At 70.8% G+C, this 54,435-nt stretch carries 57 protein-coding genes and 1 pseudogene (2 of these 58 running past the window's edge); 35 read left to right on the top strand and 23 right to left on the bottom strand.

The features are described 5' to 3' along the window. The 4 genes and pseudogenes from ACIHIX_RS05280 to ACIHIX_RS05265 all read right to left on the bottom strand — a co-directional run. Positions 1–439 (bottom strand): annotated as a pseudogene (locus ACIHIX_RS05280) (flavodoxin family protein) (it extends 165 nt beyond the left edge of the window). A 40-nt stretch (positions 440–479) separates the two neighbouring features. Next, positions 480–665, bottom strand: a complete 186-nt coding sequence (locus ACIHIX_RS05275; protein ID WP_399949890.1) for a hypothetical protein — start codon at positions 663–665, stop codon at positions 480–482. Positions 666–752: 87 nt separating this feature from the next. Beyond that, the gene (locus ACIHIX_RS05270) at positions 753–2,294 is read right to left on the bottom strand and encodes an FAD-dependent oxidoreductase (RefSeq protein ID WP_399949888.1); all 1,542 of its coding nucleotides are present in this window, start codon (positions 2,292–2,294) and stop codon (positions 753–755) included. 88 nt (positions 2,295–2,382) lie between these two features. Beyond that, a complete protein-coding gene (locus ACIHIX_RS05265; protein ID WP_399949885.1) occupies positions 2,383–2,769 on the bottom strand; it encodes a DUF3040 domain-containing protein in 387 nt (128 codons plus the stop codon). 104 nt (positions 2,770–2,873) lie between these two features. Between ACIHIX_RS05265 and ACIHIX_RS05260 the strand changes: the two genes are divergently transcribed. The 4 genes from ACIHIX_RS05260 to ACIHIX_RS05245 all read left to right on the top strand — a co-directional run bounded on the left by ACIHIX_RS05260 (position 2,874) and on the right by ACIHIX_RS05245 (position 7,664). Next, positions 2,874–3,350, top strand: a complete 477-nt coding sequence (locus ACIHIX_RS05260; RefSeq protein WP_399949882.1) for an SRPBCC family protein — start codon at positions 2,874–2,876, stop codon at positions 3,348–3,350. Positions 3,351–3,396: 46 nt separating this feature from the next. After that, entirely contained in the window at positions 3,397–5,862 is a 2,466-nt protein-coding gene (locus tag ACIHIX_RS05255; RefSeq protein ID WP_399950080.1) for a molybdopterin oxidoreductase family protein, read from the top strand. Positions 5,863–6,071: 209 nt separating this feature from the next. Further along, the gene (locus ACIHIX_RS05250; protein ID WP_399949880.1) at positions 6,072–6,317 is read left to right on the top strand and encodes a hypothetical protein; all 246 of its coding nucleotides are present in this window, start codon (positions 6,072–6,074) and stop codon (positions 6,315–6,317) included. A gap of 120 nt (positions 6,318–6,437) precedes the next feature. Continuing rightward, a complete protein-coding gene (locus tag ACIHIX_RS05245) occupies positions 6,438–7,664 on the top strand; it encodes a winged helix DNA-binding domain-containing protein (protein WP_399949877.1) in 1,227 nt (408 codons plus the stop codon). A 69-nt stretch (positions 7,665–7,733) separates the two neighbouring features. Here ACIHIX_RS05245 and ACIHIX_RS05240 read toward each other — a convergent pair whose 3' ends face one another. Then, entirely contained in the window at positions 7,734–8,171 is a 438-nt protein-coding gene (locus ACIHIX_RS05240; RefSeq protein WP_003974483.1) for a hypothetical protein, read from the bottom strand. A 496-nt stretch (positions 8,172–8,667) separates the two neighbouring features. Between ACIHIX_RS05240 and hemL the strand changes: the two genes are divergently transcribed. The 8 genes from hemL (at position 8,668) to ACIHIX_RS05200 (ending at position 16,806) form a co-directional block, all read left to right on the top strand. Next, positions 8,668–9,987 carry a glutamate-1-semialdehyde 2,1-aminomutase gene (hemL, locus tag ACIHIX_RS05235; RefSeq protein WP_399949874.1) on the top strand — a complete coding sequence of 440 codons (1,320 nt, stop codon included), beginning with the start codon at positions 8,668–8,670 and terminating at the stop codon, positions 9,985–9,987. Then, positions 9,984–10,667, top strand: coding sequence for a histidine phosphatase family protein (locus ACIHIX_RS05230; protein ID WP_399949871.1), 684 nt, complete (start codon positions 9,984–9,986; stop codon positions 10,665–10,667). The genes hemL and ACIHIX_RS05230 overlap by 4 nt, the downstream gene beginning before the upstream one ends. 111 nt (positions 10,668–10,778) lie before the next feature. Next, positions 10,779–12,062 (top strand): hypothetical protein, encoded by a 1,284-nt coding sequence (locus ACIHIX_RS05225; protein WP_399949868.1) that lies wholly within the window; start codon positions 10,779–10,781, stop codon positions 12,060–12,062. Positions 12,063–12,128: 66 nt separating this feature from the next. Then, positions 12,129–12,761, top strand: a complete 633-nt coding sequence (locus ACIHIX_RS05220) for a TlpA family protein disulfide reductase (RefSeq protein WP_399949866.1) — start codon at positions 12,129–12,131, stop codon at positions 12,759–12,761. Between the two features lie 64 nt (positions 12,762–12,825). Continuing rightward, positions 12,826–13,548 carry a cytochrome c biogenesis CcdA family protein gene (locus ACIHIX_RS05215; protein ID WP_399950077.1) on the top strand — a complete coding sequence of 241 codons (723 nt, stop codon included), beginning with the start codon at positions 12,826–12,828 and terminating at the stop codon, positions 13,546–13,548. A gap of 3 nt (positions 13,549–13,551) precedes the next feature. Further along, positions 13,552–15,255 carry a cytochrome c biogenesis protein ResB gene (locus tag ACIHIX_RS05210; RefSeq protein ID WP_399949863.1) on the top strand — a complete coding sequence of 568 codons (1,704 nt, stop codon included), beginning with the start codon at positions 13,552–13,554 and terminating at the stop codon, positions 15,253–15,255. Further along, complete coding sequence (ccsB, locus tag ACIHIX_RS05205; RefSeq protein ID WP_399949860.1) at positions 15,252–16,349, top strand: c-type cytochrome biogenesis protein CcsB; 1,098 nt, start codon at positions 15,252–15,254, stop codon at positions 16,347–16,349. The genes ACIHIX_RS05210 and ccsB overlap by 4 nt, the downstream gene beginning before the upstream one ends. A 64-nt stretch (positions 16,350–16,413) precedes the next feature. After that, entirely contained in the window at positions 16,414–16,806 is a 393-nt protein-coding gene (locus ACIHIX_RS05200; protein WP_399949857.1) for a hypothetical protein, read from the top strand. On the opposite strand, the gene ACIHIX_RS05195 is transcribed toward ACIHIX_RS05200, so the two are convergent. Continuing rightward, positions 16,799–17,776: an isopenicillin N synthase family dioxygenase gene (locus tag ACIHIX_RS05195; RefSeq protein ID WP_399949854.1), complete on the bottom strand. Its 978-nt coding sequence runs from the start codon at positions 17,774–17,776 to the stop codon at positions 16,799–16,801. The two genes, ACIHIX_RS05200 and ACIHIX_RS05195, sit on opposite strands and share 8 nt — an antisense overlap. Further along, positions 17,757–18,206, bottom strand: a complete 450-nt coding sequence (locus ACIHIX_RS05190) for a nucleoside deaminase (protein ID WP_399949851.1) — start codon at positions 18,204–18,206, stop codon at positions 17,757–17,759. The genes ACIHIX_RS05195 and ACIHIX_RS05190 overlap by 20 nt, the downstream gene beginning before the upstream one ends. 118 nt (positions 18,207–18,324) lie before the next feature. Between ACIHIX_RS05190 and ACIHIX_RS05185 the strand changes: the two genes are divergently transcribed. Next, positions 18,325–19,587, top strand: a complete 1,263-nt coding sequence (locus ACIHIX_RS05185) for a PucR family transcriptional regulator (RefSeq protein ID WP_399949848.1) — start codon at positions 18,325–18,327, stop codon at positions 19,585–19,587. Positions 19,588–19,696: 109 nt separating this feature from the next. After that, positions 19,697–21,064: a cytochrome P450 gene (locus tag ACIHIX_RS05180; protein WP_399949845.1), complete on the top strand. Its 1,368-nt coding sequence runs from the start codon at positions 19,697–19,699 to the stop codon at positions 21,062–21,064. Positions 21,065–21,159: 95 nt separating this feature from the next. Here ACIHIX_RS05180 and argG read toward each other — a convergent pair whose 3' ends face one another. Both argG and ACIHIX_RS05170 read right to left on the bottom strand, forming a co-directional pair. Then, complete coding sequence (argG, locus tag ACIHIX_RS05175) at positions 21,160–22,614, bottom strand: argininosuccinate synthase (protein WP_399949842.1); 1,455 nt, start codon at positions 22,612–22,614, stop codon at positions 21,160–21,162. A gap of 112 nt (positions 22,615–22,726) precedes the next feature. Beyond that, positions 22,727–23,323 carry a TetR/AcrR family transcriptional regulator gene (locus ACIHIX_RS05170; RefSeq protein WP_399949839.1) on the bottom strand — a complete coding sequence of 199 codons (597 nt, stop codon included), beginning with the start codon at positions 23,321–23,323 and terminating at the stop codon, positions 22,727–22,729. Between the two features lie 87 nt (positions 23,324–23,410). Here ACIHIX_RS05170 and ACIHIX_RS05165 point away from each other — a divergent pair, with 87 nt between their 5' ends. Beyond that, the gene (locus tag ACIHIX_RS05165; RefSeq protein WP_399949836.1) at positions 23,411–24,127 is read left to right on the top strand and encodes a hypothetical protein; all 717 of its coding nucleotides are present in this window, start codon (positions 23,411–23,413) and stop codon (positions 24,125–24,127) included. Between the two features lie 82 nt (positions 24,128–24,209). On the opposite strand, the gene ACIHIX_RS05160 is transcribed toward ACIHIX_RS05165, so the two are convergent. Then, positions 24,210–25,217, bottom strand: coding sequence for a zinc-binding alcohol dehydrogenase family protein (locus tag ACIHIX_RS05160; RefSeq protein ID WP_399949833.1), 1,008 nt, complete (start codon positions 25,215–25,217; stop codon positions 24,210–24,212). A 104-nt stretch (positions 25,218–25,321) separates the two neighbouring features. Between ACIHIX_RS05160 and ACIHIX_RS05155 the strand changes: the two genes are divergently transcribed. Next, the gene (locus ACIHIX_RS05155; RefSeq protein ID WP_399949830.1) at positions 25,322–25,639 is read left to right on the top strand and encodes an ArsR/SmtB family transcription factor; all 318 of its coding nucleotides are present in this window, start codon (positions 25,322–25,324) and stop codon (positions 25,637–25,639) included. A gap of 31 nt (positions 25,640–25,670) precedes the next feature. Then, on the top strand, positions 25,671–26,279 hold the full coding sequence (locus tag ACIHIX_RS05150; protein WP_399949827.1) for a hypothetical protein: 609 nt from the start codon (positions 25,671–25,673) through the stop codon (positions 26,277–26,279). Here ACIHIX_RS05150 and ACIHIX_RS05145 read toward each other — a convergent pair. Next, positions 26,261–27,661, bottom strand: a complete 1,401-nt coding sequence (locus tag ACIHIX_RS05145; protein ID WP_399949825.1) for a purine-cytosine permease family protein — start codon at positions 27,659–27,661, stop codon at positions 26,261–26,263. The two genes, ACIHIX_RS05150 and ACIHIX_RS05145, sit on opposite strands and share 19 nt — an antisense overlap. A 169-nt stretch (positions 27,662–27,830) precedes the next feature. Between ACIHIX_RS05145 and ACIHIX_RS05140 the strand changes: the two genes are divergently transcribed. Then, on the top strand, positions 27,831–28,781 hold the full coding sequence (locus ACIHIX_RS05140) for a DMT family transporter (RefSeq protein WP_399949822.1): 951 nt from the start codon (positions 27,831–27,833) through the stop codon (positions 28,779–28,781). On the opposite strand, the gene ACIHIX_RS05135 is transcribed toward ACIHIX_RS05140, so the two are convergent. After that, the gene (locus tag ACIHIX_RS05135) at positions 28,678–29,562 is read right to left on the bottom strand and encodes a LysR family transcriptional regulator (protein WP_399949819.1); all 885 of its coding nucleotides are present in this window, start codon (positions 29,560–29,562) and stop codon (positions 28,678–28,680) included. The two genes, ACIHIX_RS05140 and ACIHIX_RS05135, sit on opposite strands and share 104 nt — an antisense overlap. After that, positions 29,562–29,942, bottom strand: a complete 381-nt coding sequence (locus ACIHIX_RS05130; protein ID WP_399949816.1) for a PLD nuclease N-terminal domain-containing protein — start codon at positions 29,940–29,942, stop codon at positions 29,562–29,564. Before ACIHIX_RS05130 ends, ACIHIX_RS05135 begins: the two co-directional genes overlap by 1 nt. An 89-nt stretch (positions 29,943–30,031) precedes the next feature. Here ACIHIX_RS05130 and ACIHIX_RS05125 point away from each other — a divergent pair, with 89 nt between their 5' ends. The 8 genes from ACIHIX_RS05125 (at position 30,032) to ACIHIX_RS05090 (ending at position 36,367) form a co-directional block, all read left to right on the top strand. Further along, a complete protein-coding gene (locus tag ACIHIX_RS05125) occupies positions 30,032–31,489 on the top strand; it encodes a menaquinone biosynthesis decarboxylase (RefSeq protein WP_399949813.1) in 1,458 nt (485 codons plus the stop codon). Beyond that, the gene (gene mqnP / locus ACIHIX_RS05120) at positions 31,486–32,388 is read left to right on the top strand and encodes a menaquinone biosynthesis prenyltransferase MqnP (protein ID WP_399949810.1); all 903 of its coding nucleotides are present in this window, start codon (positions 31,486–31,488) and stop codon (positions 32,386–32,388) included. Before ACIHIX_RS05125 ends, mqnP begins: the two co-directional genes overlap by 4 nt. 53 nt (positions 32,389–32,441) lie before the next feature. Then, positions 32,442–33,098 (top strand): UbiX family flavin prenyltransferase, encoded by a 657-nt coding sequence (locus tag ACIHIX_RS05115; protein WP_399949807.1) that lies wholly within the window; start codon positions 32,442–32,444, stop codon positions 33,096–33,098. Between the two features lie 79 nt (positions 33,099–33,177). Then, on the top strand, positions 33,178–33,633 hold the full coding sequence (locus tag ACIHIX_RS05110) for an Lrp/AsnC family transcriptional regulator (protein ID WP_079306730.1): 456 nt from the start codon (positions 33,178–33,180) through the stop codon (positions 33,631–33,633). Positions 33,634–33,674: 41 nt separating this feature from the next. Beyond that, positions 33,675–34,838, top strand: a complete 1,164-nt coding sequence (gene mqnE, locus ACIHIX_RS05105; protein ID WP_399949803.1) for an aminofutalosine synthase MqnE — start codon at positions 33,675–33,677, stop codon at positions 34,836–34,838. 124 nt (positions 34,839–34,962) lie between these two features. Next, the gene (locus ACIHIX_RS05100; protein WP_399949800.1) at positions 34,963–35,274 is read left to right on the top strand and encodes a DUF4229 domain-containing protein; all 312 of its coding nucleotides are present in this window, start codon (positions 34,963–34,965) and stop codon (positions 35,272–35,274) included. A gap of 36 nt (positions 35,275–35,310) precedes the next feature. Continuing rightward, on the top strand, positions 35,311–35,955 hold the full coding sequence (locus ACIHIX_RS05095) for a TetR/AcrR family transcriptional regulator (RefSeq protein WP_399949799.1): 645 nt from the start codon (positions 35,311–35,313) through the stop codon (positions 35,953–35,955). A 70-nt stretch (positions 35,956–36,025) separates the two neighbouring features. Next, a complete protein-coding gene (locus ACIHIX_RS05090; protein WP_399949796.1) occupies positions 36,026–36,367 on the top strand; it encodes a hypothetical protein in 342 nt (113 codons plus the stop codon). Here ACIHIX_RS05090 and ACIHIX_RS05085 read toward each other — a convergent pair. Both ACIHIX_RS05085 and ACIHIX_RS05080 read right to left on the bottom strand, forming a co-directional pair. Next, positions 36,351–37,205 carry a MaoC/PaaZ C-terminal domain-containing protein gene (locus tag ACIHIX_RS05085; protein WP_399949793.1) on the bottom strand — a complete coding sequence of 285 codons (855 nt, stop codon included), beginning with the start codon at positions 37,203–37,205 and terminating at the stop codon, positions 36,351–36,353. The two genes, ACIHIX_RS05090 and ACIHIX_RS05085, sit on opposite strands and share 17 nt — an antisense overlap. Beyond that, positions 37,205–38,470 (bottom strand): 3-oxoacyl-ACP reductase, encoded by a 1,266-nt coding sequence (locus ACIHIX_RS05080; RefSeq protein ID WP_399949791.1) that lies wholly within the window; start codon positions 38,468–38,470, stop codon positions 37,205–37,207. Before ACIHIX_RS05080 ends, ACIHIX_RS05085 begins: the two co-directional genes overlap by 1 nt. A 103-nt stretch (positions 38,471–38,573) precedes the next feature. Here ACIHIX_RS05080 and ACIHIX_RS05075 point away from each other — a divergent pair, with 103 nt between their 5' ends. Together ACIHIX_RS05075 and ACIHIX_RS05070 are read left to right on the top strand one after the other, a co-directional pair. Further along, positions 38,574–39,854, top strand: a complete 1,281-nt coding sequence (locus ACIHIX_RS05075) for an acetyl-CoA C-acetyltransferase (RefSeq protein ID WP_399949788.1) — start codon at positions 38,574–38,576, stop codon at positions 39,852–39,854. 256 nt (positions 39,855–40,110) lie between these two features. Then, on the top strand, positions 40,111–42,030 hold the full coding sequence (locus ACIHIX_RS05070) for an AMP-dependent synthetase/ligase (RefSeq protein WP_399949782.1): 1,920 nt from the start codon (positions 40,111–40,113) through the stop codon (positions 42,028–42,030). 12 nt (positions 42,031–42,042) lie between these two features. Here ACIHIX_RS05070 and ACIHIX_RS05065 read toward each other — a convergent pair whose 3' ends face one another. Together ACIHIX_RS05065 and ACIHIX_RS05060 are read right to left on the bottom strand one after the other, a co-directional pair. After that, positions 42,043–42,222: a DUF397 domain-containing protein gene (locus ACIHIX_RS05065; RefSeq protein ID WP_399949779.1), complete on the bottom strand. Its 180-nt coding sequence runs from the start codon at positions 42,220–42,222 to the stop codon at positions 42,043–42,045. Beyond that, positions 42,219–43,073, bottom strand: a complete 855-nt coding sequence (locus ACIHIX_RS05060; protein WP_399949777.1) for a helix-turn-helix domain-containing protein — start codon at positions 43,071–43,073, stop codon at positions 42,219–42,221. The genes ACIHIX_RS05065 and ACIHIX_RS05060 overlap by 4 nt, the downstream gene beginning before the upstream one ends. A gap of 116 nt (positions 43,074–43,189) precedes the next feature. Here ACIHIX_RS05060 and ACIHIX_RS05055 point away from each other — a divergent pair, with 116 nt between their 5' ends. Beyond that, positions 43,190–43,657, top strand: a complete 468-nt coding sequence (locus ACIHIX_RS05055; protein WP_399949774.1) for an ATP-binding protein — start codon at positions 43,190–43,192, stop codon at positions 43,655–43,657. Positions 43,658–43,674: 17 nt separating this feature from the next. Beyond that, on the top strand, positions 43,675–45,048 hold the full coding sequence (locus ACIHIX_RS05050; protein ID WP_399949771.1) for an FG-GAP and VCBS repeat-containing protein: 1,374 nt from the start codon (positions 43,675–43,677) through the stop codon (positions 45,046–45,048). A gap of 11 nt (positions 45,049–45,059) precedes the next feature. Here ACIHIX_RS05050 and ACIHIX_RS05045 read toward each other — a convergent pair whose 3' ends face one another. Then, entirely contained in the window at positions 45,060–45,953 is an 894-nt protein-coding gene (locus ACIHIX_RS05045; RefSeq protein ID WP_399949768.1) for a LysR family transcriptional regulator, read from the bottom strand. 153 nt (positions 45,954–46,106) lie between these two features. Between ACIHIX_RS05045 and ACIHIX_RS05040 the strand changes: the two genes are divergently transcribed. After that, positions 46,107–46,670 carry a DUF6817 domain-containing protein gene (locus ACIHIX_RS05040; protein WP_399949765.1) on the top strand — a complete coding sequence of 188 codons (564 nt, stop codon included), beginning with the start codon at positions 46,107–46,109 and terminating at the stop codon, positions 46,668–46,670. 64 nt (positions 46,671–46,734) lie between these two features. Further along, on the top strand, positions 46,735–48,474 hold the full coding sequence (kstD, locus tag ACIHIX_RS05035; protein ID WP_399949762.1) for a 3-oxosteroid 1-dehydrogenase: 1,740 nt from the start codon (positions 46,735–46,737) through the stop codon (positions 48,472–48,474). Here the strand turns inward: kstD and ACIHIX_RS05030 are convergent. From ACIHIX_RS05030 to ACIHIX_RS05020, 3 genes are read right to left on the bottom strand one after another with little or no spacing between them, the layout of a single operon-like run. Next, entirely contained in the window at positions 48,471–49,136 is a 666-nt protein-coding gene (locus ACIHIX_RS05030) for a class I SAM-dependent methyltransferase (protein ID WP_399949759.1), read from the bottom strand. The genes kstD and ACIHIX_RS05030 overlap by 4 nt on opposite strands. A gap of 50 nt (positions 49,137–49,186) precedes the next feature. Then, entirely contained in the window at positions 49,187–49,501 is a 315-nt protein-coding gene (locus ACIHIX_RS05025) for an AzlD domain-containing protein (protein WP_399949756.1), read from the bottom strand. Then, complete coding sequence (locus ACIHIX_RS05020) at positions 49,498–50,175, bottom strand: AzlC family ABC transporter permease (RefSeq protein WP_399949753.1); 678 nt, start codon at positions 50,173–50,175, stop codon at positions 49,498–49,500. The genes ACIHIX_RS05025 and ACIHIX_RS05020 overlap by 4 nt, the downstream gene beginning before the upstream one ends. Positions 50,176–50,244: 69 nt before the next feature. Between ACIHIX_RS05020 and ACIHIX_RS05015 the strand changes: the two genes are divergently transcribed. Next, positions 50,245–50,802 carry a helix-turn-helix domain-containing protein gene (locus ACIHIX_RS05015; RefSeq protein WP_399949750.1) on the top strand — a complete coding sequence of 186 codons (558 nt, stop codon included), beginning with the start codon at positions 50,245–50,247 and terminating at the stop codon, positions 50,800–50,802. 91 nt (positions 50,803–50,893) lie between these two features. Here ACIHIX_RS05015 and ACIHIX_RS05010 read toward each other — a convergent pair whose 3' ends face one another. Continuing rightward, positions 50,894–51,097 carry a cold-shock protein gene (locus tag ACIHIX_RS05010; protein WP_007490911.1) on the bottom strand — a complete coding sequence of 68 codons (204 nt, stop codon included), beginning with the start codon at positions 51,095–51,097 and terminating at the stop codon, positions 50,894–50,896. A gap of 286 nt (positions 51,098–51,383) precedes the next feature. Here ACIHIX_RS05010 and ACIHIX_RS05005 point away from each other — a divergent pair, with 286 nt between their 5' ends. Together ACIHIX_RS05005 and ACIHIX_RS05000 are read left to right on the top strand one after the other, a co-directional pair. After that, a complete protein-coding gene (locus ACIHIX_RS05005) occupies positions 51,384–52,232 on the top strand; it encodes a menaquinone biosynthetic enzyme MqnA/MqnD family protein (protein WP_399949747.1) in 849 nt (282 codons plus the stop codon). Between the two features lie 74 nt (positions 52,233–52,306). After that, positions 52,307–54,157: a serine/threonine-protein kinase gene (locus ACIHIX_RS05000; protein ID WP_399949744.1), complete on the top strand. Its 1,851-nt coding sequence runs from the start codon at positions 52,307–52,309 to the stop codon at positions 54,155–54,157. Between the two features lie 40 nt (positions 54,158–54,197). On the opposite strand, the gene ACIHIX_RS04995 is transcribed toward ACIHIX_RS05000, so the two are convergent. Beyond that, a protein-coding gene (locus ACIHIX_RS04995) for an FtsK/SpoIIIE domain-containing protein (protein ID WP_399949741.1) crosses the window boundary here: on the bottom strand, positions 54,198–54,435 show its end. It continues 4,343 nt past the right edge of the window; 238 of the gene's 4,581 nt are visible here — the last part of the coding sequence; its start codon lies beyond the right edge, outside the window; it ends in the stop codon at positions 54,198–54,200.

Below are 54,435 nucleotides of genomic sequence, written 5' to 3'. Positions count from 1 at the left end.
GGGGAACGTGTAGCCGATGTCCGCCAGTGCTCCGGAGATCTCGCTGATGACGTGGTGGGCGCCGTCCTCGTTGCCGGTGACGACGACGCCGGCCACGCGGTTGTAGGCGACGGGGCGCTCCTCGTCGTCCGTCTCGGTCATCATCGCGTCCATGCGTTCCAGGACGCGCTGCGCGACCGAGGAGGGCCGGCCCAGCCAGGTGGGGGGAGGCGACGACGAGGATCTCCGACTCCAGGAGCCGCTCATGGACGCCGGGCCACTCGTCGCCGTCGCCGGCGTCGGTGACCACCCCGGGCGTGATGTCGAGGTCGACGGCCCGGACGGAGGAGACCTGGACGCCGTAGCCGGACAGCCTCGCGGTGACCACCTCGGCCAGTGCCTCTGTGGGGGAGGGGTCGGGGGACCTCTTGAGCGTGCAGTTGATGACGAGTGCCTTCACGGTTCCTCCGGGATGGGGGAAGCCCTCGGTCAGTCTCCGGTCAGTCGTCGCCGCGGACGATGTTTGCTTCGCCGCCCGTGTCCGTCATGAGCGGGCAACTGCCGTCCTCGACAGGGGAGATGCAGGTACGCAGACCCTGCTCGCGGACGATGCGGGCCTTCCTCCAGCCCGTCCTGGCCACGCGCAGGGCGGCGGTGGGTTTGTTGTTGACGGTGGGCGCGGTCACGGCGGTTCAGCTTCTTCCTGAGGTGTCGTGCTGTCTTTTCGAGATGGCGACCGAGTTCCCTCGGGGGCTGTGCGGAAACGGCCGCAATCAGATGTCACGCCGTTCCAGCGGGCGTACCGCGGGCCCCTGGAGGACGCTGCCGTCCGGGGCGAAGCGGGAGCCGTGGCAGGGGCATTCCCAGGCCTGTTCCGCGTGGTTGAAGGCCACGACACAGCCGAGGTGGGTGCAGTTCGCCGACACCGCGTGCAGCCCGCCGCCCGCGTCCCGGTGCACGGCGCAGCGGTGGCCGCCCACCCGCATCACGGCACCGTCGCCCGGCGCGAGGTCCTCCGGCGCCGGACCCGACAGGGGCGGCAGCCGGTCGCCGACGAAGTGCCGGGCGACCTGCGTCTGGTGCTTGAGGAAGGACACGCCCTCGCGGACCACGGAGCCGAGGCGCCGCGGGTCGTACAGCCCGGCCCACTCGACCTGGCGGCCCGCCATCAGCTCGCTGATCAGGCGGCCCGCCATGATGCCGCCGCTCAGCCCCCAGCCGCCGAAGCCGGTGGCCACGTAGGTGTGCCGGGCGCCGGGGTGGAGCGGGCCGACCAGGGGCACGGAGTCGGTGGAGTCGTTGTCCTGGGTCGCCCAGCGGTGGGTGAGGGTCAGGCCGGGGAAGCGGTTCTCGGCCCAGTCGGACAGCCGGGCGAAGCGCTTGTCGACGTCCGCGGTGCCCGGCGTGAAGTGCTCGCCGGTGACGATGAGCAGCCGTACGCCGGTGTCGCCTCCGTAGGGCGCGCTGCGCACCGAGCGGGTGTTCTGTTCCGGCGTGATGTACATGTCCCGCGGGGCCCGGTCGGCGTCGAGCGGGCCGGCCACGACCAGCTCGCGGCGCGGGGAGAGCCGGGTGAAGAGGAGGGCCCGGTCGAACACCGGGTAGTGGGTGGCGACGACGACGTCGTTCGCCCGTACCGTCACCCCGGCCTCGGTCGTCAGGACGCACGGCTCGCCCTCGGTGAGGGCGACGACCCGCGTGTCCTCGTACACCGTGCCGCCGCGCCGACGCAGGTCCTCGGCGAGCGCCAGCAGGTACTTGCGGGGGTGGAACTGGGCCTGCCGCACCACCTTGACCGCGCCCGCCACCGGGAACGGCAGGTCGGTCGCGGTGACGAAGGAGGCGTCGAGGCCCGCCTCCCGTGCCGCCTCCGCCTCGGCCCTCAGCTCGGCGACACCCTCGGCCTCCTCGGCGTACGTGAACGCCGCCGCCTCCTCCCAGTCGCAGTCCGCGCCCAGCTCCGCCACGATGTCCGCCGCGTGCCGGATCGCGTCCGTCTGCGAGCGGGCGTACAGCCGCGCCCCCTCGGCCCCGCGGGTGCGGCGCAGCCGGTCGTAGACGAGGGTGTGCAGGGCGGTCAGCTTGGCCGTGGTCCGGCCGGTCACCCCGGCCGCGAGCCGCCCCGCCTCCAGCACGGCCACCTCACGGCCCTCCCGGACCAGCTCCCAGGCGGTGCTCAGTCCGGCCATGCCGCCGCCGATCACGGCGACGTCGACGGTGAGATCGGCGGTGGGCGGCGGGGCGAGGGTGCCCGGCGGGGCCGTCTCGAGCCAGTACGACCCCTTCAGTCCCTTCAGTCCTGCGTCGGCGTCCATGGCCGTCTCCTGTTCTGTGGTTGCGGCGCCTCCGCGCCGGGGTTCCCCGGGGTTCCTGGGGTTCCTCGGGTTCTGCCCCGTGCGGGGTTCACCGCCACGGCGTGCCGGGCTCCCCGGACCTGGTCCTCGCCTCGGGCCCGGCCTCGGTGACGCGGCACAGCAGCCGGAACGCCTGGAGCAGGGTCAGCGGCCACAGCGCGGCGAAGCACCACAGGAGGACGGGGTCGGAGGTGCGGACGCCCATGACGACGAGGAACACCGAGGCGCTCAGCAGGGCGGCCGTGGACAGCGGCAGCGCGCGACGGGGGACCGGGCGGCCGGCGCGGTGGTGCGGGCGGCCGGCGGGCTGATGCAGGAGCCGGCACATCCGGCGGGTCAGGCGGCGGTCGCCGCTCAGTTCCGCCTCGATACGGCGGAGCGTCAGCCGTTCGTGCGGGGAGAGCACCACGTCGTCGGGGTCGCTGCGGTCGTTCACGATCGGCACCTCTTTCGTCACCGGCCGGGTTCCCCGCCGGGGTGAGGTGACGCCTGCCGGGTACTCGGCGCGGTGCACACAGGCAAGCGATGAGGGAGGAACCCATGAGCACGGTCAAGAAGGCGGTCGAGGTGGAGGTGCCGCTGCACCGGGCGTACAACCAGTGGACCCAGTTCGAGGAGTTCCCGAAGTTCATGGAGGGCGTAGACGAGGTGACGCAGCTCGACGACCGGCACAACCACTGGACCACCAGCATCGGTGGCGTCCGGCGCGAGTTCGACACCGAGATCGTCGACCAGCTGCCCGACGACCGGATCACCTGGCGTTCCGTCGGCGGGGACACCCAGCAGCGCGGCTCGGTCCGCTTCGAACGGGTGGACGACATGCACACCAAGGTCGAGCTGACCATGGACGTCGAGCCCAGCGGCGTCGCCGAACGGAGCGCGGACGCGCTCGGCATGATCGACCGCCGGGTCTCCGGCGACCTGCGCCGCTTCAAGGACTACGTCGAGAGCAGCGGCGACAGCGGTGGCTGGCGCGGGCGGATCCGCCCCGAGGACCCGGGCATGACGTCCCTCTGATCCCGGCCGAGAGGCCTGTCACCCCAGCCGAGAGGTCATGAGCGTCATGCAGCCCGAGGTGGACCGGATCGCGCAGCCCTGGGGCGAGCGCACCCCCTACGACCGTGACGGTACGTGGCCCGTGCGCGTCGACTCCTATCTGGCGCCCGGTGTCACCGCGGAGGGGGTGCGGCGGTGGGTGCCGACGGCATCGCTGCTGCACTCCAACGGCGACGCGATGGACATCGCGGTCGCCGACGGCCGGATCGTCGGCGTACGCGGCCGGTCCCGGGACCGGGTCAACCACGGCCGGCTGGGGCCGAAGGACCTGTTCGGCTGGCAGGCGAACCACTCCCCGGACCGGCTGACCACTCCGCTGGTCCGGGAGGGCGGCCATCTCGTCCCCTGCGACTGGGACACCGCCATGGAGCGGATCGTCGACCGCACCCGGCGGCTGCTGGCCGAGCGGGGCGCCGACGCGCTCGGCTTCTACACCAGCGGTCAGCTGTTCCTGGAGGAGTACTACACCCTCGCGGTGATCGTCCGCGCCGGGCTGGGCACCAACCACCTCGACGGCAACACGCGGCTGTGCACGGCGACCGCCGCCGAGGCGCTGAAGGAGACCTTCGGCTGCGACGGCCAGCCCGCCTCGTACACGGACGTCGACCACGCCGATGCCATCGCCCTGTTCGGGCACAACATGGCCGAGACCCAGCCGGTGCTGTGGATGCGGGTGCTGGACCGGCTGGCGGGCGGGGATCCACCGCGGCTGCTGTGCGTCGACCCGCGCCCCACGCAGGTCGCCCGCCACGCCACCGTCCACCTCGCCCCGCGCTCCGGCACGAACGTGGCCCTGCTGAACGCCCTTCTGCACGAGATCATCCGTACCGACCGGGTCGACCACGCCTACGTCGAGGCCCACACCGTCGGCTACGACGACCTCGCCGCCCGCGTCGCCGACTGCACCCCCGCCTGGGCCGCCGGCATCTGTGACCTACCGGCCGCGAGGATCACCGAGGCAGCCGAACTCCTGGGCAAAGCCGAGCGGTTGCTGTCCACCGTGCTCCAGGGCGTCTACCAGTCCCACCAGGCCACGGCCGCCGCCTGCCAGGTCAACAACCTCCAGCTGCTACGCGGCATGCTCGGCCGCCCCGGCTGCGGGGTGCTCCAGATGAACGGCCAGCCCACCGCCCAAAACACCCGTGAGTGCGGCGCCGACGGCGACCTGCCCGGCTTCCGCAACTGGCAGAACGACGACCATGTCGCCGACCTCGCCCGGGTCTGGAACGTGGAGCCGTCCCGTATCCCGCACGACGCGCCGCCCACCCCGGCGATGGAGATCTTCGCCAAGGCCGAGCAGGGCGACATCCGGCTGCTGTGGATCTCCGGCACCAACCCGGCGGTGTCCCTGCCGGAACTGCACCGCGTCCGCGGCATCCTGCGCCGCGACAGCCTGTTCACGGTCGTCCAGGACCTGTACCTGACCGAGACCGCCCAGTTCGCGGACGTCGTGCTGCCCGCCGCGACCTGGGGCGAGAAGACCGGCACGTTCACCAACGCCGACCGCACGGTCCACCTCTCCGACAAGGCCATCGAACCGCCCGGCGAGGCCCGCCCCGACCTCGACATCCTGCTCGACTACGCCCGCCGCATGGACTTCCGCGACCGGGACGGCGGGCCGCTGATCTCCTGGCACGACCCCGAGTCGGCGTTCCGGGCCTGGCAGGAGTGCAGCCGGGGCCGCCCCTGCGACTACACCGGCCTGTCCTACGACCGGCTGCGTGAGGCGGGCGGCATCCAGTGGCCCTGCACCAGCGCCTCGCGCGAGGGCACCGAACGCCTCTACACCGACGGCATCACCTGGGCCGCGCCGCAGATCTGCGAGACGTACGGCAAGGACGTGATGACCGGCGACTCGATGACGGAGTCCGACTACCGGGCGCTGAACCCGGACGGCAAGGCCGTACTGAAGCCGGCGCACTACGTACCCCCGGACGAACTCCCGGACCCCACCTACCCGTTGCAGCTGAACACCGGCCGCACGATCTACCACTTCCACACCCGCACCAAGACCGGCCGCACCCCGCAGCTCAACGCCGCCGCGCCGGAGGTGTGGGTGGAGATCTCCGCCGAGGAGGCGCGGCGGCACGGTGTGGCGGAGGGCGACCTGGTCGAGGTCACCAGCCGCCGGGGCTCGCTGCGCGGCCGCCTGCGGATCACGGGCATCCGCGACGGCATGCTGTTCCTGCCCTTCCACTACGGCTACTGGGACACCCCCGAGGGCGACCGTCCCGGCAAGGACGGCGGCCGGGCGGCGAACGAGACGACCGTCACCGACTGGGACCCGGTCTCCAAACAGCCCCTGTTCAAGACGGCCGCGGCCCGACTGACCCTGCTCGAACCCGCCGCCGGAGCGGTGAGCCCGGCCCCCACGACCACCGCCTCGGCCCCGTTCGGCCCGTCCCCGACACCCCCGACCACAGGCGGCCCGCTGGCGACCGCGAGGCAGGAGGCGGGGGAAGGGGCGGGGTAGGCGACGGAGGGCGGGGCGGGGGCGGTGACTGTCCGGCCGGGGAGGACGGAGTCGGGGCTGCGGGCTGCGCGTCCGGCGACAGAGGGCTGGGGGGAGCGGGGGCGTGGGGCGGGTGGAGCACGGCGGCGGAGGTCTGGGGGCGCGTCGTGGGGCGGGTGGCGTCCGGCGGTGGAGGTCGAGGCGGGGGGTGGGGCGGGTGGAGCGCGGTGGTGGAGGGCTGGGTGGAGGCGGCGGCGGTCGTGCGGCAGGTGTGGGGCGGGTGGAGCACGGCGGCGGAGGTCTGGGGGCGCGTCGTGGGGCGGGCGGCGTCCGGCGGTGGAGGTCGAGGCGGGGGGTGGGGCGGGTGGAGCGCGGCGGTGGAGGGCTGGGTGGAGGCGGCGGCGGTCGTGCGGCAGGTGTGGCGCGGCAGGGGATGGCGGGGCGGTGGTCGTGGGGCCGGCGGGGCGGGGCGGTGACCGCGCGTCCGGCGGGGAAGGTTCGTTGCTGCTGAGGACGGTGGGGAAGGGTGGTTGCCCGTTTAGGACGGCAGCTGGCCGCATTCCCTCGTAGCGTCGGGTTCGCAAGCCGGAGCGAACGTGAAAGGACGGTTCACGGCGGACTCACCGGGCCGCCGACTCGCCATGACCCACACCACCGCCCGCCCCAAGATCACCGACGACCACCGCCGAGCCCTCCTCGCCACCCGTCACCTCCTGGCCCCCGCCGCCCGCGCGGCCACCTCCGAGCAGGTCGCCGACGCCGTACTGGGCTTGCACGCCACGGATCCGGCCAGCGTGTACCTGACGGTGGCCGCGCGGATGGCGGCCCCTTCGACGGCCGACCTGGAACGCGCCCTGTACACGGACCACACGCTGATCCGGATGCTGTGCATGCGCCGCACCATGTTCGTCGTCCCGCGTTCCCTCGCCCCGGTCGTCGACGCCTCGACGGCCCGCGCCGTGGCCGCCCGTGAGCGGACCGGGCTGCTCAAGCTCCTCGGCGAGCAACTCGGCTACGACGAACACCGCCTGGCCGCCCTGGAGCAGGAGGTGCTCACCGCGCTGGCCGGCCTCGGGGAGGCGACGGCGGCCCAACTCGGGGAGGCGGTGCCCGAGTTGCAGCAGAAGATCGTCATGGCGCCCGGCAAGGCCTACGAGGCGAGGCCGCGCATCACCAGCCGTGTCCTCGGGGTGCTGGCCGCCGAGGGCAGGATCCGCCGGGGCCGGCCGCTGGGCAGCTGGGCCTCCTCGCAGTTCCGCTGGACGGTGGCCGAACCCCACCCCGAGCTGCCCGCCGACGCGGCGCGAGCCGACCTCGCCCGCCACTATCTGGCCGCCTTCGGCCCCGCCACCACCGAGGACGTCAAGTGGTGGACCGGCTGGACCCTCACCGCCACCCGCAAGGCCCTGGCCGGCGCGGAGGCCGTGGACGTCGACCTCGCGCAGGGCCAGGGGCACGCTCTGCCCGAGCACCTGGCGGCGCCCGCCGACCCCGGGCCCTGGGCGGCCCTGCTCCCCGCCCTCGACCCCACTCCGATGGGCTGGCGGGGCCGCGACTGGTACCTGGACCCCGCCCACACCACCGAACTCTTCGACACCAACGGCAACATCGGCCCCACGGTGTGGTGGAACGGCCGGATCGTCGGCGCCTGGACGCAACGCCCCGACGGCGAGATCGTCACCGCCGCGCTTCCCGGCATCCGCCTCACCCGCGACGCCCGCACCGCCGTCACCGCCGAGGCCGCCCGCCTGACCGCGTTCTTCGGCGACATCCGCATCCGCCCGAGCTTCCGCACCCCGCTGGAGGGACGGCTCAGAGCCTGATCCGGGCCGCCGCGGACATGAGAAAGGGCGGGGTCCGAGAACCCCGCCCGCAGACCATGGAGCCTCAGCTCACGGCCACACCAGGCAGTAGGGCTGATGCCCCGCCTCATGGAGACGGTGGCTGAAGTCCTGCCACTCGTGCAGCAGCTGGTACACGTTGAACGCGTCCCGCGGGCCGCCCCGGTCCGGCACCGTCGACCAGATGAACGCCGCGGCGCCCACCGCCTCCTCGCCTATCCCGCGCAACGGGTCCACGACCGTCATGGGGAGCTTGACCACCGCGTAGTCGGGGTGGAGGACGACCAGTTCCAGCGGGGGGACCTTGTGGAGCGGGACGCCTTCTATGCCGGTGAGGACCATCGCGGCCATCGTCTCCGGCTTGATCTTGGTGAACATGCCGTTCATCCCGAGCTCGTCGCCGCCGAGTTCCTCGGGGCGCATCGAGATCGGGACGCGGGCCGCGGTCGCGCCGTCGGGCGCGCCGAAGTACTTGTACGTCACCCCCACCCGACCACCATTCCTGCTCCCCGGCCTCAACCGATCGATCCGACGTTCGATACGTCGATCGTCCGCCTCTGACTCACCCGGTACACGTGCTGCTTCTGCGGCTTCCTCCGCGTCGCGCCGGTGCCTTCCCCGCCGGGCACGTCGAGGACCCAGGTCATCAGTCCCCTCGCCCAGTCCGCCACCGCGATGCATATCTCCACCCGACTGCTTTTCTAGGACGCGTGGCCCCCGCCGCGCAACCCGATCATCGTGTCAGTGACCTCCCCCACGGCCGCCCGCCGAAACGTGCGTTGAAACACCTGTCCGCAGGATGCTCACAAGGATCTTCGCGGCCTGTCGAACACCACGGGCCGTACGAGCTGTGTGTATCAGGTCCCAGTTTCGCAGATGCCACCGCACCTCGGCCCGCCGTCGGCCGGGGGGGCTTCAGGCCCTGCCCTACCCTGAGTGGGAAAGCCGCCAACCGGAGTCCGAGAGGTCGGAGAAGTCGCAGGTCATGAGTGAAACGCCCTATTCATACGATGCGCCTGCCTCACAGGCCCTGTTCGACCGTGCGGCCACCGTCACACCGGGCGGCGTGAACTCCCCGGTGCGCGCCTTCCGCGCCGTGGGCGGCACGCCCCGGTTCATGGTGTCGGGCCGTGGTCCGTATCTCACCGACGCCGACGGGCGTGAGTACGTCGACCTCGTCTGCTCCTGGGGGCCCATGATCCTCGGGCACTCCCACCCGGACGTGATCGCCGCCGTGCAGGACGCCGTCTCGCGCGGCACCTCCTTCGGCACGCCCGGCGAGGGCGAGGTGGCGCTCGCCGAGGAGATGGTCGAGCGGATCGCGCCCCTCCAGCAGGTGCGGCTCGTCTCCAGCGGCACCGAGGCGACCATGTCCGCCATCCGCCTCGCCCGCGGCTTCACCCGGCGCACCAAGGTCATCAAGTTCGCCGGCTGCTACCACGGCCATGTGGACTCTCTCCTCGCCGCAGCGGGCAGCGGGGTGGCCACTTTCGCGCTGCCCGACACCCCCGGCGTCACCGGTGCCCAGGCCGGCGACACCATCGTGCTGCCGTACAACGACCTCGAAGCCGTGCAGGAGGCCTTCCACCGGCACCCCGGCGAGATCGCCTGTGTCATCACCGAGGCCTCGCCCGGCAACATGGGTGTCGTCCCGCCGCGGCCCGGCTTCAACCAGGGGCTCAAGGACACCTGCTCCAAGAACGGCGCCCTCTACATCTCCGACGAGGTGATGACCGGCTTCCGCACCAGCCGCGCCGGGTGGTACGGCATCGACGGTGTCGAGCCCGACCTGATGACCTTCGGCAAGGTCATGGGCGGCGGCTTCCCGGCCGCCGCGTTCGGTGGCCGCGCGGACGTCATGGCCCACCTCGCGCCGGCCGGGCCCGTCTACCAGGCCGGCACCCTCTCCGGGAACCCCGTCGCCACCGCCGCCGGTCTCGCCCAGCTGCGCCTGCTCGACGAGGCGGCGTACGACAAGGTCGACTCCGTGTCGGCGACCATCCAGTCGCTCGTCACCGAGGCGCTCTCCAAGGAAGGCGTCGCACACCGGTTGCAGACCGCCTCCAACATGTTCTCCGTCTTCTTCACGGACCGCGAGGTGCGCGACTACGAGGACGCCAAGAAGCAGGAGTCCTTCCGCTTCACCGCGTTCTTCCACTCGATGCTGGCGCAGGGCGTCTACCTTCCGCCCTCCTCCTTCGAGTCGTGGTTCGTCTCCACCGCCCATGACGAGCAGGCGGTTCAGAAGATCGCCGACGCCCTTCCGGCGGCGGCCCGTGCGGCAGCGGAGGCCACGGCAGCATGACCGGCAACACTGACATCACCGTCGTCCACGTCATGCGGCACGGCGAGGTCGCCAACCCGGACGGCATCCTCTACGGCCGCCTCGCCGGGTACCACCTCTCCGAGCTGGGCCGGCAGATGGCCGACCGGGTCGCCGAGCACCTCTCCTCGCGGGACGTGACCTACGTCTGTGCCTCCCCGCTGGAGCGGGCGCAGGAGACCGCCACGCCGATCGCCAAGGCGCACGGCCTCGACCTCGCGACCGACGCGCGGCTCATCGAGGCCGACAACGTCTTCCAGGGCAAGACCTTCGGCGTCGGCGACGGGGCGCTGAAGAACCCCGACAACTGGAAGCACCTCGTCAACCCCTTCAAGCCGTCCTGGGGTGAGCCGTACGTCGACCAGGTCGTCCGCATGATGGGGGCGCTGGACGCGGCGAAGGACGCGGCGCGAGGGCACGAGGCGGTGCTGGTCAGCCATCAGCTGCCGATCTGGATCGTGCGGTCGTACGTCGAGCGGCGCCGGCTGTGGCACGACCCGCGCAAGCGGCAGTGCACGCTCGCCTCGCTGACGACGTTCACGTACCAGGGCGACAAGATCGTGTCCGTGGGCTACTCCGAGCCGGCGATCGACCTCGTACCGGCTCATCTGCGTGCGGGTGCGAAGCCGGTGAAGGGCAAGGACAAGGCCTTCGGGGCGTAAGTTCCCCTTGGGGGCTTCTGTTACGCAATCGCGAAAATACAGACGGAACGCCTCCGTTCGTCACGTCCTCTGAATGGGTGACCACCAGAGAACGTGACGAACGGGGATGCCATGCGCACTCTCACCCGCAGGGGAGCGATAGGACTCGGCGTCGGGGGTGCCGCCGCCGTAGGACTCGCGGGGTGCGGCACTCTCACGTCGTCAGACGGGCCGAGCCCGGCCCCGGGTTCCGCCACCGGCGGCAAACAACCCGGCAAGAAGACCCCGAGCGCCCGCCCCATCGGCGACGGCTCCACCTCGTACACCGGCAAGCAGCCAGGCCAGCCGGCCAAGCCGGAGCCGCTGGAGCCGGGGCAGACCCCGCCGCAGTTCGTCGTCTTCTCCTGGGACGGGGCGGGCGAGGTCGGCAACGGACTCTTTCCGCGCTTCCTGGACCTCGCCAAGGAGCACGGCGTCCACATGACCTTCTTCCTCTCCGGGCTGTATCTGCTGCCCGAGTCGAAGAAGCGGCTCTACGACCCGCCCAACAACCCCGTCGGCGCCTCCGACATCGGCTATCTCACCGACGAGCACGTCAAGGCCACCCTCACCAACGTGCGCCGCGCCTGGCTGGAGGGGCACGAGATCGGCACCCACTTCAACGGGCACTTCTGCGGCGGCTACGGCAGTGTCGGCAACTGGACGCCCCAGCAGTGGCGCAGTGAGATCGACCAGGCCAAGGCCTTTGTGAAGGAGTGGCGGACCAACACCGGCTGGACCGATCTGCCGGCCCTGCCCTTCGACTACGACAAGGAACTCGTCGGCGGTCGTACGCCCTGTCTGCTCGGGCAGGACAACCTGTTGCCCACCGCCAAGGAGCTGGGCTGGCGGTACGACGCCTCCTCGCCCGGCGGGCGGCAGGTGTGGCCGCAGAAGAAGGGCGGGCTGTGGGATCTGCCGCTCCAGCAGATCCCGTTCCCCGGGCGCAGCTTCGAGGTCCTCTCGATGGACTACAACATGCTCGCCAACCAGTCGATCAACTCCACCAACGCCCCCAGCCACAATTACCCGGCCTGGCGCAAGCAGTCCGCCGACGCGTACATCTCCGGCTTCCAGCGGGCATACGAGACAAATCGCGCACCCTTCTTCATCGGCAACCATTTCGAGCACTGGAACGGCGGCATCTACATGGACGCCGTGGAGCAGGCGCTGAAGCACATCGCCGCCGAGAAGGAGAAGGGCGAGGACGTACGCCTCGTCTCCTTCCGGCAGTTCGTCGACTGGATGGACGTGCAGAAGCCCGAGGTGCTGGAGAAGCTGCGGGGTCTGGATGTCGGGCAGGCACCTGTCGGGGGCTGGGCCTCGTACACGAAGGACACGAAGGACACGAAGGAGACCTCTGTGAACGCCGCCTGATATGCGGGTTTCCGCCCGCAAGGGGGGTGCGCAAGATCCCCAGAACGGGCATGCGAAACTTTTCACATGAGTGCCGCCAGCAGCGCCCCCCAGCGCCCGAACCGCACCACGCGCACCCGCCGTCGGGCCCTTCTCCTCACCGGAGTCGCCGCGGTCGCCGCGCTGACCCTCACCGCGTGCAGTTCCGGCGGAGTGTCGGGCGGGGGCGGCGACACCAACTTCATCACCGGCAACAACGGCGTCGACACCGTCGCCGAGGGCAAGCGGACCGCGGCGCCCGAGCTGTCCGGCGAGACCATCGACGGGAAGCAGCTGTCCACCGCCGACTACAAGGGCAAGGTCCTCGTCGTCAATGTGTGGGGCTCCTGGTGCTCGCCCTGCCGGGCCGAGGCGAAGAACCTCCAGAGCGTCTACGAGAAGGTCAAGGGCCAGGGCGTCGAGTTCGTCGGCCTCAACACGCGGGACGCCAGCACCACCCTCGCGAGGTCCTTCGAGAAGGAGTTCGGGATCACCTACCCGAGCATCTACGACCCGACGGGCAAGCAGATGCTCCGGTTCAAGAAGGGCACCCTCAACCCGCAGCTGATCCCTTCCACGCTCGTCATCGACCGCGACGGCAAGCTCGCCGCCCGCGCGCTCCAGGCGCTCAGCGAGGACACGCTGCTCGGCATGATCAAGCCCGTCCTCGCGGAGAAGTGACGTGAGCGCGGCCGTCACCGGAGTGACCACGCTCGCCGCCGGGGTGGGGCAGAACGACACCGTGATGAGCGGCGCCCTGCTGCTCGCCCTGCCGATCGCCCTGCTCGGCGGACTCGTCTCCTTCTTCTCCCCCTGCGTCCTGCCGCTGGTGCCCGGCTATCTGTCGTACGTCACCGGCGTCAGCGGCACCGATCTCGCCGAGGCCCGGCGGGGCCGGATGGCCGCCGGTGCGTCCCTGTTCGTCCTCGGCTTCACCGTCGTCTTCGTCTCCGGCGGGGCGCTGTTCGGCTACTTCGGACAGACCCTCCAGGAGGAGCGGGACGTCCTGTCCAAGGTGCTCGGCGTCCTCATGATCCTCATGGGCGTCTTCTTCATGGGGATGATGCCCTGGCTCACCCAGCGCGAGTTCCGCTTCCATACCCGGCCCGCCACCGGGCTGGCCGGCGCCCCGCTGCTCGGCGCCCTGTTCGGCATCGGCTGGACGCCCTGCATCGGACCCACGCTGTCCTCGGTGCAGACGCTCGCCATGCAGGACGGCAGCGCCCTGCGCGGCGCGATACTGACCGTCGCCTACTGCCTCGGCCTCGGTGTCCCCTTCGTGCTCGCTGCCGTAGCCTTCCGCAAGGCGCTCGGCGCCTTCGCCTGGGTCAAGCGGCACTACGTCTGGGTGATGCGCATCGGCGGCACCATGATGATCCTGACCGGTGTCCTGCTGCTGACCGGCGCCTGGGACAGCATCGTGCAGGAGATGCAGGCCTGGTCCAACGGCTTCACTGTGGGGATCTGATCGATGAGCAAGACGACAACCGACCCGACCCCGCCCGCCGGCGACGAGGACCTCGGCGCCGCCGGCTCCCAGCTGTCCACCGCGCCCGAGGACACCCTGAACGTGCCCTCCCTGGGCGTGATCGGCTGGGCCCGCTGGTTCTGGCGGCAGCTCACCTCGATGCGGGTCGCGCTGCTGCTGCTCCTGCTGCTGTCGCTCGGCGCGATCCCCGGCTCGCTGATCCCGCAGTCCGGGACCGACGAGACGAAGGTGGCCCAGTTCCGCAAGGACAACCCCACCCTCGGGGACGTCTACGACAAGCTCGGCCTCTTCCACGTCTACAGCTCGGTGTGGTTCTCCGCGATCTACATCCTGCTGTTCGTCTCCCTGATCGGCTGCATCATCCCGCGCACCTGGCAGTTCGTCGGCCAGCTGCGCGGCCGTCCGCCGGGCGCCCCGAAGCGCCTGAACCGGCTGCCCGCGTACACCACCTGGCGCACCGAGGCCGAGCCCGAGCAGGTCCGCGAGGCCGCCCTGGCCCTCCTCAAGAAGCGCCGCTTCCGCGCCCACCTCGCCGATGACGCCGTCGCCGCCGAGAAGGGCTATCTGCGCGAGGTCGGCAACCTCGCCTTCCACATCGCCCTCATCGTGATGCTGATCGCCTTCGCCTGGGGTCAGCTGTTCAAGATGGAGGGCAACAAGCTGATCGTCGAGGGCGGCGGGTTCTCCAACACCCTCACCCAGTACGACGACTTCAAGTCCGGCAGCCTCTTCAACCAGGACGACCTGGACCCGTTCAGCTTCCACCTGAACGACTTCCAGGGCACCTACGAGAAGTCCGGCCCCAACCGCGGCACCGCGCGCACCTTCCAGGCCGACATCTCCTACAGCGTGGGCGCGTACGGCAAGGCCAGGAAGACGATCGTCAAGGTCAACGAGCCGCTGGAGATCGGCGACTCGAAGGTCTATCTGACCGCCCACGGCTACGCGCCCGTCATCACGGTCCGCGACGGCAAGGGCGATGTCGTCTACCACGACGCCGTGCCACTGCTGCCGCTGGACAGCAACATCACCTCCTCCGGTGTCGTCAAGGTCATGGACGGCTACCGCGATGCCAAGGGCGAGCGGCAGCAGCTGGGCTTCGAGGCCTTCTTCCTGCCGACGTACACCCCGGGCAACGAGGTGTCCTCCACCTTCCCCGCACTGGGCAACCCGGTACTGAACCTGGCCGGCTACTACGGTGACCTGGGCGTCGACGCCGGTGTTCCGCAGAGCGTGTACCAGCTCGACAAGTCGCATCTGAAGGCGTTCAAGGACGGCAAGGGCCAGCAGCGGGAGAACCTGCGGCCCGGCGAGACCATGAAGCTCCCGAACGGCGCCGGCTCGATCACCTACGAGTCCACCGAGGAGTGGGCCAACTTCCAGGTGACCCGCCAGCCCGGCAGCGGCTGGGCGCTGGCCGGTGCCGTCGCCGCGATCTTCGGGCTCGCCGGCTCCCTGTTCATCCAGCGCCGCCGGGTGTGGGTGCGGGCGGTCCGGGGCGACGACGGCGTCACGGTCGTCGAGATGGCCGGGCTCGGCCGCAGCGAGTCCGCGAAGGTGCCCGAGGAGCTCGGGACGCTCGCCGACCTCCTCTACGACCAGGCTCCCGGGGCACCTGACCCGGACGAAGACTCCACCGCAACCTCCAACCCCCAAGTCGTACCTGCCGAAAGGCCCGGGAAGTGACTCTCGCCGCCGCGACGGATCTGGCCGCCGCCACCAACGAACATCTCGCGAACCTCAGCAACACGCTGATCTACTCCGCGATGGCCGTCTACACGCTGGCCTTCTTCGCGTACATCACCGAATGGATCTTCGGCAGCCGCAGCAAGATCGGCCGCACGGCCGCCGCGCTGACAGCCGGGTCGGCGGAGCGGAAGGCGCCCGCGGTCACGGTGAAGAAGGGCGGCTCCACCGCCGTACTGGAACGGCCGCAGGTCGTCGTACGGGCTGCCGCCGGGCAGCGCGACGTGCCGGACGGGCCCGGGGCGCACGGCGGGGACGAGCAGGGTGACCTCTACGGCCGTATCGCCGTGTCCCTCACGGTGCTCGCCTTCCTCATCGAACTCGCCGGGGTCATCGCCCGCGCGGCCTCGGTGGAGCGGGCGCCCTGGGGCAACATGTACGAGTTCAACATCACCTTCTCCACGGTGGCCGTCGGCGTGTACCTCTCGCTGCTGGCGCTGAAGAAGAACGTGCGCTGGATGGGCCTGTTCCTCATCACCTCGGTCCTCCTCGATCTCGGTATCGCCGTCACCGTCCTGTACACCGCCAGCGACCAACTGGTTCCCGCCCTGCACTCGTACTGGCTGTACATCCACGTCTCCACGGCGATCCTGTGCGGCGCGGTCTTCTACGTGGGCGCGGTCAGCACGATCCTGTACCTGTTCAAGGACTCCTACGAGAGCAAGCTCGCGGGCGGCGGCAAGCCGGGCAAGTTCGCCACGTCCTTCCTGGAACGCCTGCCGGCCTCCTCCTCCCTCGACAAGTTCTCCTACCGCGTCAACGCGGCGGTCTTCCCGCTGTGGACCTTCACGATCATCGCCGGCGCGATCTGGGCGGGCGACGCGTGGGGCCGCTACTGGGGCTGGGACCCCAAGGAGACCTGGGCCTTCATCACCTGGGTCGCCTACGCCTGCTACCTGCACGCCCGCGCCACGGCCGGCTGGAAGGGCCGCAAGGCCGCCTACCTGGCCCTCCTCGCCTTCGGCTGCTGGCTGTTCAACTACTACGGAGTCAACATCTTCGTCTCCGGCAAGCACTCGTACGCGGGCGTCTAGATCCCGTACGCGGACGCGTGGCGGACGGCGTGCAGATCGCCGCGTCACGCGTCACGCTGGTGGCATGAGTGGATCCGTCGAACAAGGCGCCGGCCAGACGCACGGGAACACGCGCATACTCCACTTCCTGGTGCGGCTGCCCCGGCCCATGGAGCAGGTCTGGACGGCGGTGGCGACGCGGGAGGGGCTCGGCGGCTGGTTCACCGATGCCGAGGTCCTCGAACCGCGGCTCGGCGGCGCCGTCAGCCTCGGGGAGCTGGGGGACGGGCAGATCACCGCGTGGGACGTGGACCGGGTCGCCGAGTACACGGTGGCGGGCGGGCGGCTTCGGTTCCTTCTGGAGCGGGACGGGGATGACGGCAGTGCGCTGCGGTTCACCCATGAGTTCCAGGGGGAGGGCGTGACCGAGCCGCTCTGGCGGGCGCGCTTCGAGCGGCTCGTCCACGTCCTCAGGTGACGGTGATCGAGTCCAGCTGGCCGCGCAGGTACACATGCGAGTCGACCGGCTCGTACGCCACCCGTCCGATCGGCGCCGGGACGGATTCCACCCGTGTCCCCGGCGTGCACTCGCCGAAGTAGACGAGGGACATCAGCTCCTCGGCGGGGGCGTCAGCGGGCGGCGGGAGGACGCGGTGGCGGCCGGAGCGCCAGCGGTCTCCCGTCCAACGCGCCATCAGGTCACCGATGTTGATGGTGAAGGCGGCCGGATCGAAGGGCGCGTCCTCCCAGCCGCCCGCGTCCGTCCACACCTGCAACCCGCCCTTCCCCGCCTGCCGGTCGAGGATCGTCACCGTGCCGAAGTCGGTGTGCGGGCCGATGCGGAACTGGCCGGGTTCCGGCTCGCCGACGACCTCGGTGCCCGGGTACCAGTTGATGTTGAAGCCGTAGGTCGGATGGTCCATGTGGCGGGAGAAGAAGTCGGGTTCAAAGCCGAGCGCCTCGCCCAGGAGGGACAGGAGTTCCTTCTCCAGGTCGGCCATCTTCTCCAGGTACTCCTCCACCAGCGCCCGCAGCTCCGGGACTTCGCCGGGCCAGACGTTCGGCGCGTACCACTCCGCGTTGACGACCGGGTCGTCGAACGGCTCGTGGGTCGCGAAGGACAGCGACTCCTTCAGGTCGGGCGGAGTCTGCGTGCCCTCCGAGTAGCCGTTCGCCTCCGCGCCCGGGCCGAGCCAGCCCCGCCCGCCGACCTTCACGGCGTAGGGCTGCTTGACGTCGGCGGGGAGCCGGAAGAACGCGCGGGCGGCCTCGCGGATGGCCGCGCGCAGGGCCGGGTCCACACCATGGCCGGTGACCAGCAGGAAGCCGGCGGTCTGGAGGGCCTCGTCGACGGTCCGGGCGATGGCGGCCCGGGCCTCGGGGTCGCCGTGCGTCCAGGGCTTCAGGTCGATCGTCGGGATACGGGGCTCACTCACCGATGTCCTCATTCCACAGAGCCGGGTTCTTGTCGATGAAGTCGCGCATCATCGACACGCATGCGGGGTCGTCCAGGAGCACGATCTCCACGCCGTGCTCCGCCAGCCAGTCGTGCCCGCCGTGGAAGGTGGCCGCCTCGCCGACCACCACCCGCGAGATACCGAACTGGCGGACAAGGCCGGAGCAGTACCAGCAGGGAGAGAGGGTCGTGACCATCGTCGTGCCCCGGTAGGAGCGCTGTCTGCCCGCCGCGCGGAACGCCGCCGTCTCCGCGTGCGTCGACGGGTCGTCGTCCTGGACGCGCCGGTTGTGGCCGCGGCCGAGGAGCGTGCCGTCGGCGCCGTAGAGCGCGGCACCGATCGGGATGCCGCCCTCGGCGAGCCCGGCGCGGGCCTCGGCGACGGCGGTCGCCAGCCAGGTATGTGCCTGAACCTGATCCATACGTCCACTCTGCGGTGACCGAAACACGAGGGCAACGTGCGGAAAGTACTCTCCGGGCAGCCCGCGGCCGGACGAACTGTCGGGCGGCCCACAGCCGGACAACTGTCGGGAGGCGCGCATGCCCGCACTCACCCTCCGCGAGATCCTGGCCCTCGACCCCGTCCGCGCCACCGAGCCCGAGCTGCTCGCGGGCGCCGAGGGCCTGGACCGGCCCGTGCGCTGGGTGCATTCGAGTGAGGTGTACGAGGGCGCCAACTTCCTCGACGGCGGCGAACTGCTGCTCACCAACGGGTTCGGGCTCACGGACGCCGAGGAGGAGGTGCGCCGCCGGTATGTGCGGGAGCTGGCCGCCCGGGGCGCCGCCGGGCTCGCGGTGGAGGTCGGGCGGTCGCTGCCCGCCATGCCCGCCGAGGTGACCGACGAGGCCCGCCGCCTCGGCCTGCCGCTGCTGGCGCTGCGCCGGGTCGTGCCCTTCGTACGGATCACGGAGGCCGCCAACCGGGCGATCGTGGCGCGGGGGCTGTCGGGGCGTGGTGTCGTACGGCCCTGGGGTGACGACCACACGGCGGCCCTGCTCGCCGATCTCGCCGACCGGGCGGCGCTGAACCAGCCCGAGGTGGAGGCGCGGGCGGCCCTCGCCGGGTTCCATCCGGGGCCGGGAGTGCGGCTGCTCGGGGTGTCCGTGCACGGGGCACGGGAGACGGGGGCGGTCGACCGGGCGGTGCGGGTGCTGGGCGGGGCGAGCGGGCTGCGGGCCGCGTTCCCGGGGGACGTCCTGGCGTTGCTGGCGCTGCCCGCGACCCCCCGCGGCGGTGACCCGGTGCGGGCGGTGCAGGACGCCTTCCGTGCCACCGCCACGCCCGGTCTGACCGTGGCGGTCGGGCACGCCGTCGCCGCGGAGAGCGGCTGGCTGCGCTGGAGCGACACGCTGCGTGCGGCCCGTACGACCCTGGAACTGGCGTTGACCGTGCCCGCCGCCGAACCCGCCGCTCCCGACGGCCCGTTGGTGACCTCCTCGCGGGCCCTCGCCCTGGAACGGGAGCTGACCCGGGGCGGTGTGGACGCCAACCGTGAGCGCCTCGCCGGCCTCGTCCAGCACGCGCTGGGACCGCTGTTGGAGTGGGAGGCGGCCCATCCGAGCGACCTGGTACGGACGTTGGAGATCCATCTGCGCAACGGCTGCTCGCCGACCCGTACGGCGGCCCTGCTCCACATCGGCCGCCAGTCCCTCTACCAACGGCTGGAGCGGATCGAGTCGTTGCTGGGCCTGGAGATCGGTGACCCGGATCTGCTGGGGGAGTTGCTGGCGGCGGCCTGTGCGCACCGGGTGGTGCGGGGCAAGGGAGACGAGGCGCGGGGCGGGCTGCGGACGGTGGCCTGAGGCCGGCCGGACCGTTTCACGTGGCGCAGGACACGTTCATGACAGGATTGCATTGGGGAAAGGTCAGGGAAGTCATAGGGCGCCCACGACTGCCGTGAAGGGATGACCCGTGACGTCCACTGCGCCTCCCCCCATACCCCGGGCCGCAGGATCGTTTCCGCTCATCGGCCACGCGCTGAAGATGCGCGACAACCTCGGCTTCATCGACTCGCTGCGCGAGACACGGGAACCCCTCGTCGAGATCGTCCTCCAGCCAGGGACGCGCACCATCGTCGTCCAGGACCCGGCCCTGATCCACCAGATGCTCAAGGCGCTGGGCCCCAGCCTCGACAAGGGCCGGCTCTACGACAAGCTCGGCCAGCTGCTCGGCGACAGCGTCGTCACCGCCACCGGCCGCAACCACGTACGCAAACGCCGTCAGCTCCAACCGGCCTTCGCCCACACCGAGATCAGCCGGTACGTCGATCTCATGCGCGCCGAGGTGACGGCCACCGTCGCCGCCTGGGAACGCGGGCGGCCCCTCGACGTGCGCGAGGCGATGGTCGGGCTCAGCCTCGACATGCTGGCCAAGACGGTGTTCGCCGGCAGCCTCGACGAGGCCGTCTTCCAGCGGCTGCGCGGCAACCTGTCGGTGGTGATGAACGGCGTCGGCGTGCGCATGATGCTGCCCGACTGGGCCGAGCGGCTGCCGCTGCCCTTCAACCGCCGCTTCGACCGGGCCCGCGCCGGAGTGCGCGCCACCATCAACACCGCCGTCGACGAACTACAGGCCTCCGGGCACGACACCGGGGACATGCTCTCCATGCTGCTGCGCGCCGTCGACGAGGAGACCGGCCGGCCGCTGACCGGGCACCAGATCAGCTCCGAGATCTTCACTCTGGCCGTCGCGGGCACCGAGACCACCGCGTCGGTGCTGTCCTGGACGCTGTACGAACTCACCCGCAACCCCGGCGTCGAGGCCCGGGCCCTGGCCGAACTGGACGAGGTCCTCGGCGAACGGCCGGTCACCTTCGACGACGTGATGCGGCTGCCGTACCTGAACCGGGTGATCACCGAGACCCTGCGGCTGCACCACCCCGGCTGGCTGGTCACCCGGCGCACCATCGAGGAGACCCGGCTCGGCGCGTGGACGCTGCCCGCGGGCACCGAACTGGCCTACTGCCAGCACGCCCTGCACCGCGACCCCGCGCGCTTCTCCGACCCGCTCACCTTCCACCCGGACCGCTGGCTCGACGGCGCGCAGACGCTGCCGCCGGGCGCGTTCCTGCCCTTCGGGGACGGCAAGCACAAGTGCATGGGGGACCGGCTGGCCCTCACCGAGATGGTCGTGGCGCTCGCCACGATGCTGCGCTCCGTGCGGCTGGAACTCGCCGAGGGCCAGGTCGTCCGCCAGGTCGCCCGGCTCACCGTACGACCGCGCGCCCTGCGGATGACCGTCAGCCCGCGGGACCGCTCCCGGGCCGGGGTGGGTCTGTAGCGCGGGTCTGTTCCTCGGACGCCGGAAGGCCGGCCCCGCGTCCCGGGGCCGGCCTTCCTTGTGCTCGCTGCGTACGACCTTGTCGCGTACGGCCGTCAGTCCGTGCCGGACTCCATCGCCGCGCGGTCCAGCAGGGCCTCGTCCTCGGAGACCTCGCCGCGGGAGGCGATCGCCTCGGCGCCGCCCTCGGGCAGCTCCGGCATGGTGCCGATGAGGCCCGTCGCGGCGGCCTGGGAGGCGCCGATGGTGGGGCTGCCGGTGCCGATCAGGCCGAGGCCGACGTACTGCTCCAGCTTGGCGCGGGAGTCGGCGATGTCGAGGTTGCGCATGGTCAGCTGGCCGATGCGGTCCACAGGGCCGAAGGCCGAGTCCTCGGTGCGCTCCATGGAGAGCTTGTCCGGGTGGTACGAGAACGCCGGGCCGGTCGTGTCGAGGATCGAGTAGTCCTCGCCGCGCCGCAGCCGCAGGGTGACCTCGCCGGTGATCGCCGCGCCGACCCAGCGCTGGAGCGACTCACGGATCATCAGCGCCTGCGGGTCCAGCCAGCGGCCCTCGTACATCAGCCGGCCGAGGCGGCGGCCCTCGATGTGGTACTGGGCGAGGGTGTCCTCGTTGTGGACGGCGTTGACGAGACGCTCGTACGCGGCGTGCAGCAGGGCCATGCCCGGCGCCTCGTAGATACCGCGGCTCTTGGCCTCGATGATCCGGTTCTCGATCTGGTCGGACATGCCCAGGCCGTGGCGGCCGCCGATGGCGTTGGCCTCCATGACGAGGTCGACCGCCGTGGCGAACTCCTTGCCGTTGATCGTGACCGGGCGGCCCTGCTCGAAGCCGATCGTCACGTCCTCGGTGGGGATCTCGACCGACGGGTCCCAGAACCTGACGCCCATGATCGGGTCGACGGTCTCCAGGCCGGTGTTCAGGTGCTCCAGGGTCTTCGCCTCGTGCGTGGCGCCCCAGATGTTGGCGTCGGTGGAGTACGCCTTCTCCGTCGAGTCCCGGTAGGGCAGGCCGTGGGCGACCAGCCACTCCGACATCTCCTTGCGGCCGCCGAGCTCCGTGACGAAGTCCGCGTCCAGCCAGGGCTTGTAAATCCGGAGGTGCGGGTTGGCGAGGAGGCCGTAGCGGTAGAACCGCTCGATGTCGTTGCCCTTGAAGGTCGAGCCGTCGCCCCAGATCTGGACGTCGTCCTCCAGCATCGCCCGCACCAGCAGCGTGCCGGTGACGGCACGGCCCAGCGGCGTGGTGTTGAAGTACGCGCGCCCGCCGGAGCGGATGTGGAACGCGCCGCAGGTCAGCGCGGCCAGGCCCTCCTCGACCAGCGCCGCGCGGCAGTCGACCAGGCGCGCGACCTCGGCGCCGTACGCCTTGGCGCGGCCGGGCACCGAGGCGATGTCGGGCTCGTCGTACTGACCGATGTCGGCGGTGTAGGTGCAGGGGACGCTGCCCTTGTCGCGCATCCACGCGACCGCGACGGAGGTGTCGAGGCCGCCCGAGAAGGCGATGCCGACGCGCTCGCCGACGGGGAGGGAGGTGAGGACCTTGGACATAGGAAGATTATGCATCGGAATGCATGGTCATGCAAACCCCGTGCTGGAGTGGTCCCCGTCACGTCCCCGGCGCGTCCCCATGACGTCCCCATCGCGTCCCCATCCCGTTCCGTCACTCTCCCGCGACCGACCTCCAGATACGTTCCGGCAAGATCCGCGTCGCCTCGTCCAGGTCCACGTCGTCGACCCCCGACAGCCAGCGCCTCGCCACCCCGATCACCGGGCCGAGCACCAGTGACTCGATCAGCCCGAGCGGCAGCGGGGCCAGCTCCCCCGACGCCACCCGCGGCTCGATCCACAGCGCGAACGGCGAGAGGCGCGCCTCCTGGGCGTCGCGCAGCTCCTTGCCGTGCGCCATGCCGCGCCGGTCGGCGAGCGGGGAGTGCAGCAGCAGGGCCGCGTCGTGGTGCTCCCGGACGAACTCCAGATACGTCCGCACGATCGCCCGGATGCCCGAGCGGGCGGTACGGGTCTGCTGCAAGGCCGTCGCCAGCTCGCCCAGCAGCCGGCCCAGCCAGCGGTGCATCAACGCGTCCGTCAGTCCGTTGATGCTGCCGAAGTGGTGGTAGAGGCTGCCGAGGCTGACGCCACTGGCCTTGGTGATCGCGGTGACGGTCAGACCCTGCTCGCCCGACTCCGCGTACACCCGCAGAGCGGCGTCGAGGAGCTGCTCGACCGTGGCCTCGCCGCGTTGTTGCTTGGGGCTCATCGCGGCCAGGGTAGAACACGTGCTTTCTGAAGTGAATTTCTAGAAAAGATCTCCAATTCGGCTGCTCGGTGCTCCACACTCGTCCCTGTGTCGCAACAGGAGACCTCCATTTCGCTGACGCCGCAGCAGGCCGCTGTCGGCGCCGTCGTCACCGTGCAGCTGCCGACGGGCGCGGTCCGCGTCCGGGTGCCTCCCGCCCGGGACGGCGATCTCGTACGGCTGTGGGTCGGGCAGCAGGAGGTGCTGCTGCGCGTCCGGGTCACCGCGGGCGCGTCGGGCGGCACCGGCGCGGCGAAGTGGGTGGGGGTCCTCGCGGTCGCGGCCCTGGTGGTGTTCGTGGCGGTCGTCGCCAACGGGGGAGACGACGACAGCACGGACGACGCCTCGCCGTACAGCTCCTACAGCGGGTACAGCTCGCCGTCGTACTCGTACTCGGGGACGTACGAGCCGTACACGGACGACCCGTACTCCGAGGACCCGTACACGTCGGCCGACCCCTACACGGACGACCCGTACGCGGAGGAGACCGAGGCCCCCGACCCCTACACCTCCGGTACCTGCCTCAACGGAACCCTCCCCGACTCCACCACCGCGCAGGAGGTCGACGACGTCGAGGAGGTCGACTGCTCGGCGTCGGACGCGCACTACAAGGTGATCCAGACGATCCCCTTCAGCTCCGACATGAGCCAGTGCAACGCCAACCCGCGTACGGAGTACGCCTTCTCGTACCGCTACACGATGAACGGGACGGCCATCAACGAGTACGTCTACTGCCTCGTCGGCCTGGGGGCATACGCCCGGTGAGCGACGAGGAGACCTCACCCTCGGCGAGGCTCGACCACGTCAACGAGGGCAGCAACTTCACCAAGAAGAACGTCGACACCGTCTACTCCACCGGCAACACCTGCGACACGGTGGCGTACTGGTCGGCCACCCGCAGCAGCAGCTTTCCCGTGCTCGTCCGTGCCCCCATCAGGCGGTGCGCCTCCGCGGCCTCCTCCAGGGCGAACTCGGCGGTGACCGGCAGGGTCACGGTCCCGTCGGCGACCTTCGCGAACGCCCGCTCGGTCAGGTCCCGCAGCTCGGCCGGGGCCGTCCGCGCCAGGGTGAGGATGGAGAAGCCGCCGACCGTGACGCCGTACGGATACAGCTCCGGCTGGCCCACGCTCCACGCCTCCGCCCCGCTCGCGTTGCCGAAGGAGACCAGGCGGCCGAAGACCGCGAGGGAGGCGAGGCCGGCGCGCAGGGTGTCGCCGCCGACCGGGTCGAGGACGAGGTCGACCCCGCGTCCGCCCGTCGCCGCCCGCACCGGCGCCTCGAAGTCACCGACGAAGACCTCGTCGTACCCGTACTCGCGCGCGTACGCCGCCTTCGCGGCGCTGGACACCACGCCGTACACCGTGCCGCCGGCCGCCTTGGCCAGCTGTCCGACGACCGTGCCGATGCCGCCCGCCGCGCCCTGCACCAGCACGGTCTCGCCGGGCTGGAGCCGGCCCACGGAGTGGACCAGGGCGTACGCCGTCGGCAGCACCGTCGGCAAGGTCGCGGCCGTGCGCAGGTCGACGCCGGAGGGGATGGGGAAGACGGTCGCCGTGTCCGCCACGGCCACGTCGGCGTAGGCACCGCCCTCGGTCAGCGCGGTGACCTCCTGGCCGACGGTCAGGCCGGTCACCCCCTCGCCCAGCGCCCGGACCCGGCCGGAGACCTCCAGGCCGGGCACGAACGGCAGCCGCGGCACCCGGTAGCCCGAGTCGCGTGCCTTGAGGTCGGCGAAGTTGATCCCGGCGTACGCCACGTCGACGCTGACCTGCCCCGGGCCCGGCTCGGGGACCTCCGCCTCGACGGCCTTGAGGACCTCGGGACCGCCGTACTCCTGGAACTCGATCGCGCGCATGCCGCACACCCCGTTCTGGACCGCTCAGACTGTTCAATGAGAAGCGAACACTCATGACTGTATGGTTTTCATCGAACACTCCGCAAGCGGGTTGAGAGGACACCATGGCGAGTCATCGTGCCGCCCCCGAGCACACCCACCCCGACGACGTCCCCGTCCTCACCGCGCTCGCCGCCCTCGCCGACCCCGTACGGGTCCAGTTGGTAAGGGAGTTGGCCGCCTCCACCGACTGGTCGCGCAGCTGCGGCACCTTCGACGTGCCCGTCGGCAAGGCGGCCAAGAGCCATCACTTCGCGGTCCTGCGCGCCGCCGGGCTCGTCGAGCAGCGCGACGAGGGGCCCAAGCGGGTCAACCGGCTGCGGCGGGAGGAGTTCGACGCCCGCTTCCCGGGACTGCTGGAGCTGGTCCTCAGGGGCGACTGAACCGGCTCGCCCCCTCCGGCGTCACAGTCGTATGGGGAACCGCAGCTGGATCGTGGCGGCCGTGGCCACCGCCGGTGTGGTGGTGGGTGCGGCCCTGTACATCGACGAGTTGGAGACCGGGCACACGTACATCGATGTCGAGGCGACCGTCTCGCCCTCGCCGCCCGCCGAGGACTGGTGCGTCGGCACCCTGCCGAGCCCCGAGGACGGCGACGCCCCCGAGGACACCCCGCTCTACCGGACCCTCGACCGCATCGACAAGCTGGCCGCGGGCGAGTACGCCGACGTCTACACCGGCATGGGCGTCGACGAGGACGCCCACGCGGCCGACGTCTGGCGCATCCCCGGCCACGACTTCGACACGGCCGCCTGCGACGCCGCCGAGAAGGGCGTGAAACTGCGGCTGCACCCCGCCGACGTCGATCGCAGGACCCTCGACGCCCTCGCCGAGCGCATCAGCGAGGACATGACCCGCTGGGACGGCACCTTCCAGCTGCGAGAAGTCGGCGTCGACGAGCGGGGGTTCGTGCATGTGGGCGTGGACGACCCCGGGACGGCCGCACCCCTCATCGAGAAGGCGTTCGGCGCCCGGTACATCAAGGTGGAGTACGTCGACCAGGCCTACGCTGCCGAGGGCTGAGCCGGCCCGGCGGCCTTCCGCAGGACGGCGTACAGCCCCGCGCTCACCGCGAAGCCGACCAGGCAGGTGATGTCCCCGAAGGACGGCCACCGCTCCGGCACCCATCCGATGTACTTCTCCTGGTTGGAGAAGAGCGGCACCGACACCGCGATGCCGGTCAACAGGGCGGCCACACCGGGCCAGTTGGAGAACCCCCGGTCGCCCAGCCGCCCCGCCAGTTCCGTCACCGGCGTCCGCGCCCGCAGCCACCGCTCCACCAGCACCACGCCCAGCCACGGTCCCACCCAGTACGCGATGACCAGCAGGAACGCCTCGTAGGCGTGCCCGGCGTCCGCAAGTGACGCCCACGCCGCCCCCGTACCGGCGAGCCCGCACAGCACGACGATCACGCTCCGCCCGAGCCAGGCGGGCAGCCTCAGTCCGAGCGACGTGACCGACATGGCCGAGGAGTACACGTTGAGCGCGTTCGCCGACACCGCGCCCAGGATGATCGCCAGCAGCACCAAGTCGCTGAGCCAGCCCGGCAGATGGCCCGTGAAGGCGGCCGTCGGGGTCGCGTTCTCCGGGGCCACGATCGTCGCCGAGGCCGCGCCGATGACCGACACCACCGCGATGGACACGAACAGGCCCACCGCCGGATACACGACCGTCCGCAGCCGGCTCGCCGTACGCGGGAGATAGCGCGAGTAGTCCGAGGCACCCGGGTTCCAGCCCGCCGTGTACCCCCAGGCCGTGCTGAACGCCAGCAGGAAGCCGCCGATGCCGCCGCCCGCGCCGGATCCCAGGTCACCGGCCTCCTTGAAGGTCCACACCCCGGCCAGCAGGAAGATCACCGCCAGCGCCGGGAACGCGTACTTCTCGAAGGCGTGGACGAAGTTGTGGCCGATGAAGCCGATCACGATCTCGGCCGCGACCACGATCAACAGAGCGGGGAGAGGCCGCAGGCCCGTCAGGGTGTTGAGGGCGAAAGCCGCGCTCACACTGTTCACCGCGAACCAACCCACGCCCGCCACCAGGGCGTTGACCCCGGAGGGGAGCAGGTTCCCGCGGTACCCGAAGGCGAACCGGCCGATCGCCATCTGCGGGACGCCGAAGCGCGGCCCGTCCAGCGACAGCACGCCGTGCGTCACCGCACCCAGGCCCGTCCCCAGCAGCAGCGCCGCCGTCGCCTCCCAGAAGCTCAGCCCGAAGAACAGCACCGAGATCACGCCGATGTACACCGTCGCGAACTCGATGTTCGGGGACGCCCACGTCCACAGCAGTTGGAGCGGGCTACCGTGGCGCTCGGCGTCGGGGATCGGCTCCGAGCCAGCCGTCTCGACGGCGATGACCTTGTCGCCGTACGCGGGGGCGGCCGTGCCGGCCGTGGTGGCAGTCGTCATGCGAGGTAAGTGTCCGGCCCCGGCGGTCCGCCCGGCAGGGGCGCGATGTCCGCATCGGAAGCCTCACCGGCGTACAACCTGCACGCATCGGCGCTGCCGATGGGGCCATCGGCAGGACGCCCCACTGGCGCGTGGACCAGCACGGACGCCCGCTCCTACGGTCAGGGACATGACTTCCGACCGCAAGGGCATCGCCCAGCTCACGACCGCCATGATCCTCTCCGGCACCCTCGGCGTCTTCGTCGTCGAGTCCGGCGCCTCCCCCTTCGACGTCGTCTTCTTCCGAGTCGTCTTCGGCGCCCTGGCGCTGGGCGGCTACGTGCTGGCCCGCGGCTGGCTCCGCGACCACGGCTTCACCCCGCGCACCCTCGGACTCGCCGTCCTGGGCGGTGTGTTCATCGTCTTCAACTGGGTGTTCCTCTTCGAGTCGTACGAGAACACCTCGATCTCCGTCGCCACGGTCGTCTACCACACCCAGCCGTTCTACGTCGTGCTGCTGGGCGCCCTCCTCTTCCGGGAGCGGCTCACCGCCGCGAAGGCGGGCTGGATCGGCCTGGCCTTCGCGGGACTGATCCTGGTCTCCGGGGTCACGCCGGGGGACTTCACCGGCGGCGGGTCCTATCTGCTCGGCGTCGGACAGGCGTTGCTCGCCGCGCTTCTCTACGGTCTGTCCACCTTGGTCACCAAGCGCATCACCGGCGTCCGCCCGCACCTCATCGCACTCGTCCAAGTCCTCGTCGGCATCCCGCTGTTGCTCCCCTTCGCCGACTTCGGCGCGATGAGCGGCGCGAGCGCGGGCGACTGGGGCTGGCTGGCCGGGCTCGGGTTCATCCACACCGGCCTGATGTACGTCCTGATGTACGCCGCCTACGCCCAGCTGCCGCTCTCCAAGATCGCCGTCCTGGCCTTCGTCTACCCGGCCGTCGCGATGGGCATGGACTGGGCGGTGTACGGCCACCACATCGGCCTCGTCCAGGCACTGGGCGTCCCGCTGATCGTGCTGGCGAGCCTCAAGGTCACCCTTGCTCGGACACCAGCTTCCGCGCCTGCTCCAGAAACAGCCGGGCATGCGCCGGCAGCCGCTTCCCGGACCGCCACGCGAGCTGCGTCCGGAGCGTGAACGGCGGCTCCCAGCCCAGTCGTACGAGAGAGCCCTCCGCGAGTTCGGCGGCGACCGTGATCTCCGGCAGCAGCGCGATGCCGAGACCGGCCGCCGTCGCCCGTTTGGTGGCCTCGATCGTGCCGAACTCCATGAAGTCGGCGGGGCCGCCCAGGGAGGTGAGCTCCCGCTCGAACAAGTCCCGGTAGGCGCAGCCCGGTTCGGTCGCGAGGAGGGACTGGTGCGAGAGGTCGGCGGTCGTCAACCGCCGCCCGTTGAGCGCGTGTTCCGGCGACGCCACCAGCGCCAGCGGCTCCACCGCCAGCACCTCGCTCTCCAGGCCCGGGTGCGAGGTCTGTGCCTCCATCAGGAAGCCCACGTCGTACGTGCCCTGCCGCAGCGCCTGCCGGGTCTCGTCCCCGAGGGTCGTGCGCAGCGACAGCCGTACCTTCGGATAGCGGTGGTGGAAGAACTCCAGGAGCGGGGGCAGCCGGTAGGAGGTCAGCGACTCCATGGTGCCGACGGCGAGCGTGCCCGAGGGCTCCTCGGTCCCGGTGACGGCCGCCCGCGCCTCCTCGTTCAGCTCGATGATCCGGCGGGCGTACGGCAGCAGCCGCTCCCCGGCCTCCGTGAGCCGGATCCGGCTCCCGAGCCGGTCGAAGAGCTGGGCGCCGAGCGAGTCCTCCAGGGCCCGGATCTGGCTGGTGACACTGGACTGGGCATAGCTCAGCTCGGCGGCGGCCCGGGTGAAGCTGAGCACGGTCGCGACCTTCTCGAAGGTGACCAGCAGCCGCAGCTCCATCAGGCGTCCTTGGGGTCCTCGCCCTGTTCCTTCTTGCGGAGCTCTTCCTCGCGGCGACGGAGGTCCGCCTCCCAGTCCTTCAGGAGGGTCTCGTCCTTCTTGTTGTCTTCCGCCAGGGACTTGAGGAACTCCGGATTGTCGTCCGGGGCGACGAACCGTCCACCGCCCATCGGAGCGCCGCCCGCCGTGGCGGGCCCGCGCTGCTTGCCGGCCACCAGCCAGGCGACCGGGCCGACGAGGACCTCGCCGAAGAGCAGCACGATGATCACCCAGACCACCTTCGGCAGCCCCTTGACCTGCTCCTCGGGGGTGTTCAGGCAGTCGATGAAGGCGTAGATCCACAGCGCCAGGACCAGCAGGAAGGGCAGATACCTGAGCATGAGTGGTGCGTTCCCCCAGGAGACGGTGGCAGGGCGTGGGACGGCCCCGGTGACGGGGTCAGGGTAGCCGGTACCGGATACTGGAACGCATGGCTTACGACGATCTTCGCTCGCTGCTCAGGGCCCTGGAACGCGAGGGCGACCTCAAGCGCGTCAAGGCCGAGGTCGACCCGTATCTGGAGGTCGGGGAGATCGTCGACCGGGTCAACAAGGCAGGCGGCCCCGCGCTTCTCTTCGAGAACGTGAAGGGCTCCTCGATGCCCCTCGCGATGAACGTCTTCGGGACCGACCGGCGGCTGCTGAAGTCGCTGGGGCTGAAGTCGTACGAGGACATCTCCGACAAGATCGGCGGGCTGCTGCGGCCCGAGCTGCCGCACGGCTTCGTGGGCGTGCGGGAGGCCTTCGGCAAGCTCGGCGCGATGACGCACGTACCGCCGAAGAAGGTGAAGTCGGGGGACGCGCCCGTGCAGGAGGTCGTCCTCACCGGCGACGACGTCGACCTCGACCGGCTCCCGGCGCTGTTCACCTGGCCGCAGGACGGCGGCTCCTTCTTCAACCTGGGCCTGACCCACACCAAGGACCCCGAGAGCGGCATCCGCAACCTCGGTCTGTACCGCCTCCAGCGCCACGACAAGCGCACGATCGGTATGCACTGGCAGATCCACAAGGACAGCCGGAACCACTACCAGGTGGCGGCGCGGCGCGGTGAGCGCCTGCCGGTCGCGATCGCCTTCGGCTGCCCGCCGGCCGTGACGTACGCGTCGACGGCCCCGCTGCCCGGTGACATCGACGAGTACCTGTTCGCCGGGTTCATCGCCGGGAAGCGGATCGAGATGGTCGACTGCAAGACGGTGCCGCTCCAGGTGCCGGCGCAGGCCGAGGTCGTCATCGAGGGCTGGCTGGAGCCGGGCGAGATGCTGCCGGAAGGGCCCTTCGGCGACCACACGGGCTTCTACACCCCGCAGGAGCCCTTCCCCGCGCTGAAGATCGACTGCGTGACGATGCGGAAGCGGCCGCTGCTTCAGTCGATCGTCGTAGGCCGCCCCCCGACGGAGGACGGACCCCTGGGCCGGGCGACCGAACGCTTCTTCCTCCCCCTGCTGAAGATCATCGTGCCGGACATCGTGGACTACCACCTGCCCGAAGCGGGCGGCTTCCACAACTGCGCGATCATCTCGATCGACAAGAAATACCCCAAGCACGCCCAAAAGGTGATGCACGCTGTGTGGGGCGCCCACATGATGTCCCTGACGAAGCTGATCGTGGTCGTCGACTCGGACTGCGACGTCCACGACCTCCACGAGGTGGCGTGGCGGGCCCTGGGCAACACGGACTACGCGCGCGACCTGTCGGTCGTCGAAGGACCGGTCGATCATCTCGACCACGCCTCCTACCAGCAGTTCTGGGGTGGCAAGGCGGGAATCGACGCGACGCGGAAGTGGCCCGAGGAGGGCTACACACGCGACGGCGGCTGGCCCGACATGGTGGTGTCGGACCCGGAGACTGCGGCGAAGGTGGACCGCCGGTGGAAGGAATACGGACTGTGAGTTCAGCGTCTGCCGCGATCCCCCAACCGGGACGCACCAAGGCATTCCTCCGCCTGGTCATGATCGAGCACTCGGTGTTCGCGCTGCCCTTCGCGTACATCGCGGCGCTCACCGCGATGTTCGAGTGGGACAAGAACATCCACTGGGGCCGGCTGCTGCTGGTGACGATCTGCATGGTCGGTCTGCGCACCTTCGCCATGGCGGTCAACCGGATCATCGACCGCGAGATCGACGCCCGGAATCCGCGGACCGCCCACCGCGAGCTGGTGACCGGCGCGATGTCGGTCAGGCACGCGTGGACGGGCGCGCTGGTCGCGGTGGTGGTCTTCCTGGGCTCGGCGGCCCTGCTCAACCCGCTGTGCCTGGCCCTCGCCCCGGTCGCCGTCATCCCGATGGTCGTCTACCCCTACGGCAAACGCTTCACGAACTACCCCCAGGCCATCCTCGGCCTCGCCCAGGCGATGGGCCCGGTCGGCGGCTGGCTCGCCATCACCGGCGAGTGGTCCTGGGACGCGGTCATCCTCGGCCTCGCCGTCGGCATCTGGATCGGCGGCTTCGACCTGATCTACGCCTGCCAGGACGTCGAGACCGACCGCGAGATCGGCGTCCTGTCGGTCCCGGCCCGCTTCGGCATCCCGGCGGCGATCTGGGGAGCCCGGGTCTGCCATGCCCTGACCATGGCCCTGCTCATCTGGTACGCCGTCGCCACCGACGCGGGCGGGTTCTTCTGGGTCGGTCTGATGATCGTCGCGGCGGCCTTCGTCTACGAGCACAACATCGTCCGCCCACATGACCTGACCCGCCTGAACAGGGCGTTCTTCAGCGTCAACGGCTTCATCGGGATCGCCCTGTTCGTGTGCGCGCTGCTGGATCTCCTGGTCAGGGGCCTGACCGTCTGAGGTTCCGCTCCACCGGTAGGCTCGGGAGGGTGAACGCAGGAGAAACGCAGCGCGTGCCTTGGATCGTGGGGGTGTCCGGAGCTTCCGGGACGCCGTACGCGGCTGCGGTACTGCGGGCGCTGCTGGAGGCGGGGGAGGACGTCGACCTGGTCGTCAGCAGGGCCTCGCGGCTGACGCTGCTCGACGAGACCCAGATCGCCTTCCGGGACGCGCACTGGCAGGACGACCTGCGGGAATGGCTGGCCAGGGGGGCCGACGGGAAGCCGGGGAGCTTCGACGTCGACATCGCCCGCGTGCGGTACTGGAACGCCGGTGACCTGGCGGCCGGGCCGTCCTCGGGGTCGTATCCCAGCAAGGGCATGCTGATCGTGCCGGCCTCCACCGCCTGCGTCGCGGGCGTCGCCCTCGGGCTCTCCAAGGACCTGCTCCAGCGCGCCGCGAGCGTGACCCTCAAGGAGCGCCGCACGCTCGTCGTCGCCGTACGGGAGACCCCCTTGAACGGCCAGACGCTGCGGCACCTGGTCGCTCTCGACGACCAGGGCGCGACCGTCGTACCGGCGTCGCCCGCCTTCTACGCCGGGGCCACCCACATCCAGGACCTCGTCGACTTCGTCGCCGGACGGGTCCTCGACGCGGCCGGGGTCGAGCACCGGCTGTACCGGCGGTGGAAGGGCGAACTCGGCGGCGGGTCCGGAACCCGCACGACGTAGGCGCCATCTGAGCAAGTCGCAGTACCTCTCATCACTTCGGGAACCTTCGGGATCCTCTTCAGTGGAAGGCTTCGATCGCATGGACGCGGTGGACAGGCAGCTCATCCAGGCCCTGAGGGAGAACGGCCGGGCCTCCTACGCGGAGCTGGGCCGCCTCGTCGGTCTGTCGGGACCCAGCGTCACCGACCGCATCAACCGTCTTGAGGCGGCCGGTGTCATCACCGGTTACCGCGCCACCGTCGACGCCGCCTCGCTCGGTCTCGGTGTCACCGCCCTCATCGGCATCTCCCTGTCCGACGCCGCCGACCACGAGGACGTGGCCCGCCGGATGAAGGACCTGCCGGAGATCGAGGACTGCTGGTTCATCGCGGGCGACGACTCGTTCATGCTCAAGGTGCGGGCGAGCGACGTCGACGGCCTGGAGAAGATCATCCGGAGGCTCAGCGGGACCAAGGGCGTCTCCCGGACCCGTACCACCATCGTGCTCTCCACGAAGTGGGAGAACCGGGTCGGAGAGCTTCCGGAAGAGGCATAGGCGTACGGTTTATCCGCAGTCGGTCTGAGAGAGGTGTACGCATGGACGTCGGGCTCAAGCGCGAGCTGGAGCAGAAGGTCAGGGCCGGTGAGCGGCTGACCCGCGAGGACGGCATCGCGCTGTACGAGTCGGACGACCTGGCCTGGCTCGGCGGTCTCGCGCACGAGGTACGCACGCGCAAGAACGGTGACGTCGTCCACTTCAACGTCAACCGGCACCTCAACATGACCAACGTGTGCACGGCCTCCTGCGCCTACTGCTCCTTCCAGCGCAAGCCGGGGGAGAAGGACGCGTACACGATGCGCATCGAGGAGGCGGTGAAGCTCGCCAAGGCGATGGAGGGCGAGAACCTCACCGAGCTGCACATCGTCAACGGACTGCACCCGAACCTGCCGTGGCGGTACTACCCGCGCTCGCTGCGCGAGCTGAAGGCCGCGCTGCCGGACGTGTCCCTGAAGGCGTTCACGGCGACCGAGATCCACCACTTCGAGACGATCAGCGGGCTGAGCGCGAGCGAGATCCTGGATGAACTGATCGACGCCGGGTTGGAGTCCCTGACCGGTGGTGGCGCGGAGATCTTCGACTGGGAGGTCCGGCAGCACATCGTGGACCACAGGACCCACTGGGAGGACTGGTCCCGCATCCACCGGCTGGCGCACGAGAAGGGTCTGAAGACCCCGGCCACCATGCTCTACGGCCACATCGAGGAGCACCGCCACCGTGTCGACCACGTGCTGCGGCTGCGTGAGCTCCAGGACGAGACCGGCGGCTTCCAGGTCTTCATCCCGCTGCGCTACCAGCACGACTTCGTCGACATGAAGGACGGGAAGGTACGCAACCGGCTCCAGGCCCGTACCCAGATGGCCACCGGCGCGGAGGCGCTGAAGACCTTCGCGGTGTCGCGGCTGCTCTTCGACAACGTTCCGCACGTCAAGGTCTTCTGGGTCATGCACGGCGTCCAGACCGCGCAGCTGGCGCTGCTGCACGGTGCGGATGACATGGACGGGTCGGTCGTCGAGTACAAGATCACCCACGACGCGGACAACTTCGGTACGCCGAACAAGCTGACGCGGGACGATCTGCTGGACCTGATCCGGGACGCGGGGTTCCGGCCGGTGGAGCGGAACACCCGGTACGAGGTGATTCGGGAGTACGAGGGGCCTGACGCGGGGCGTCGGGAGTCGCCGCAGCCGATGAGGGTTTGAGTTCGTCGTTCCGGGTCACGCAGGTGCACCCCCTGCAAGATCGGGGAGTGGGCGTGCTTCACTGGAAGGCGCCCTTTGGGAACTTTCAGGGGAACTTTCAGCCGGAACGGAAGAGTGGATTGAGATGCTCCGCTACACACTGATGCGCCTCGGGATCTTCGTGGGCTGCCTCGTGGTCGTCTGGGGCCTCGTCTACTCCGGCGTCGCCCCGCGCGGCCTCGGCGACTCCAACGGCATGTGGGTCGTCCTCCTCTCCCTGGTGATCTCGGCCCCGATCAGCTTCGTCGTCCTGCGCAAGGAGCGCGACCGCGCCTCCGTCCAGGTCGCCGAGCGCGTGGACCGTATGAAGTCCAACCTGGAGGCCAACCGCAACCAGGAGGACGGCGCGGACGACGCGGCGCGGGCGCAGGGTGACCAGGCGCCGCAGGCTTCCTGAGGTCTGTTCTGCGAGAAGCGCCCGTAGGCTTGCCCCATGGGTGCCGTGAAGAGCAAGCGGATGCCGCGGGCGGTGCGGGAGCAGCAGATGCTGGACGCCGCTGTGCGGACCTTCGGGCAGCGTGGGTACATGGCCGCGTCGATGGACGAGATCGCCGAACTGGCGGGTGTGTCCAAGCCGTTGGTCTACCTGTATCTGAACTCGAAGGAAGACCTCTTCACCGCCTGTATCCGCCGCGAGGCCGCCGCGCTCACCGCGGCCGTCAGGGTCGGCGTCCGTACCGACCTGCCGGCCGACCGTCAGCTCTGGGACGGGCTGCTGGCGTTCTTCACCCACACCGGGGGCAACCCCGACGGCTGGTCGGTGCTGCATCTGCAGGCCCGGATCCACGGTGAGGCGTTCGCCGCGGAGGTCACGGCGATGCGGGAGGAGATCGTCGCGTTCGTGACGCAGCTGATCGTCGTCGCGGCGCGGGAGGCCCACCGCGACCCCGATCTGCCCGAGCGGGAGGTCGCCGGGCTCGCCGAGGCGCTGGTGGGGGCCGCCGAGTCCCTCGCCGCGTGGGCCAACGCCACGCCGGGCGTCACGGCGAGGCAGGCGGCGGCGACGCTGATGAACTTCGCGTGGGCCGGGCTGGGGGAACTCATGGAGGGGCGGCCGTGGGCTCCGCCGGCCGCATGACACCTGTCATGCGGTAAGGCGGACACGGGACACTGGGGGAACGTCATTCTCCGGCCGTACCTTCGTCCCCATGACGAAGAGCAACGGGGAACAGCGGCCGCGGAAGACCGACATCAAGGTGAGCCTCATCGGCGGTCACCGCCTCGACGGCGCCACCCTCCACGAGCGCACCCTCATCGGCGGCGCCGACATCGACCTCACGGACGTGGACATCCCGGACGGCGCCGAACTGCGCATCACCAAGCTGAGCCTGATCGGGGGCGTGAGCCTCAGGGTGCGGCCGGATGTGCGGGTCGAGGTGCACGGCGTCCGGCTGGGCGGGGTGCGGGACGACGGTCCCGCCGCGCCCGGCGGGCCGACCGTCCGCATCGACGCCTGGGGGCTCATCGGCGGGGTCAACGTGCGTCGCTGACCCGGCCGTTCACCACACCGGTGACGTGCAGACGGTCCCCGCCGCGCAGTTCGAAGCGGTCACTCTCCGCCCCGTACGTCACCGTCCCCGGCAGCAGCACCGGCGCCCTGAACTCCGCCCGCACCTCACCCACCTGCGGGCTGCCGTGCGCGGCGAGGCAGCGGGCGACCGTCCACATGCCGTGGGCGATGGCGCGCGGGAAGCCGAAGAGGCGGGCGGTGAGCGGGCTCAGGTGGATGGGGTTGCGGTCGCCGGACGCGGCGGCGTACCGGCGGCCGATGTCACCGGCCAGCCGCCACTCGGCGAGCGGGGGGAGGGGCGTCCGGGCGACGCGCTCGGCCGCCGACTCGGGCGCTGCCGTGGTGCGGTGCCGTGCCAGGTAGGTGCTGTTCGACTCCCATACGACGTCCGGGCCGACCCGCACCTCGGTGACGACCGTCGCCTCCGTGCCCCGCCGGTGCGGGGCCAACCCGGCGACGTACACCGTGAGTTCGTACGCCCCGGTCGCGGGCAGCGGCCGGTGCCGGGTGATCCCGATCGACGTGTGGACCAGGCCGAGGAGCGGCAGCGGGAAGTCCCGGGCGCTCATCAGCCGCATCGCCAGCGGGAAGCCGAGCACATGCGGATACGTGACCGGCAGCGCGTCGTCGCCCGTGGCGAACCCGCACACCCTCTCGTACGCCGCCAGCCGTGCCAGGTCGACGCGGAGGGCGGGCAGGACCAGGCGGGTGCGGGGGAAGTCGGCGTCCGCGCGGGGGCGTTTGACGGGGGACAGCAGCGCGCCCCGGGCGAGCAGCGGTGCGAGCGCGGGGGAGCGGCGCAGGGTGACGACCGTCATCACGCCCCCAGCAGGCTCTGGCCGCAGACCCGTACGACCTGCCCGTTGACCGCGCCCGACGCCGGGTGCGCGAGCCAGGCCGTCGTCTCGGCGACGTCGATCGGAAGGCCGCCCTGGGCGAGGGAGTTCATCCGGCGTCCCGCCTCACGGATGAAGAGGGGCACCGCGGCCGTCATCTTCGTCTCGATGAACCCGGGGGCCACGGCGTTGACCGTCACCCCGTGCTCGGCGAGGGCGCGCGGCGCGAGGGAGTGCACCAGACCGACCACACCCGCCTTGCTGGCACCGTAGTTGGTCTGCCCGGCGTTGCCCGCGAGCCCCGCGATGGAGGCGGTGGCGATGATCCGGCCGTTCTCGTTGATCGCCTTGGCGGCGAACAGCGCGTCCGTGGTGCGCAGCACGCTCGCCAGGTTCACATCCAGCACCGAACTCCAGCGGTCGGCGGGCATGTTGACCAGACGCCGGTCACGGGTGATCCCGGCGTTGTGCACCAACACGTCGATGCCGTCGGCAAGTTCCGCGGCGATCCGCTCGCCCGCGTCCGCTGCGGTGATGTCGAGCGCGAGGGCGCTGCCACCGAGCCGACGCGCGAGCTCCCGCGCCTCCGCCTCGGCCTGCGGTACGTCCAGTACGACGACATGGGCCCCGTCCCTGGCCAGCGTCTCGGCGACGGCCGCGCCGATCCCGCGCGCGGCGCCGGTGACGAGGGCGGTGCGACCGGCGAGGGGCCGCTCCCCGTCGATGTCGGTGGGGCCGGACCCCTCCGTCACCTCGATCACCTGCCCGCTCACATAGGCCGACTTGGGCGAGAGCAGGAAACGCAGGGTGGACTCGGCGGCGGCCCGGTCGGTGAGCCGTACGAGATTCACGGTCCTGCCCCGGCCGATCTCCTTGCCGAGCGAGCGCGTGAAGCCCTCCAGGGCCTGCTGGGCCGCCGCCTGGTGATGGTCTGCGGCGTCGAGGGGCGCGCCGAGGACGACGATCCGCCCGCTCGCGGCGACGGACCGGACGACGGGGTGCAGGGCCGCGTGGACGCCGGCGAGGCCCTCGACGTCCCGTACGCCGGTGGCGTCGAGGACGACGGCGGAGGGGTGCCCCACCGCTGTGGGCGCCGGCTTGCCCGCGGTGAGGTGGAGGACCTCGCCTTGGAGGGAGGCCCGCTCCGGTGACCAGCGGATGAGCTCCGCCGGCTGCGGCAGGCCCAGTCGGCGGGTCAGGAAACGGCCGGGCGCGGTGCCGGTGAAGCGCAGATAGCGGTCGGCCATGGCCGTCTCCCCACTCGGTGCTCTCTTGCTGACTCTGGAGTAAGGTTACCGTAGGTAAGTCTGTGTCACACACGTCCATGTCACGCATGAGGAGCAGGTCGAGATGAGCCTTCTTCGGGCCCCGGCGGCGCGCCGGGTCGCGATCGTCGGCGGCACCCGCGTCCCCTTCGCCCGCTCCGACGGCCCCTACGCCACCGCCTCCAACCAGGAGATGCTGACGGCGGTGGTGGACGGCCTCGTGACCCGCTTCGGCCTCGGACAGCCGGGCGCGGTCGGCGAGTTCGTCGCCGGTGCGGTCCTCAAGCACGCGCGCGACTTCAACCTGGCCCGCGAGACGGTCCTCAGCTCGAAACTGGCGCCGACGACCCCGGCGTACGACATCCAGCAGGCCTGCGGCACCGGGCTCCAGGCCGTCATCGCCGCCGCCAACAAGATCGCCCTCGGCCAGACCGAGTCCGCGATCGCGGGCGGCGCGGACACCACGAGCGACGCGCCCCTCGGCGTCAACGACGACCTGCGGCGCATCCTGCTGGCGGCCCGCAGGGCGAAGTCCCTCGGGGGGCGCCTCAAGGCGCTCGCCCGCGTCCGCCCCGGCCACCTCGTCCCCGACATCCCGCGCAACGCCGAGCCCCGCACCGGTCTGTCGATGGGCGAGCACGCGGCGCTCACCGCACACGCCTGGGGTGTCTCGCGCGAGGCGCAGGACGAGCTGGCGGCGACGAGTCACCAGCGGCTGGCGGCGGCCTACGAACGCGACTTCTTCCAGGACCTGGTGGTGCCGTTCCGCGGCCTGGACCGGGACCAGAACCTGCGCCCGGGATCGACGGTGGAGAAACTGGCCACACTGAAACCGGTGTTCGGGACCGATGGCCCCAACCCGACCATGACTGCGGGCAATTCGACGCCGCTCACCGACGGCGCGGCGGTCGTCCTTCTCGCCTCGGAGGAGTGGGCGGCGGAGCGCGGTCTGGAACCGCTGGCGTATCTGACGGCGTACGAGACGGCGGCCGTGGACTTCGTCGCCGGAGACCCCGGCGAGGAGGGGCTGCTGATGGCCCCGGCGCGGGCCGTGCCGCGCATGCTGGAACGGGCCGGGCTCGGGATGGACGACTTCGACCTCGTCGAGGTGCACGAGGCGTTCGCGTCGCAGGTGCTGGCGACGCTGGCGGCCTGGGAGAAGGCGGGGCTGGCGCCGGTGGACCGGGCCCGCCTGAACGTGGCCGGTTCGTCCCTCGCCACCGGGCATCCCTTCGCCGCGACCGGCGCCCGGATCGTGGCGACGCTGGCCAAGCTGCTGGCGGAGCGCGGCGGTTCGGGGCGCGGGCTGATCTCGGTGTGCGCGGCGGGCGGGCAGGGGGTGACGGCGGTGCTGGAGCGGACGTGATCCGACCGGGTCCGGTCATTGGTTCACACATAGCTGACAAAGGCTCACTTTGCGCCAGATGTTGCACAGACCCGGCCCGAGAGGCTCCCCGAACCCTCACAAGCTCGCCACCTGCGCCTCCTAGGATCGCCGGGTCCCCCATGACCCCTAACCGCCGGTAACCCCACAAGTCGCACTCGCCGGTGAACGTCCAGGTACGCCCGGTGCGTACCTACGCAGCAGAGCGGTATCCAGCTGCGCGCCCCAGGAGCTGCCCATGTCGTCGTCCCTGCCCTATGCCGCTGCCACCGACTACGACGGCGCGCCCGTGCTCGTGGCACCGGAGATACGCCGGCTGGACGGCGAGGTCCGGGAGGTCGCGGTCCCGCCGGTCGTACCGTCGGTGACGCACGGCTCCCTGGCCGACCTGCCGTTCGAGAACGCGGAGGCGGCGCCCGAGGACCGGGTACTCAGCCGCCGTACGGCGGACGGGGGTTGGTCCGATGTGACGGCGGCCGACTTCGCGGCACAGGTGCTGGCGCTGGCGAAGGGCCTGATATCGGAGGGGCTCGTCCCCGGCGACCGGATCGCCGTCATGGCCCGGACCGTCTACGAGTGGACCCTCCTCGACTTCGCCGCCTGGGCGGCCGGCCTGGTCACGGTCCCCATCTACCCCACGTCCTCCGTCTTCCAGACCCGCTGGATCCTCCAGGACTCGGGTGCGGTGGCGCTGGTGACGGAGACCGTCTCCCAAGCCTCCGCTCTCGGACCGGAGTTGAACCGTCTGCCCGACCTGCGCCACCTGTGGGTCATGGAGAAGGGCCACGTCGACCGTCTGGCGGAGCTCGGCACGCATGTCCCCGACGCCGAAGTCGACGTGCGCCGGGGCATGCTGGTGCCCGACACCCTCGCCACCGTCATCTACACCTCCGGCACCACCGGCCGGCCCAAGGGCTGCGCGATCTCGCACGGCAACTTCCTCGCCGAGGTCGACAACGCGATCGAGATCCTCCACCCCGTCTTCAGATCCCGCTCGGACGAGGAGCTGGCGACGCTCCTCTTCCTCCCCATGTCCCATGTGTTCGGCCGCATGGTGGCCGTGGCGTGCGTCCGCGCCCGGGTCCGCCTGGGCCACGCGCCGAGCCTGAAGTCGGACGACCTGCTCGGCGACCTGGCGAGCTTCCGCCCCACCTTCCTCCTCGTCATCCCCTACATGCTGGAGAAGGTCTTCAACAACGCCCGCGCCAAGGCCGAGACCGGCGGCCGGGTCTCCGCCTTCGACCGCGCGGCGAACGTGGCGATCCGCTACGGCGAGGCGCTGGAGGCGAAGGCGGCGGGCACCGGCGGAGGCCCGAGTACGGCGTTGAAGGCCGCCCGCACCTTCTACGACCCCCTGGTCTACCGCCGCATCCGCAACGCCATGGGCGGCCGGGTCCGCCACATCATCTCCGGCGGCTCACCGCTCGGCCGCAACATCGCCGCGTTCTTCGCCGGGGCGGGCATGGAGATCTACGAAGGCTACGGCCTGACGGAGTCGACGGGCGCGGCGACGGTGACGCCGCCCCTGAAGTCCCGCCTCGGCACGGTGGGTTGGCCCCTTCCCGGCATGAAGGTCCGCATAGCGGCGGACGGCGAGATCCTCCTGTCGGGCGGCCCGGTGTTCCGCGGCTACTGGGACCCGAACGCGGGCGGCGTCACCCCGGCCTCGACGGACGGCTGGTTCGCGACGGGCGACATCGGCAGCCTGGACGACGAGGGCTATCTGACGATCACCGGCAGAAAGAAGGAGCTCCTGATCACGGCGGGCGGCAAGACGGTCGCACCCGCCCCGCTGGAGAACTGGCTGCGCCAGCACCCCCTGATCTCCCAGTGCATGGTGGTGGGCGACCGCCGCCCTTATGTCGCCGCGCTGATCACCCTCGACATGGAGGGCATCACCCACTGGCGCCAGATGAACGGCAAACACCCGGTGCCCGCCGAACTCCTGGCCGGAGACGCCGAGTTGCATGCCATCATGCAGCGCGCGATCGACGAGGCGAACAAACTCGTCTCCCGCCCCGAGTCCATCCGCCGCTTCGAGGTCCTGCCACGCGACTTCACGGAGGCGGAGGGGCATCTGACTCCGTCGATGAAGCTGCGCAGGGAGACGGTGATGAAGGAGTTCGCGCGGGAGATCGAGGGGTTGTACGAGCGCTGAGGGCCAGGGGGGTCACTCGTGGACGGCGATGAAGGCGGCCCACGTCGAAGGTGCCAGCGTGAGGTGAGGGCCCTCGGGCGTCTTGGAGTCGCGGAGGTGGACGACATCCGTGCCGTAGGCGACTTCCAGGCACTCGCCGCCCTCGCCGCCGCTGTAGCTGGACTTGAACCAGGTGAGCTGCTCGTTGTTCATAGCTCCTCCAGCTTCTGCTCGATCAACTTCCGGGACTCCGCAGGGGAGAGTGCCATTGCCCGCATGATCCCATAGCGGTCTACGATCCTGCGGACTTCTTCCGGGTCGGTGATCAGTCGTGGGTACCCCTGGACCTCCGTGTAGGCCACCTGCCCATGGCCCTTGGGCGTCAGTAGGTTGAACGCGCCGTCCATGTTGGGGTGTTCCTCTACTTGGTTCGGCATCACCTGGATCTCCAGGTTCTGCATCTGCCCCACGCCCAGCAGGCGGCGAAGCTGATCCGCCTGTACGCGCCGTCCACCGATCGGCCGGTCCAGCACGATCTCTTCGAGCACGTAACTCACGATCGGCGCGGGTCGACGCTCGAAGACCTGCTGCCGTGAGAGCCGGTCCGCAACACGCCGCTCGATCGTCTCCTCGTCCAGGAACGGCCGTCGCTTCGTGAACACCGCGCGTGCGTAGGCGTCGGTCTGCAGCAGGCCGGGCACGCCCTGGTTGGCATAGAAATGCAGCTCAACCGCCTCCGCCTCCAACCCCGCATAATCCCGATACCACTCCGGATGCCGGGTCCGAACCTTCGTCAGCGCCGCCTCGACCTCCGGGACGACCTCCCTGAACAGGCCCCCGGCATCGAGCAGTTCCTCCGCCTTGAGCAGCACCTCGGGCCGGACCCTGCGCACGCCCCGCTCCATCGCGGAGATGGCGTCAGGGCCGTACCCGGCCAGTTCCCCGAACTCGGTCTGCGTCAGACCTTTCCGTTCGCGCAGAAACTTGAGCATCTTGCCGAGCGCGACGAACAACCCCGTCACCCCCTCGGCCTCCGCAGGCGTCTCCGCCCTCTGCTCGCTCACCCACCTCACTCCTCCCACCCGACACCCGTACGCCGAACGCACCGCACCCGTACAACTACCGAGAGTCGCCGAGTCGCACCTGGTCAGCGTAAAGACAACCCACCACGCTCAGTCACGTGAACGCCGAAATCTCCACCCGACTCAGCGCCACCCCGCGCGGTGCCCGTCTCGCCCGACGCCTCACCGCCCAGCAACTCCACGACTGGGGCCACCCCTACGACAGCGAGGTCAACCACACCGCCCAACAGGTCGTCGCCGAACTCGCCGCCAACGCCGTCACCCACGGCAGAGTCCCCGGCCGTGACTTCGAACTGCGGCTGAGACTCACCGTCGAGGACACGGTCCGTATCGAGGTGAGCGACGCCCGCGCCGACCGCCGACTCCGGTATGTCACCGACCCGGATTCCACCCACGGCCGTGGTCTCGTCCTCGTATCGCTGCTCGCTCGGACCTGGGGCGTCACCGAGCGGACCGTCGGGAAGACCGTGTGGGCCGAAATCCCCCTCAAGGAACCGGACTCACCGATCGCCACTCCCGCCACAACCATCAGCCCTCGCCGTGAGTCTCCCTGCCACCAGACTTAGATCCACGCAGGAGACGCATGTTCACGCGCACCCCCCTCCGCCCCGCGCTCGCCACGGCCACGGTCGTGTCCCTGGCGGCCGGCGGACTGCTCACCCTCTCCGTGAGCGCCGCGAGCGCGGCCCCGGCGAAGTACGCCGACGACTTCAACGGCGACGGCTACCGCGACTACGCCTCGGCGAGCCTCGGCGGCGAGTTCACTGTCACGTACGGGACGGCCACCGGTCCCGGCACGGTCAGCAAGACGTTCACGCAGGCCACCGCGGGGGTCCCGGGGACGGCCGGGGACGCGGGCGGTTACGGCGACTCGTTCGGCGACGACCTGGCCGCCGCCGACTTCAACCGTGACGGATACGCCGATCTGGCCGTCGCCGACTCCTCGGAGAAGGTCGGCTCCAAGGTCGGCGCGGGCGCGGTCACCATTCTGTGGGGCGCGAAGTCCGGCCTCTCCGGCACCGGCGCCGTCCGCCTCAAGGTCACCGCCCACGCCGACTACGGCTTCGGCGACCAGGTGGAGACCGGGGACTTCAACGGTGACGGCAAGGCGGACCTGGCGGTGACCAACGGGGTCGACGCCGTCTACGTCTACCGCGGCGGGTTCTCCAAGTCCGGCACCACGGGCTCGGTCACCAAGCACGTCTCCGCCGACCTGCTCGAACCCACGGGTCTCGTCGCCGGAAAGGTCACCAAGGACAAGGCCACGGATCTCTTCGTCCTCGGCCAGGGGTACCACGACGACAAGATGACCCAGGACGTCTGGTTCCTGCGCGGCGGCTCCACCGTCAAGTCGGTCAAGCGGACGGTCGTCAACAGCTCGAAGCCCGACTACAGCCCGACCGGTGTCGTCGCCGACTTCGACAAGGACGGCTACGGCGACCTCGCGGTCAGCGACACCCGGTACAACAACTCCGCCGGGTCGGTCGTCGTCTGGCGCGGCGGGAGTACGGCCCCGACGACGAAGTACCGCCTCTCGCAGTCGACCGCGGGAGTGGCGACCGCCGCGACCAAGGGCGACGCTTTCGGCGGCACCCTGTCCGCGGGTGACACCAACGGCGACGGCTACCCGGACCTGGCCGTCGGCGTCTGGCAGGAGACCGTCAGTTCCCAGTCCGACGCGGGCGGCGTCCACGTCCTGCGCGGCGGCACCTCCGGTGTCACCGGCAAGAACTCGCAGTGGTTCACCCGGGCCACCGCCGGGGTCCCCGGCTCCCCGAGCGAGTTCGGTTCCTTCGGCCAACTCGTCCGGCTGCGCGACATCGACCGCGACGGCGACAAGGACCTGCTGGTGTCCAGCGACTACTACGACGGCGGCGTGCTGCTTCCCGGGACGGGCTCCGGCATCACCGGGTCGGGCGCGAAGGAGGTGCCGGTGGTGGCGTCCTTCCAGCAGTAGCGCGACACGGCCTAACGCCCCGGTGTTCGCCGGAACCTCTCCACGGTGTCGGCGAACGCCCGCGCCGGCGGACTGAGCGCATCCCATCGACGTACCGCCCAGCCCACCGGCAACGGCCGCAGCTCCGGCACCGGGATCAGGCGAAGATCGTTCCCCGTCGCCGCCGGCCCGGACAGCTCCGGCACCACCGCCCGGCCCACCCCCAACTCGGCCAGCAGCAACGCCGTGTCCCAGTCGGCCACGTTCGTGTCGTAGCCGAATCTGACGCCCAACTCCGCGCAGGCCGCCTCCAGATGGGCCGCCGACGCCGAGTTGGGCGGCAGTCCGATCAGTCGTACGTCCGCCAACTCGCCCGCGTCCAGCCGTTCCCGCCCGGCCAGCGGATCGTCCGCCCGCACCGCGAGCACCCACGGCAGCTCCGCCACCGCCCGCTGCTCGATGCCCCGCACCGGCGGCCCGAGCGTGATCCACGCCAGATCCAGCGAGCCGTCGGCGAGCGCGTCGAAGCTGCCGCGCCCCGAACTGACCGTCCGGAACTCCAGGTTGACACGCGGATGGCGGCGCCGGAACTCCACGACCGCGTCCCCCATGAAATGCCGTACGGTCGTGGCCCCGGTCGCCACCCGCACGAACCCGCTCGCCCCGTCGACCAGATCCCTCAACTGCCGTACGGCCAGGTCCAGTCCGGCTATGCCCTCGGCCGCGGCAGACTCCAGCAACCGCCCCGCCTGCGTCGGTACGACACCCCGCGGCTGCCGCTCGACCAGCGCGACCCCCGTCTCCTTCTCCAGCCGCTTCACATGCTGGCTCACCGCGGACTGCGTGCACCCGAGCTCCCGCGCCACCGCGCTCAGACTCCCGGCCCGGCACACCGCCACGAACACCCGCAGGTCATCAAGGGTCATGACCTCCAAGCTAACACTTGGGTCCAGCCATAAATCCCAAGGATTGACTGAGCCCGGCGCGCGTACGACGATCACTTCAGGGCCCCACGGGCGGCAACCCGCTCCACCCCGGGACGGAGCGGGTGCCGACCCACCCATCCGAAGGGATCCCTCATGGCGTACGACCCGTTCGCCCAAGGCGAGGCGCTGCTGCGTGAGTTGGGGGCCCAGCACACCCCGCACCCCGGCGGCACCCTCCTCACCCACCTCCACCGCGTGTGCGCCCGCCTCGACGCCTGGAACGCCCGCCCCGCCCTGCAACTCGCCGGCCTCTGTCACGCCTGCTACGGGACCGACGGCTTCCCGCAACCCCTGCTCGCCCTCGACCGCCGCGCCGAACTCGCCGCGGCCATCGGTGAGGAGGCCGAGGCGATCGTCCACCTCTACGCGAGCTGCGACCGCGAGGCGACCTACCCGGCGCTCGCCGCCCCCGGCGGTGTGTTCCACGACCGTTTCACCGGCGGCACCCGCACGCCCGGCCCGTCCGCCCGCCGGGACTTCGCCGAGCTCACCGCCGCCAACGAACTCGACATCGCGGCCGAGGACCCCGCCTTCCGCGACCGCCACGGCCCCGCCCTCCTCACGCTCCTCACCCGCTTCCGCCCGCTGCTGAGCGAACCCGCTCGACAGGACTGCGTATCGGTCCTGGTGTCGTCAACTCAGCCGCACAGTCCTTGACTTCACATGGTCACCGCGCGACATTCCCCTTTCTGACACACCCTCAGAATGTGGGAGCGGCCCCATGAACCCGACCCGAAGACAAGTCATCGGCACCTCGGTGGCCGCCGGACTCGCTGCCGCCGCCACCGGTGTCCCACAGTCCGCCCACGCCGCCGACCTCCCCCTCCTCGGCACCTACGACGTCGTCGTCATCGGCTCCGGCGCGGCCGGGATGACCGCCGCGCTCACTGCCGCCAAGCAGGGGCTCAGCGTCGTCGTGCTCGAAAAGGCGCCGACCTTCGGTGGCTCCGCCGCACGCTCCGGTGCCGGGATCTGGATTCCCAACAACCCGGTGATCCTCGCGGCCGGTGTCCCGGACACGCCCGCGAAGGCCGCCGCCTATCTCGCCGCCGTCGTCGGGGCCGACGTCCCCGCCGCCCGGCAGCAGGCGTTCCTCGCGCACGGCCCCGCCATGATCTCCTTCGTCATGGCCAACAGCCCGCTGCGCTTCCGCTGGATGGAGGGGTACAGCGACTACTACCCCGAACTGCCGGGCGGCCTCCCGGGCGGGCGCTCCATCGAGCCCGACTACCTCGACGGCAACGTCCTCGGCGCAGAACTCGCCCGTCTGAACCCGTCGTACATGGAAGTCCCGGACGGAATGGTGGTGTTCTCCGCCGACTACAAGTGGCTGACCCTGGCGGCCGTGAGCGCCAAGGGGCTCGCCGTGGCCACCGAGTGTCTCGCGCGGGGGACCAAGGCCCTCACGCTCGGGCAGAAGCCGCTCACCATGGGGCAGTCGCTCGCCGGCGGGCTCAGGAAGGGGCTGCTGGACGCGGGCGTCCCGGTCAGGCTCAACACCCCCCTCACCGACCTGCTCGTCGAGAGCGGGGCGGTGACCGGGGCCGTCACCCCCGCCGGCCTCTACCGCGCCCGGCGCGCCGTCGTCGTGGGCTCCGGCGGCTTCGAGCACAACCTCGCCATGCGCACGCAGTACCAGCGCCAGCCCATCGGCACGGACTGGACCGTCGGCGCGAAGGAGAACACCGGCGACGGCATCCGTGCCGGACAGCGGGCCGGCGGCGCCCTGGCCCTCATGGACGACGCCTGGTGGGGACCCGCGATCCCGCTCCCCGGCCAGCCCTACTTCTGCCTCGCCGAACGCACCCTGCCGGGCGGCCTCATGGTCAACGCGGCGGGCGCACGGTTCGTGAACGAGGCGGCCCCCTACAGCGACGTCGTCCACATCATGTACGACCGCAACCCCACCGACCCCGACATCCCGGCCTGGCTGATCGTCGACCAGAACTACCGCAACCGGTACCTGTTCAAGGACGTCAGCCCCACCCTCGCCTTCCCCGACGACTGGTACAGCTCGGGGGCGGCCCGCAAGGCCTGGACCGTCGACGCCCTCGCCACCGCCATAGGCGTGGCACCCGCGGCCCTGCGCACGACGGTCTCCCGCTTCAACTCCCTCGCACTGCAGGGCAAGGACACCGATCAGCACCGCGGCGACAGTGCCTACGACCACTACTACACGGACCCCTCCGTCCTCCCCAACTCCTGCCTCGCGCCCCTGTGGCTGCCCCCGTACTACGCCTTCCGTATCGTCCCCGGCGACCTCGGCACCAAGGGCGGCCTCGTCACCGACGCCCGCGCCCGCGTCCTGCGCGACGACGGCACGGTCGTCCCCGGCCTCTACGCCGCGGGCAACGCCAGCGCCGCCGTCATGGGGCACAGCTACGCGGGCGCGGGCTCGACCATCGGACCGGCGATGACGTTCGGCTACATCGCGGCCAAGGACATCGCGGGCACGCTCTAGGGCCTGTCCGGCGGCACGCGGGCGATCAGGAACGCCTGCGGGGTCAACTCCGCCGCCTGGGCTGCCCGCACGGTCTGCGACACGAGTTCGAACCCGGCGGCCTCCAGCAGGCCGCCGACGAACTCCGGCCGGCGCCGCTGGAAGTCGAGGATCACGTCGTGCCCGAAGGGCTTGTCGTGACGCTTCGGCTCGTCGCCGACCTGGAAGCCGATGAGCAGATGGCCGCCCGGGGCCAGTACGCGCCGGAACTCGCGGAAGAGAGAGGGAAGTTCATCCACAGGGGTGTGGATGGAGGAGTACCAGGAGAGCACCCCCGCGAGCGCTCCGTCCGCCACGTCCAGCTCCAGCATGGACCCTTGCACGAAGAGCAGATCCGGATTCTCCCGCCGCGCGATCTCAAGCATCGACGACGAGAGGTCGAGCCCGAACACGTCAAGCCCCAGCTCGGCGAGAAGCCCGGTCACCCGCCCCGGCCCACAGCCGAGATCGGCCACCGCACCGCCGCGTCCCACGAGTTCGGCGAACACGCCGATCATGGCCCGCTCCAGCGGCATCTCCGTCAACGCGTCACGGAACTGCTTGTCGTAGTCCTCGGCAATTGCGTCGTAGAACACTCGGGTACTGGTCAGGAAATCACGGGCCTGCACATCGGAGTCGGTCATGGCGCGCGACCCTACAACCCGCCACTGACACTCCCCTCTCCCCCTGAGCCCTACGCCACCCCCACCGCCCGCAGCACCGCCGCCGTCCCGGCCGCCCCCAGCACCACGACCACGAACGGCGCCTTGCGCCAGGCCAGCACACCCGCCACCAGCACACCCGCCGGCCGCGCCCACCCGGCGAACCCACCACCCTCGGTCAGCGCCCCGGTCGCGAGCAGCGCGGTCAGCAGGACGACCGCACCCGCCGACAGCAACTCCTGGACCCGGGCCGGCAGTTCGACCCGCCCGTGCAGCGCGGGCCCCACCAGCCGGAAGGCGTACGTCCCCACCGCCAGCGCCAGGATCATGGCGACGGTCGCACTCATGCCGTACGCCCCTTCCCGAAGGCCAGGAGGCCGGCCAGCGCCAGCAGCACGGGCACGCCCGCCGGGGCGACCGGGGTGAGGGCGAGCGCCAGGCAGGCGCCGAGGGCCGCTGATCGTCGTACGGCCGAATCCGTCCGCAGGGCCGGGAGGACCAGCGCCACCAGGACCGCCGGGAAGGCCGCGTCCAGGCCGTAGCGGGCCGTGTCGCCGATCGCGTCGCCGGCGAGGGCGCCGATCAGGACGCCGGTGTTCCATACGGCGAACAGGCCGAGCCCGGAGACCCAGAACGCCGTACGGCGTCGTACCGGATCGGACTGCGCGAGGGCGAAGGCCACCGTCTCGTCGGTGACTAGGTGCGCCCCGAGGAGGCGTGCCAGCCGGCCCTGGCCCAGCGTCTCCGCGACCGCGAGGCTGTAGGCCGCCGTGCGGGTGTTGAGGAGCAGGCCGGTGGCCGCGGCGGCGAGCGGGCCGCCGCCCGCCAGCAGGACGCCGACCGCGCTGAACTGGGCGGAGCCCGCGTAGACGACCAGGGACATCACGACGGGGACCCAGACCGGCAGGCCGCCGGCGACCGCGATCGCGCCGAAGGAGACGCCGACGACACCGCTGGCCAGCCAGACGAGGGAGGCGTCCCGGACCAGGTCGCGTGGAGGTGTTCGCTCTGCCGTACGCATGTTCTCTACAATGAACAGGAAGAGTGTCGTTCGTCAAGGCGAACGGTCGTACCGATGGAGCGAACGAACATGCCCGACAGTCGTCTTCCGCTGGAGTGGATCGCCGCCTCGCTGCGCCGCGAGCGCACCCGTACGGGGTTGTCGCTCTCGGAGCTCGCCAAGCGCGCCGGGATCGCGAAGTCCACGCTGTCCCAGCTGGAGGCGGGCGGCGGGAATCCGAGCGTGGAGACGCTGTGGGCGCTGGCGGTGGCGCTGGGGGTGCCGTTCAGCGCGCTGGTGGAGCCGCCTGCGCCGTCCGTGCAGGTGATCAGGGCGGGGCAGGGTCCCGCGGTGGCGTCCGAGCAGGCCGACTATGTCGGCAGGCTGCTGTCGTCCAGCCCGCCCGGGGCGCGGCGGGACATCTACCACATCAGTGCGGAACCGGGCGCGGCCCGAGCGTCGGAACCGCATATTCCAGGCACGTACGAGCATCTGGTCGTGAGCACGGGGAAGGTCAGGGCGGGCCCGGCGGGCGAGGAGGTCGAGCTGGCGCCGGGGGACTACATGGCGTACCGCGGGGATGTGCCGCATTCGTACGAGGCGCTCGCCGCCGGGACGACGTTCGTGCTGGTCATGCAGCACATGTAGACATGTGCGAACAAAGGCAGGAGCCCCGTCGCCTTGCGGCGCGGGGCTCCTTGGGTACTGCTCTCAGGTCCGGATCAGAGACTCAGGAGTCTCAGACGGGGGTGACGTTCTCCGCCTGCGGGCCCTTCGGGCCCTGGGTCACGTCGAAGGAGACCTGCTGGTTCTCCTCCAGCGAACGGAAGCCGTTCGCGTTGATGGCGGAGTAGTGGACGAAGACGTCCGGGCCGCCACCCTCCTGGGCGATGAAGCCAAAGCCCTTTTCGGCGTTGAACCACTTCACGGTTCCGGTAGCCATAAGCCCTCCTTGGGCCCAAAGGGTTGCCCTGCTCCAGAACCTGCGATTGTGAAAACAGTGCTGCACAACTGCATACGTCTGAAAACGACTAGAGCCCGCGGTCACATGCTCCGCAGGCTCTGTACTGCAAGGGAAACCAAACTGCAACTTGCGGCGAGCCTAGCATGTGGGCAGCCGAAAGCAATAGAGGCCAAGATCACGTCACCCGAATGTTTGATCTCGCTCGTGTCGGGTTGACGGCGGGGGTGGTAATCGTACGTCAGCCCCCAGGGTCTAGCCTCACGATGTGGACAATTACCGCACCCGGCCGCGCGTCGGCCACATCCAGTTCCTGAACTGCCTGCCCCTGTACTGGGGGCTCGCGAGAACGGGCACGCTCCTCGACTTCGAGCTCACGAAGGACACCCCGGAAAAGCTCAGCGAGCAGCTCGTGCGGGGTGATCTCGACATCGGCCCCATCACCCTCGTCGAGTTCCTGCGCAACGCCGACGACCTCGTCGCCTTCCCCGACATCGCGGTCGGCTGCGACGGCCCGGTGATGTCCTGCGTGATCGTCTCGCAGGTCCCGCTGGACGAGCTGGACGGCGCCCGGGTGGCGCTCGGCTCGACCTCTCGTACGTCTGTTCGGCTCGCGCAGCTTCTGCTGTCCGAGCGGTACGGCGTCCAGCCCGACTACTACACGTGCCCGCCCGACCTCAGCCTGATGATGCAGGAGGCGGAGGCGGCGGTGCTCATCGGGGACGCGGCGCTGCGGGCCAATCTGCTCGACGGGCCGAAGTACGGCCTGGAGGTCCACGACCTCGGCGCGCTGTGGAAGGAGTGGACCGGCCTGCCGTTCGTCTTCGCCGTCTGGGCGGCCCGCCGGGACTACCTGGAGCGGGAACCGGTGATCACCCGCCGGGTCCACGAGGCCTTCCTCGCCTCCCGCAACCTCTCCCTCGACGAGGTCGGCAAGGTCGCCGAGCAGGCCGCCCGCTGGGAGTCCTTCGACGAGCGGGTCCTGGAGCAGTACTTCACCACCCTCGACTTCCGGTTCGGTGGCCCGCAGCTGGAGGCGGTCGCGGAGTTCGCCCGCCGCGTCGGGCCGACGACGGGATTCCCGGCGGACGTGAAGGTGGAACTGCTTCAGCCGTAATCTGCATCTGAGTCCTACGGGGCTCGGCCGAGTCGGGCGGAGTCTCGACGGCCTCATGGGGGAGGGTGGGCGTCATGCAGCCACTCGGAGTCGACGAGCCGACCAGCGTCGGGCCCTACCGGCTGCTCGGCCGGCTGGGCTCCGGCGGCATGGGCCGGGTCTATCTGGGACGCAACACCGGCGGCCGTACGGTCGCCGTCAAGATCGTGCACCCGCACTTCGCGCTCGACGAGGAGTTCCGCGCCCGCTTCCGGCGCGAGGTCGAGGCGGCGCGGCGGGTGGGCGGTGCCTGGACGGCCCCCGTACTGGACGCCGACCCGGACGCGGCCGTGCCGTGGGTGGCCACGGCCTACGCGGCGGGTCCGTCCCTGACGGTGGCGGTGGCCGACGACGGTCCGCTGCCCGCGCCCTCGGTACGGGCGCTGGGGGCGGGGCTCGCGGAGGCGCTGGCGGCCGTGCACGAACTGGGCCTCGTCCATCGGGACGTGAAGCCGTCCAACGTGCTGCTGACCCTGGACGGGCCGCTTCTCATCGACTTCGGCATCGCACGCGCCACGGACGGCACCGCGTCCCTGACGTCGACCGGCGTCTCCATCGGCTCGCCCGGATACATGTCCCCCGAGCAGATCCTGGGCAAGGGCGTCTCGGGAGCGGCGGACGTCTTCTCGCTGGGCGCGGTGCTGGCGTACGCGGCGAACGGGGAGTCGCCGTTCCCGGGTGACTCGTCGGCCGCGCTCCTTTACAAGGTCGTCCACGAGGAGCCCGAACTGGGGCTGTTGAGCGGTGACGTGCGGGAGCTCGTCGCCGAGTGCCTGGCCAAGGAGCCGGGGGCCCGGCCGAGCCCGGCGGACGTGGCCCGACGGCTCGCTCCGGAGGGGGCGGCGCGGCTGGTGGCGGGTGGGTGGCTGCCGGGGGCGTTGGTGGAGCGGGTGAGCCGGAGCGCGGTGCAGTTGCTGAACCTGGAGGTGGGTGAGGGGAGTTCGGGGGCGGCTTCGGGGGGCGTGGGCTCGGGGGTTGCGGCTTCGGGGGTGGTGGGGTTCAGCGGTTCGGCGGTGGGGGCGCCTGCGGTGCTGCCGACCGTGGGCGAGTTCGGGCCGCCGCCGGTGATGCCGGTGGTGGGGCCTGACGGACCGGTGACGCCGCCGAGGCCGGTGGTGGGGCCTGACGTACCGGTGGCGCTCGGTGGTGTACCGGTGGTGCCCGGTGGTGTATCGGTAGTGGCCGGCGGCGTACCGGTGGTGCCCGAGCCGCGGGACGCGGTGCCGGAGGTGTCCGACGCGCTCCGCGCATCCGAGGCACCCTATGCCTCTGACTCTGACGCGCCCGGCAAGCTCTCCGTCTCCGTGGCGGCGACGTCCGTGCCGGGGCCGGGCGGGCGCGGGCGGCGGCTCAGCTGCACGGTGGCGCTGGCGGTCGCCGGGGCGCTGGCGGCGGTCACGGTCGGGTCGGTGTTCCTGTTCGACCTGTTGCCCAAGGACGACAAGGACACCAGCGCCGGCAGCTCCGACGCGTATTCGCCGCAGCAGACGGCGAGTTCGGTGCCGAGCGAGAGCAGCGGCGCTGAGGCCACGGCCCCCGGGGGCGTCCCCGACCGCTACCTCGGCACCTGGGAGGGCCAGGGCACCGGCTCCGGCATCCCGATGGGCACCTTCCGGCTGACGGTCAAAGACGTGGCCGTGGGCGAGCAGTTGGGCAAGCTCCGGCAGACCGACATCCTCGGCGGCGTCTGCAACGACGTACTGACCCTGAAGCAGGTCACCAGGACGGAGCTGATCGCGACGTCCGTCGGCGCGAAGTCCAACCACGAGGGCTGCAACCCGGCCGCCCACACCGTCCGGTTGGTCCCGGTCGGCGACGATCTGAAGTACGTCTCGGAGAGCGAGGCGGAGGGGAACCCCGAGGCCAGGATGTCGAAGGTCGAGTAGGAGGAGAAGGCGGGGCCGCTCCACTCGCCCCGCCCTGGGCCTACCCGGGGACCACCACCGTGCGCAGCTCACCGTCGCCGAGGTGGAGCATGCCCTTGCCCGGGGTGATCTGGCCGCCGACCAGGCCGCGGTTGAGGCGGACGCCTATGAGGTCGCCGGAGGAGGTCTCCTGCGGGGAGAGAAGGATGCCGCGGCGGGCCTTCTTGGCGTCGACCTGCCAGCCGGAGAAGCCGGAGCAGACGTCCTCCTCGTCACCGGCGATGACCATGGCGAGGCCG

This window comes from Streptomyces sp. NPDC051913 (genome assembly GCF_044593635.1).
GTDB lineage: Bacteria > Actinomycetota > Actinomycetes > Streptomycetales > Streptomycetaceae > Streptomyces.
The sequence above is the reverse complement of the archived record's forward strand: the minus strand, read 5'-3'. Positions and strand labels throughout refer to the sequence as shown.

What these genes read in the sequence shown, in the direction of transcription:
- ACIHIX_RS05270 (WP_399949888.1), bottom strand. Translation starts at nt 2,294, where the DNA reads ATGGACGCCGACGCAGGACTGAAGGGACTGAAGGGGTCGTACTGGCTC.
- ACIHIX_RS05260 (WP_399949882.1), top strand. Translation starts at nt 2,874, where the DNA reads ATGAGCACGGTCAAGAAGGCGGTCGAGGTGGAGGTGCCGCTGCACCGG.
- ACIHIX_RS05255 (WP_399950080.1), top strand. Translation starts at nt 3,397, where the DNA reads ATGCAGCCCGAGGTGGACCGGATCGCGCAGCCCTGGGGCGAGCGCACC.
- hemL (WP_399949874.1), top strand. Translation starts at nt 8,668, where the DNA reads ATGAGTGAAACGCCCTATTCATACGATGCGCCTGCCTCACAGGCCCTG.
- ACIHIX_RS05230 (WP_399949871.1), top strand. Translation starts at nt 9,984, where the DNA reads ATGACCGGCAACACTGACATCACCGTCGTCCACGTCATGCGGCACGGC.
- ACIHIX_RS05225 (WP_399949868.1), top strand. Translation starts at nt 10,779, where the DNA reads ATGCGCACTCTCACCCGCAGGGGAGCGATAGGACTCGGCGTCGGGGGT.
- ACIHIX_RS05220 (WP_399949866.1), top strand. Translation starts at nt 12,129, where the DNA reads ATGAGTGCCGCCAGCAGCGCCCCCCAGCGCCCGAACCGCACCACGCGC.
- ACIHIX_RS05215 (WP_399950077.1), top strand. Translation starts at nt 12,826, where the DNA reads ATGAGCGGCGCCCTGCTGCTCGCCCTGCCGATCGCCCTGCTCGGCGGA.
- ACIHIX_RS05210 (WP_399949863.1), top strand. Translation starts at nt 13,552, where the DNA reads ATGAGCAAGACGACAACCGACCCGACCCCGCCCGCCGGCGACGAGGAC.
- ACIHIX_RS05200 (WP_399949857.1), top strand. Translation starts at nt 16,414, where the DNA reads ATGAGTGGATCCGTCGAACAAGGCGCCGGCCAGACGCACGGGAACACG.
- ACIHIX_RS05195 (WP_399949854.1), bottom strand. Translation starts at nt 17,776, where the DNA reads ATGAGGACATCGGTGAGTGAGCCCCGTATCCCGACGATCGACCTGAAG.
- ACIHIX_RS05190 (WP_399949851.1), bottom strand. Translation starts at nt 18,206, where the DNA reads ATGGATCAGGTTCAGGCACATACCTGGCTGGCGACCGCCGTCGCCGAG.
- ACIHIX_RS05185 (WP_399949848.1), top strand. Translation starts at nt 18,325, where the DNA reads ATGCCCGCACTCACCCTCCGCGAGATCCTGGCCCTCGACCCCGTCCGC.
- argG (WP_399949842.1), bottom strand. Translation starts at nt 22,614, where the DNA reads ATGTCCAAGGTCCTCACCTCCCTCCCCGTCGGCGAGCGCGTCGGCATC.
- ACIHIX_RS05170 (WP_399949839.1), bottom strand. Translation starts at nt 23,323, where the DNA reads ATGAGCCCCAAGCAACAACGCGGCGAGGCCACGGTCGAGCAGCTCCTC.
- ACIHIX_RS05160 (WP_399949833.1), bottom strand. Translation starts at nt 25,217, where the DNA reads ATGCGCGCGATCGAGTTCCAGGAGTACGGCGGTCCCGAGGTCCTCAAG.
- ACIHIX_RS05155 (WP_399949830.1), top strand. Translation starts at nt 25,322, where the DNA reads ATGGCGAGTCATCGTGCCGCCCCCGAGCACACCCACCCCGACGACGTC.
- ACIHIX_RS05150 (WP_399949827.1), top strand. Translation starts at nt 25,671, where the DNA reads ATGGGGAACCGCAGCTGGATCGTGGCGGCCGTGGCCACCGCCGGTGTG.
- ACIHIX_RS05145 (WP_399949825.1), bottom strand. Translation starts at nt 27,661, where the DNA reads ATGACGACTGCCACCACGGCCGGCACGGCCGCCCCCGCGTACGGCGAC.
- ACIHIX_RS05140 (WP_399949822.1), top strand. Translation starts at nt 27,831, where the DNA reads ATGACTTCCGACCGCAAGGGCATCGCCCAGCTCACGACCGCCATGATC.
- ACIHIX_RS05135 (WP_399949819.1), bottom strand. Translation starts at nt 29,562, where the DNA reads ATGGAGCTGCGGCTGCTGGTCACCTTCGAGAAGGTCGCGACCGTGCTC.
- ACIHIX_RS05130 (WP_399949816.1), bottom strand. Translation starts at nt 29,942, where the DNA reads ATGCTCAGGTATCTGCCCTTCCTGCTGGTCCTGGCGCTGTGGATCTAC.
- ACIHIX_RS05125 (WP_399949813.1), top strand. Translation starts at nt 30,032, where the DNA reads ATGGCTTACGACGATCTTCGCTCGCTGCTCAGGGCCCTGGAACGCGAG.
- ACIHIX_RS05110 (WP_079306730.1), top strand. Translation starts at nt 33,178, where the DNA reads ATGGACGCGGTGGACAGGCAGCTCATCCAGGCCCTGAGGGAGAACGGC.
- mqnE (WP_399949803.1), top strand. Translation starts at nt 33,675, where the DNA reads ATGGACGTCGGGCTCAAGCGCGAGCTGGAGCAGAAGGTCAGGGCCGGT.
- ACIHIX_RS05100 (WP_399949800.1), top strand. Translation starts at nt 34,963, where the DNA reads ATGCTCCGCTACACACTGATGCGCCTCGGGATCTTCGTGGGCTGCCTC.
- ACIHIX_RS05095 (WP_399949799.1), top strand. Translation starts at nt 35,311, where the DNA reads ATGGGTGCCGTGAAGAGCAAGCGGATGCCGCGGGCGGTGCGGGAGCAG.
- ACIHIX_RS05090 (WP_399949796.1), top strand. Translation starts at nt 36,026, where the DNA reads ATGACGAAGAGCAACGGGGAACAGCGGCCGCGGAAGACCGACATCAAG.
- ACIHIX_RS05085 (WP_399949793.1), bottom strand. Translation starts at nt 37,205, where the DNA reads ATGACGGTCGTCACCCTGCGCCGCTCCCCCGCGCTCGCACCGCTGCTC.
- ACIHIX_RS05080 (WP_399949791.1), bottom strand. Translation starts at nt 38,470, where the DNA reads ATGGCCGACCGCTATCTGCGCTTCACCGGCACCGCGCCCGGCCGTTTC.
- ACIHIX_RS05075 (WP_399949788.1), top strand. Translation starts at nt 38,574, where the DNA reads ATGAGCCTTCTTCGGGCCCCGGCGGCGCGCCGGGTCGCGATCGTCGGC.
- ACIHIX_RS05070 (WP_399949782.1), top strand. Translation starts at nt 40,111, where the DNA reads ATGTCGTCGTCCCTGCCCTATGCCGCTGCCACCGACTACGACGGCGCG.
- ACIHIX_RS05065 (WP_399949779.1), bottom strand. Translation starts at nt 42,222, where the DNA reads ATGAACAACGAGCAGCTCACCTGGTTCAAGTCCAGCTACAGCGGCGGC.
- ACIHIX_RS05050 (WP_399949771.1), top strand. Translation starts at nt 43,675, where the DNA reads ATGTTCACGCGCACCCCCCTCCGCCCCGCGCTCGCCACGGCCACGGTC.
- ACIHIX_RS05045 (WP_399949768.1), bottom strand. Translation starts at nt 45,953, where the DNA reads ATGACCCTTGATGACCTGCGGGTGTTCGTGGCGGTGTGCCGGGCCGGG.
- ACIHIX_RS05040 (WP_399949765.1), top strand. Translation starts at nt 46,107, where the DNA reads ATGGCGTACGACCCGTTCGCCCAAGGCGAGGCGCTGCTGCGTGAGTTG.
- kstD (WP_399949762.1), top strand. Translation starts at nt 46,735, where the DNA reads ATGAACCCGACCCGAAGACAAGTCATCGGCACCTCGGTGGCCGCCGGA.
- ACIHIX_RS05030 (WP_399949759.1), bottom strand. Translation starts at nt 49,136, where the DNA reads ATGACCGACTCCGATGTGCAGGCCCGTGATTTCCTGACCAGTACCCGA.
- ACIHIX_RS05025 (WP_399949756.1), bottom strand. Translation starts at nt 49,501, where the DNA reads ATGAGTGCGACCGTCGCCATGATCCTGGCGCTGGCGGTGGGGACGTAC.
- ACIHIX_RS05020 (WP_399949753.1), bottom strand. Translation starts at nt 50,175, where the DNA reads ATGCGTACGGCAGAGCGAACACCTCCACGCGACCTGGTCCGGGACGCC.
- ACIHIX_RS05015 (WP_399949750.1), top strand. Translation starts at nt 50,245, where the DNA reads ATGCCCGACAGTCGTCTTCCGCTGGAGTGGATCGCCGCCTCGCTGCGC.
- ACIHIX_RS05010 (WP_007490911.1), bottom strand. Translation starts at nt 51,097, where the DNA reads ATGGCTACCGGAACCGTGAAGTGGTTCAACGCCGAAAAGGGCTTTGGC.
- ACIHIX_RS05000 (WP_399949744.1), top strand. Translation starts at nt 52,307, where the DNA reads ATGCAGCCACTCGGAGTCGACGAGCCGACCAGCGTCGGGCCCTACCGG.